Annotated in this window: 37 protein-coding genes, 1 pseudogene, 1 riboswitch and 1 other annotated feature; of the genes and pseudogenes, 34 read left to right on the top strand and 4 right to left on the bottom strand. The window is 30.8% G+C overall.

What is annotated here, in order from left to right:
* From RWN11_RS01905 to srtB, 6 genes are all read left to right on the top strand, one after another.
* Nucleotides 1–824: LPXTG cell wall anchor domain-containing protein (locus tag RWN11_RS01905; protein ID WP_314160113.1), on the top strand; the 824-nt coding region annotated here is incomplete at its 5' end.
* A gap of 378 nt (nucleotides 825–1,202) precedes the next feature.
* The gene (gene folB / locus RWN11_RS01900; RefSeq protein ID WP_314160110.1) at nucleotides 1,203–1,583 is read left to right on the top strand and encodes a dihydroneopterin aldolase; all 381 of its coding nucleotides are present in this window, start codon (nucleotides 1,203–1,205) and stop codon (nucleotides 1,581–1,583) included.
* Nucleotides 1,583–2,056: a 2-amino-4-hydroxy-6-hydroxymethyldihydropteridine diphosphokinase gene (gene folK / locus RWN11_RS01895; protein ID WP_314160109.1), complete on the top strand. Its 474-nt coding sequence runs from the start codon at nucleotides 1,583–1,585 to the stop codon at nucleotides 2,054–2,056. Before folB ends, folK begins: the two co-directional genes overlap by 1 nt.
* 16 nt (nucleotides 2,057–2,072) lie before the next feature.
* A complete protein-coding gene (dusB, locus tag RWN11_RS01890; RefSeq protein ID WP_314160108.1) occupies nucleotides 2,073–3,080 on the top strand; it encodes a tRNA dihydrouridine synthase DusB in 1,008 nt (335 codons plus the stop codon).
* A gap of 303 nt (nucleotides 3,081–3,383) precedes the next feature.
* Complete coding sequence (locus tag RWN11_RS01885; protein ID WP_314160107.1) at nucleotides 3,384–4,535, top strand: pyruvate kinase; 1,152 nt, start codon at nucleotides 3,384–3,386, stop codon at nucleotides 4,533–4,535.
* Between the two features lie 311 nt (nucleotides 4,536–4,846).
* The gene (gene srtB, locus RWN11_RS01880) at nucleotides 4,847–5,698 is read left to right on the top strand and encodes a class B sortase, LPKTxAVK-specific (protein ID WP_314160105.1); all 852 of its coding nucleotides are present in this window, start codon (nucleotides 4,847–4,849) and stop codon (nucleotides 5,696–5,698) included.
* A gap of 52 nt (nucleotides 5,699–5,750) precedes the next feature.
* On the opposite strand, the gene RWN11_RS01875 is transcribed toward srtB, so the two are convergent.
* Nucleotides 5,751–6,899 carry an MFS transporter gene (locus RWN11_RS01875; RefSeq protein ID WP_314160104.1) on the bottom strand — a complete coding sequence of 383 codons (1,149 nt, stop codon included), beginning with the start codon at nucleotides 6,897–6,899 and terminating at the stop codon, nucleotides 5,751–5,753.
* 372 nt (nucleotides 6,900–7,271) lie between these two features.
* Here RWN11_RS01875 and RWN11_RS01870 point away from each other — a divergent pair, with 372 nt between their 5' ends.
* The 6 genes from RWN11_RS01870 (at nucleotide 7,272) to RWN11_RS01845 (ending at nucleotide 12,412) form a co-directional block, all read left to right on the top strand.
* Nucleotides 7,272–7,901: an MBL fold metallo-hydrolase gene (locus tag RWN11_RS01870; RefSeq protein WP_314160103.1), complete on the top strand. Its 630-nt coding sequence runs from the start codon at nucleotides 7,272–7,274 to the stop codon at nucleotides 7,899–7,901.
* A gap of 19 nt (nucleotides 7,902–7,920) precedes the next feature.
* Nucleotides 7,921–8,424, top strand: coding sequence for a hypothetical protein (locus RWN11_RS01865; RefSeq protein WP_314160102.1), 504 nt, complete (start codon nucleotides 7,921–7,923; stop codon nucleotides 8,422–8,424).
* A complete protein-coding gene (locus tag RWN11_RS01860) occupies nucleotides 8,411–9,916 on the top strand; it encodes a PH domain-containing protein (protein ID WP_314160101.1) in 1,506 nt (501 codons plus the stop codon). Before RWN11_RS01865 ends, RWN11_RS01860 begins: the two co-directional genes overlap by 14 nt.
* The gene (locus tag RWN11_RS01855; RefSeq protein WP_314160100.1) at nucleotides 9,909–10,400 is read left to right on the top strand and encodes a PH domain-containing protein; all 492 of its coding nucleotides are present in this window, start codon (nucleotides 9,909–9,911) and stop codon (nucleotides 10,398–10,400) included. Before RWN11_RS01860 ends, RWN11_RS01855 begins: the two co-directional genes overlap by 8 nt.
* A gap of 84 nt (nucleotides 10,401–10,484) precedes the next feature.
* Nucleotides 10,485–10,587, top strand: a riboswitch (SAM riboswitch).
* A gap of 116 nt (nucleotides 10,588–10,703) precedes the next feature.
* The gene (metK, locus tag RWN11_RS01850; RefSeq protein ID WP_314160099.1) at nucleotides 10,704–11,885 is read left to right on the top strand and encodes a methionine adenosyltransferase; all 1,182 of its coding nucleotides are present in this window, start codon (nucleotides 10,704–10,706) and stop codon (nucleotides 11,883–11,885) included.
* 155 nt (nucleotides 11,886–12,040) lie between these two features.
* Nucleotides 12,041–12,412 (top strand): protozoan/cyanobacterial protein, globin family, encoded by a 372-nt coding sequence (locus RWN11_RS01845; protein WP_314160098.1) that lies wholly within the window; start codon nucleotides 12,041–12,043, stop codon nucleotides 12,410–12,412.
* Between the two features lie 52 nt (nucleotides 12,413–12,464).
* On the opposite strand, the gene RWN11_RS01840 is transcribed toward RWN11_RS01845, so the two are convergent.
* Nucleotides 12,465–12,914, bottom strand: coding sequence for a hypothetical protein (locus RWN11_RS01840; protein WP_314160097.1), 450 nt, complete (start codon nucleotides 12,912–12,914; stop codon nucleotides 12,465–12,467).
* A 12-nt stretch (nucleotides 12,915–12,926) separates the two neighbouring features.
* Nucleotides 12,927–13,013: pseudogene (locus RWN11_RS08260) on the bottom strand (TetR family transcriptional regulator); the annotation flags it as partial.
* Between the two features lie 406 nt (nucleotides 13,014–13,419).
* Between RWN11_RS08260 and RWN11_RS01835 the strand changes: the two are divergent.
* The 16 genes from RWN11_RS01835 (at nucleotide 13,420) to RWN11_RS01760 (ending at nucleotide 27,074) form a co-directional block, all read left to right on the top strand.
* Nucleotides 13,420–14,196 (top strand): phosphatidylserine decarboxylase, encoded by a 777-nt coding sequence (locus RWN11_RS01835; RefSeq protein WP_314160096.1) that lies wholly within the window; start codon nucleotides 13,420–13,422, stop codon nucleotides 14,194–14,196.
* A 17-nt stretch (nucleotides 14,197–14,213) separates the two neighbouring features.
* Nucleotides 14,214–14,786 carry a YqeG family HAD IIIA-type phosphatase gene (locus tag RWN11_RS01830; RefSeq protein WP_314160095.1) on the top strand — a complete coding sequence of 191 codons (573 nt, stop codon included), beginning with the start codon at nucleotides 14,214–14,216 and terminating at the stop codon, nucleotides 14,784–14,786.
* Nucleotides 14,779–15,897: a ribosome biogenesis GTPase YqeH gene (gene yqeH / locus RWN11_RS01825; RefSeq protein ID WP_314160094.1), complete on the top strand. Its 1,119-nt coding sequence runs from the start codon at nucleotides 14,779–14,781 to the stop codon at nucleotides 15,895–15,897. Before RWN11_RS01830 ends, yqeH begins: the two co-directional genes overlap by 8 nt.
* 19 nt (nucleotides 15,898–15,916) lie before the next feature.
* Nucleotides 15,917–16,216: a ribosome assembly RNA-binding protein YhbY gene (yhbY, locus tag RWN11_RS01820; RefSeq protein WP_003147122.1), complete on the top strand. Its 300-nt coding sequence runs from the start codon at nucleotides 15,917–15,919 to the stop codon at nucleotides 16,214–16,216.
* 1 nt (nucleotide 16,217) lies between these two features.
* Nucleotides 16,218–16,826, top strand: a complete 609-nt coding sequence (gene nadD, locus RWN11_RS01815) for a nicotinate (nicotinamide) nucleotide adenylyltransferase (protein ID WP_314160093.1) — start codon at nucleotides 16,218–16,220, stop codon at nucleotides 16,824–16,826.
* Entirely contained in the window at nucleotides 16,801–17,670 is an 870-nt protein-coding gene (gene yqeK / locus RWN11_RS01810) for a bis(5'-nucleosyl)-tetraphosphatase (symmetrical) YqeK (protein WP_314160092.1), read from the top strand. The genes nadD and yqeK overlap by 26 nt, the downstream gene beginning before the upstream one ends.
* Nucleotides 17,671–17,690: 20 nt before the next feature.
* Nucleotides 17,691–18,029 carry a ribosome silencing factor gene (gene rsfS, locus RWN11_RS01805; RefSeq protein WP_004264102.1) on the top strand — a complete coding sequence of 113 codons (339 nt, stop codon included), beginning with the start codon at nucleotides 17,691–17,693 and terminating at the stop codon, nucleotides 18,027–18,029.
* A 1-nt stretch (nucleotide 18,030) separates the two neighbouring features.
* The gene (locus RWN11_RS01800) at nucleotides 18,031–18,750 is read left to right on the top strand and encodes a methyltransferase domain-containing protein (RefSeq protein ID WP_314160091.1); all 720 of its coding nucleotides are present in this window, start codon (nucleotides 18,031–18,033) and stop codon (nucleotides 18,748–18,750) included.
* A 1-nt stretch (nucleotide 18,751) separates the two neighbouring features.
* Entirely contained in the window at nucleotides 18,752–18,973 is a 222-nt protein-coding gene (locus tag RWN11_RS01795) for a hypothetical protein (protein ID WP_314160090.1), read from the top strand.
* Between the two features lie 105 nt (nucleotides 18,974–19,078).
* A complete protein-coding gene (locus RWN11_RS01790) occupies nucleotides 19,079–19,513 on the top strand; it encodes a CopY/TcrY family copper transport repressor (protein ID WP_314160089.1) in 435 nt (144 codons plus the stop codon).
* Nucleotides 19,514–19,527: 14 nt separating this feature from the next.
* The gene (locus RWN11_RS01785) at nucleotides 19,528–20,301 is read left to right on the top strand and encodes an SDR family oxidoreductase (RefSeq protein WP_314160087.1); all 774 of its coding nucleotides are present in this window, start codon (nucleotides 19,528–19,530) and stop codon (nucleotides 20,299–20,301) included.
* 291 nt (nucleotides 20,302–20,592) lie between these two features.
* Nucleotides 20,593–20,835, top strand: a binding site (T-box leader).
* A 59-nt stretch (nucleotides 20,836–20,894) separates the two neighbouring features.
* The gene (locus RWN11_RS01780) at nucleotides 20,895–22,709 is read left to right on the top strand and encodes an ABC transporter substrate-binding protein (protein WP_314160086.1); all 1,815 of its coding nucleotides are present in this window, start codon (nucleotides 20,895–20,897) and stop codon (nucleotides 22,707–22,709) included.
* A gap of 402 nt (nucleotides 22,710–23,111) precedes the next feature.
* Entirely contained in the window at nucleotides 23,112–24,854 is a 1,743-nt protein-coding gene (locus RWN11_RS01775; protein ID WP_314160085.1) for a 2-oxoacid:acceptor oxidoreductase subunit alpha, read from the top strand.
* Between the two features lies 1 nt (nucleotide 24,855).
* Nucleotides 24,856–25,728, top strand: coding sequence for a 2-oxoacid:ferredoxin oxidoreductase subunit beta (locus tag RWN11_RS01770; RefSeq protein WP_314160083.1), 873 nt, complete (start codon nucleotides 24,856–24,858; stop codon nucleotides 25,726–25,728).
* 10 nt (nucleotides 25,729–25,738) lie between these two features.
* Nucleotides 25,739–26,008: a hypothetical protein gene (locus tag RWN11_RS01765; protein WP_314160082.1), complete on the top strand. Its 270-nt coding sequence runs from the start codon at nucleotides 25,739–25,741 to the stop codon at nucleotides 26,006–26,008.
* A gap of 4 nt (nucleotides 26,009–26,012) precedes the next feature.
* The gene (locus RWN11_RS01760; protein ID WP_314160081.1) at nucleotides 26,013–27,074 is read left to right on the top strand and encodes a M42 family metallopeptidase; all 1,062 of its coding nucleotides are present in this window, start codon (nucleotides 26,013–26,015) and stop codon (nucleotides 27,072–27,074) included.
* Nucleotides 27,075–27,115: 41 nt separating this feature from the next.
* On the opposite strand, the gene RWN11_RS01755 is transcribed toward RWN11_RS01760, so the two are convergent.
* Entirely contained in the window at nucleotides 27,116–28,390 is a 1,275-nt protein-coding gene (locus tag RWN11_RS01755) for an FtsW/RodA/SpoVE family cell cycle protein (protein WP_314160080.1), read from the bottom strand.
* Nucleotides 28,391–28,988: 598 nt separating this feature from the next.
* On the opposite strand from RWN11_RS01755, the gene mutS reads away from it, so the two are divergent.
* The 6 genes from mutS to RWN11_RS01725 all read left to right on the top strand — a co-directional run.
* Nucleotides 28,989–31,748 carry a DNA mismatch repair protein MutS gene (mutS, locus tag RWN11_RS01750; protein WP_314160079.1) on the top strand — a complete coding sequence of 920 codons (2,760 nt, stop codon included), beginning with the start codon at nucleotides 28,989–28,991 and terminating at the stop codon, nucleotides 31,746–31,748.
* A 5-nt stretch (nucleotides 31,749–31,753) separates the two neighbouring features.
* Complete coding sequence (gene mutL, locus RWN11_RS01745; protein ID WP_314160078.1) at nucleotides 31,754–34,030, top strand: DNA mismatch repair endonuclease MutL; 2,277 nt, start codon at nucleotides 31,754–31,756, stop codon at nucleotides 34,028–34,030.
* 8 nt (nucleotides 34,031–34,038) lie between these two features.
* Nucleotides 34,039–34,935 carry a tRNA (adenosine(37)-N6)-dimethylallyltransferase MiaA gene (miaA, locus tag RWN11_RS01740; RefSeq protein ID WP_314160077.1) on the top strand — a complete coding sequence of 299 codons (897 nt, stop codon included), beginning with the start codon at nucleotides 34,039–34,041 and terminating at the stop codon, nucleotides 34,933–34,935.
* Nucleotides 34,936–35,264: 329 nt separating this feature from the next.
* Nucleotides 35,265–36,932 carry a SulP family inorganic anion transporter gene (locus RWN11_RS01735; RefSeq protein WP_314160076.1) on the top strand — a complete coding sequence of 556 codons (1,668 nt, stop codon included), beginning with the start codon at nucleotides 35,265–35,267 and terminating at the stop codon, nucleotides 36,930–36,932.
* 385 nt (nucleotides 36,933–37,317) lie between these two features.
* Complete coding sequence (locus RWN11_RS01730) at nucleotides 37,318–37,704, top strand: hypothetical protein (RefSeq protein WP_314160075.1); 387 nt, start codon at nucleotides 37,318–37,320, stop codon at nucleotides 37,702–37,704.
* Between the two features lie 670 nt (nucleotides 37,705–38,374).
* Nucleotides 38,375–41,093: YSIRK-type signal peptide-containing protein (locus RWN11_RS01725; RefSeq protein ID WP_314160074.1), on the top strand; the 2,719-nt coding region annotated here is incomplete at its 3' end.

The following is a 41,093-nucleotide window of genomic DNA, read 5'->3' as shown; positions in this document are numbered from 1 at the left end:
CATACTTCTACCGTGGAAGTAACCAAAGTTTAGATAATATTTTAATTTCTAAAAATATCAAGGATAAGGTAGTGTTCTCTCCTGTGCATATTAATGCTTCATTTATGGAAGAGCACGGACGTGCGTCTGACCACGATCCTGTAGTTGTTCAAATCGACTTTAGTAAGAAATCAGAGTCAACTACTCCAACTCAACCAGGGACATCAGGTACTCTACCAGGCACTCCAGGCGCTGAAACACCAGCCGACAAACCTGCCGATAAACCAGGTACTCAATTAGCAACTCAATCTGTTACATTATCAGATGGTCTAACAGTTAAGGTTGACTACGTTGATACAAAATTTGAAGGTGCTAAATTTGTAGCTGAAGAAATTACAGGTGCTGAAGCTGACAGAGTTAAAGGATTAGTAAAAGACTTAAATCCTAACCTAGAAGTAGTGAAAACATTAGAACTTCACTTCGAAAAAGACGGTAAAGAACTAAAAGCAACAGGTGAAGAACGTATAGTTACTCTAGCTTTAGCAGCTGGCAAAGGTAGAACACTAGAAGTATATCATGTTGATGGCAATACATTAACAAAAGTTGATAGCGACTACTCAAATGAAGTACTTACATTCAGAACAAATCACTTCAGTACATTTACTATAGTCTCTGCGCCAAAATCTGCTGGAACAACTTCAGAACAAGCTCCAGCATCAAAAGCTGAGTCAAAAACTGAAAAAGTATTACCAAACACAGGTATGAACTCTTCTAGTACAGAAGTAGCAGGATTAGGATTGATTGCTTTAGTTGGACTTGCAGTTAGACGTAAACTTTCTAAATAATTAATTAACAAGTGAATAGGGAATATAGTTTATAAGTAAAAAATATACGTATTATGGGGCTGACCCAAAAGTCCTAAATTTTAACAAAGTGTATATGAGAACTCATAGACGCAGTGGTTTATTGATATCTAAATTCGCTTTATAAAAGCTTTTTAGATATCTAATAAACTGTGCGGGGGTAACTCTACAAAATCGATTTCTTCGAAATCACGATTTTTGAGTCACTCCCACGTGCGTTATAGAGACTTGAGAATAAGATTTTATAAAATCATTATTTTCAAGTCTTTTTTTTAGAAGTAAGTATAATCATTAGAGAAAAAAGTCGAAATGTGTTAAAATTTTATAGTTAAGCAAAATAATGATTGAGAGGTATTAATCATGAAAACAGTGTTATTTATTGATAATCTTGAAGTATTTGCTAATCACGGATTATTCGAAGAAGAGAATAAGTTAGGTCAGAAGTTTATCTTTGACATAGAATGTGAGCTAAATTATAAGAATGCTATGTTCAGTGATGAAATGATGGATAGTATTAGTTATGCTGATATAGCAGAAGTTGTTGTAAAAACTGCTACGACTAATACATTTAATTTGCTTGAAAGATTAGCTGGAGAAATTTTAAAAAATATTTTTACTGAATTTCCTCAAATAGACAATATAAAATTAAAAATTAATAAACCAGGAGCACCGATAAAATATCATTTCGAAAAATGTGGTGTAGAAGTAAAAACGTCACGTGAGGAGTTTTATAACTTATAATGATTATACTAGCGTTAGGAACTAATATAGAACCAAGGGAACAGTATTTAAAAGATGCTTTAGCAAAAATAGAAGAAAATAATCTTAAGATTATTTTAGAGAGCAGTATTTATGAAACACCTGCATGGGGTGGAGTAGCTGATCAAAACTTCTTAAATATGTGCATAGAAGTAGAAACTTCGCTAGGAGCATATGAACTGCTATATACAATTCAAAAAATAGAACTTGAATTAGGTCGAGTTCGTAAGGAACACTGGGGTAATAGGACAATTGATATTGATATAATCATATTTGATGATTTAGTTTTTAATGATGATAGATTAATTGTTCCGCATAAATATATTCATGATAGAAACTTTGTTTTAGCTCCTTTAGTAGAAATGTACGGTACTATAGAAATAGCCGGAAAAAATATAAAAGAATCATTAGAGAAAATAACAGAACCTATAAGTGTATATAAAGAAAAATTGTAAAATGAAAGGATAAAGAATGTTTAAAATTAGAGAAGTAGAAATTCCAAATAGAGTTGTTTTAGCACCTATGGCAGGTGTGTGTAATGCTGCGTTCCGTTTAACAGCAAAAGAATTCGGGGCAGGATTAGTTTGTGCTGAGATGGTAAGTGATAAAGCTATTTTATTTAACAATAAAAAAACGATGAATATGCTATATATCGATCCAAGAGAGCGTCCACTAAGTTTACAAATTTTTGGTGGGGAGATTGACACATTGGTAGAAGCGGCAAAGTATGTTGATAAAAACACTGAAGCTGATATTATTGACTTAAATATGGGATGTCCAGTACCAAAGATTACTAAAGTTGATGCGGGTAGTAAATTACTTCTTGATCCAGATAAGGTATATGAAGTAATTGCACGACTAGTAGACTCTGTTTCTAAGCCTGTAACTGTAAAAATGCGCATGGGATGGGATGATGAGCATATTTATATAATGGATAATGCTAGAAATGCAGAGCGTGCAGGAGCTAGTGCGATAGCTATCCACGGAAGAACAAAAGTTCAAATGTACAGTGGTAAAGCTAACTGGGATGTTATTCGTGATGTAAAGAAAGAATTAAAAATTCCAGTAATTGGTAATGGGGATGTAACTTCACCAGAACTAGCGAAAAAGATGTTAGACGATACTAATTGTGATGCGGTAATGATAGGACGCGCAGCTCTAGGAAATCCTTGGATGTTATATCGTACTGTTAAATATCTAGAAACTGGTGAATTAACAGATGAGCCAAGCCCAAGAGAAAAAATTGATGTTTGTCTACTTCACTTAAGAAGACTTATGGAAATTAAACCTGAAAGAGTAGCCGTACATGAAATGAGAAAACATGCTGCATACTACATGAAGGGGATTAAAGGTGGAGCAAAAGTTAAAAAAGAATTAAATACTTTAAACTCATATGCAGAAATGGAAAATCTATTCGGAGAATTCTTGGATTATCTTGAATCTGGAATTGCTACTCCTAAAAAAGAAATAATTATTTAATGTATTGAATTATTATTTGTAATATTAGAGAAGAAGATATTATTTAATGTTTTCTTCTCTTTTTAATTTTCATAATAATAATATTTTCTATTATTTTTTAGAATCAAGAAAATTAAGGTGTGTACTGTATTAGAAGAGAATTATTTTTAAATTAATTAATGCACCATAATAGAAAACAATTAGATAAAAATATAATAACTGATATTCTAAACTTTAATAACTTAAAAAATTATCTAGAAAATAGTAATTCAATGTGTTATAATTAAGAAAAAGAAAACGTTTTAAAAGGTGAGGTAGTTATATATGACTAGAAAGGCGAAAATTATAGCAACTTTAGGAAATAGCACAGAAGAGCTATTAGAAGAAATCGTCGCTAAAGGTGCAGATGCTGTATTGATTGATACATATTATGGAAGTACAGATGAATGTGTAGCTAGAATTAATAAAGTAAAAGAATTAAGAGAAAAATTAGGAATAAATACTGCCATAATTTATGATTTAGATCATATTTATGCAGAAAGTAAATATAAATTAATAAAAATAGAAGAAGAAACTGTCCACTTCGCTTGTCAAAATGATGTGGATTTTGTTGCCTGTCCATTTGTTAGTAATCTTGATGAGATAAGAAAGGTAAAAGAAATTTTACATGCAAATGATAAAAAAGATATTGGATTAATCGTAAAAATTGACTGTAAAGAGGCATATGAAAATATAGATGAAATTATAAAATTTGCCGATTCTATCATGATTAATAGGGATGAGCTTGGTATGGAATTACCATATCAAAACTTACCAAGTATTCAAAAAGAAATTATAAGAAAAGCAAATGATGCAATTGTAGAGGTAATCTTAACAACTCAAATGTTACATTCTATGATTTATAATCCTAGACCTACACGTGCTGAGGTCTCAGATGTAGCGAATGCGATTATTGATGGTGTTGATGCTATCATGTTAATAGAAGAAACAGCTATAGGGAATTATCCAAAAGAGGCACTACAAACAGTTGATAAAATCATAAGTTATATTGAAACTCAAGATATAATTCTTGAAGATGAAGACGATGAGTATAAAAATCATAAGATGGATATTGCCCATGCAGTATCATTATCTACTAAATATTTAATAGATTCTATCGATGTAAATAATATTGTAACTTATACAAAATCAGGAAGTACAGCGAAATTTATCGCGAGATATAGACCGAAAGTTCAGATTTTAGCGGTAGTTCCATCTAAGCAAAAAGCAAGGAAGTTAGCTTTAACACGTGGTGTAACAACATTTATTGAAGAAAAAACTTTAACAATGGAGGAAATGCTAAGTTTAGCACCGAAATTCGCTAAGGAGTCAGGTTTAGCAAAAGAAGGGGATTATATTCTAATTACTGCAGGACAACCAGATTTTGGAAAAGATAATGTTCCACCGACTGATTTTTTAAATGTAAAAAAAGTTTAATAATGACAATTTATTAAAAGTCAAGGGGCTGGCCCAAAAGGCCTAGAATTTAACAAAGTTCATATGAGAACTCATAGGCGCAGTAGTTTATTGATATCTAATAAACTGAGCGAGGGTGACTCAAAAATCTTGTTTCTTCGAAATCACGATTTTCGGTTACTCCTTTTTTATAAAGTTTTCTAAAACGCGAAACTTTACATATTTTTTTGTAACTATATGGATATTATTTTGAAGAAATTTTGTAAAAACTATGATATAATTTAATTTGGAGTTTTGATATGAAGGTATAAATTTTAGAAAGGAAAATTTTTATGAAGAACAATAAATCACTTTTAAGTAATATTGTCAAGTATGTCTTACTACTTGTAATTGCAGTCGGTGGTGCATTTGGATTATATGAATACACGAATACAAAATCTAATGAGTCACAAGTTCGAGTTGAGCAAAAGATAAACTCAGCGCAGGAATCTAAGAAAAAAGATGAGTATATAGTAGATCAAGCTGAAAAAGATTATTTATCTAATAAATTTAAAGAATTAAAGGCAATAAATAATGAGGTTATCGGTTATATGTATGTTCCTGGAGATGGTAAGGATTCTCTAAAAGAGCCAATACTACAAACTACTAATAATTCAAAATATTTGGAATATGATATAAATAATAGACCAGCTCACTTACTTGGTGCAGTTTTTATGGATTTTGAAAATAAACCTGGATTAGACCAAGGCGATGTAAAATGGGTATTCGGACATGCTCGTGCAGGAATTGAGGAGAAGAAGATAACATTAGATACAAGAGTATTCAACAATATGAACTGGTTTGCTAAAAAAGATTATTTTGACAGTCATAGAGTTGTAGTTATGGAAACACCTGAGAGAAAATACTATTATGAAGTAACAGGAGTTAAAGTGGTTCATGAAGATACTAATCTTTATCAGATACCAACAACTGCTGATAAGAAGGAAATTTTTATTAATATGTTTAAAGATGGTGCAAGAAACTGGCTAGAGAATACCAAGATATCAGGTGAAGATAATATGACAGTATTTGCTACTTGTCGTTTAGATGATGTATCACTAAGAACATTAGTATTAGCTAGACAGGTTCCAGATAAAGAATTAAAAGAATTCTTAGAAAAAAATAAAGAATTATTAAATAGTTAATAATAAAAGGCACAACGTAAAAAATTCTGCGTTGTGCTTTTTTTAGTTTATATTATTTTTTGTTTCTTAAAATTGCGTAACTAACTAATGTAGAAATTAACATTAGTGTAGTAGTTATGAAAAATGGTGTTGTATATTTTTCTAAGTGTAGAGCTTCAGGTATTTTTGTAAGTACTACTGGAGTTAGAATTACACCGATATTACCACCAACTAAAATTATACTTGTCGCAAAGTTGATGAATTTATTTTCTAACTTGTTAGAAATATAGAAGAAGTTAAATGACATCGTTCCAACAAAACTGATTCCTATAAAGATAGCTGCGATATAGAATATAACAATATTATTTGTTAAAGCAAATAACACACTTCCAATTGTCATGAAACTTAACATAATTGGTAAAGTTAGATTTTTAAATTTCTTAACAAGAATACCGAAGATAATTCCTGAAAGAATACCACTTAAAGCAAGAATCGTTAATAGATTTCTAGCTACATCTGGTTGGTAGTGATATTTTTCTGCTAGTAGAGTAGGGATTTTAATAGTTGCTCCCATGTACGAAATTCCCACTAAAAATGTTAAAAGAGTTAGAATGATAGTCTCTTTGTGGAATTTAATACTAGCTTTTTTATTATTTACATTTTCGGCATTAGGCACAAACAATAGGAAAATTATAAGTATAGGAAGAGCTAGCGCATAAACTAAAAATGTATATTGAATACCGTAGATTAATAAATATCCAGAAATAAATGTAGTCAATGCTTTACCAATATTTAAGAATGCAGTTCTCAGTCCAATCATAGTACCACGGTAATTTTCATCAAAGAAGTCACTTATCATACTAATAGAAAGTGAATTAAATAATCCAATACCAGCCCCAAGGAAAAGTCTACTAATTAAAACAACTTTGAAGTTAGTAGTGAAGGCAGGTACAATACCAAAGATAAATATTAGTAATAGACCAAGAAGTACTGTATTTTTTTTACCAATAAATTTAATAACTCCGTTACTAAGAAGAACAAAAATTGTTATCATCATAGCAGGTATTGTAGCTAAACTCTCTACAGAAGCCAGACCTATATTAGGGTTACTTGCATGATAAAAATTATATAAGTTTGGAATTACTGGAGAAATAGCAAGGTGTGACATTAATAAAATTGAAATACTAAGTAATGAAAACTTAGCGAATGAATTTAATTTCATGTTTTATCTCCTTTTTTCTTAGAAAATTAATAGGGATGTCTCAAAAGTCCTAAAATTCAACAAGGTTCATATGAGAACTCATAGACGTAGTGGTTTATTGATATCTAAATTCGCTTTATAAAAGCTTTTTAGAAATCTAATAAAATGTGCGGGGTGACTCTAAAAAATCGATTTTTCCAAAATCATGATTTTTGAGTCACTCCCAAGTTATTATGAAAATCATACTATACCAGTATAAAAAAAATATTAAGTAAGGTCAAGTGAAGAGGAAATAGTATAAGTAAAGTAAGAAAACTACTAATCAATACTTGTTAATAGGAGAATTATAAGATAAAATAGAGATAACAATAATTATGGAAAGGTTTTGAGAAAATGGCAAAAGCAGAAATTAGAAGAATAGTAATGGATATGGTAGATGAAAACTGCTATATAGTATATAAAGATGGGCGAGGAGTTATTGTTGATCCAGGTGAAGGTTTCGATAGAATACAAAAAGCCGTAGATGAATTAAATGTAAAAATTGAAGCGATATTATTAACACATGCTCACTTTGATCACATTATGTCATTAGATGAGTGCAGAAAACACTACGGAGTGCCTGTATATATTTCAGGGCATGAACGTGACTGGTTACAAAATCCGGATTTTAACGGTTCAACATTGTTCCGTCTAAGAAGACCGCCTATGACTGATCCTGCAGAATTTGAATTTGAAGAAAACAAAAAATACGAAATTGCTGGTTTAAGTTTTACAGTTCTACCAACGCCAGGGCATTCTCCAGGCGGAGTATCATTTGATTTTGGTAAATTTGTAGTAGTTGGAGATGCATTATTTAGAAGCGGTTTTGGTCGTTATGATTTATATGGATCAGATTATGATGCCTTGAAAAATTCATTAGGAAATGTATTATTTAAGCTTGATGGTGCGAAAATAGTATATCCAGGTCATGGAGATGAAACCACGATTGAACGTGAACGAGGTCTAAATCTTATCGGTTGTTAATAAAAAAGGGAGGGATTTTATGAGAAAGTATATAGGAAGAATATACGTTGATTATTTTTTCTTTAATATTTGGGCAATATGTTTAACATGTGTTGTAGTAGCTTCTGTGATTTTTAAACTTATCGGTTTTGAAGAAGTGTTCGGTGTAGATATCTATATTATCCTATGGATAATATTAGGGTTAGTATTTTTAAATCATGTAATAGTTGTAATGTTAAGAGATAAGTATGAGTACAATACATTTTTTGAAATTACAGATGAACATTTTAAACTAGCTTCAACATTAATATATACATTCTTTAAGTTTGAGGAAGTAGCACCACTTAGGAATATACTAGATTACACAATTAAACAAAATATATTCTCGAAAAAATTCAATATTTACAAGATTAGTATAAACACTGGTTCAGAAAAATTAAGCTTTTATGTTTCTAAAAAAGATGTAGAACAGTTAGAAAACCTATTGTTAATTATACTAGAAAACAATCTTAATTATAGGAGGTATAAAGATGAAGAATATTAAAAAAAGTCGAGTACATCCTATGGTTATTATGGATTCTGTAATTACTGGATTTAGATTGTTTGGTATTTTTATGGTGCTGGCATTAAGAGAGCAGAGTTTGAAATATTATTTACTAGTTTTGGCAGGGATTCTTCTACTAATAGTAATAGGTATATTTGATTATTTCTTAAAAAGTTATGAAGTACGCGATGGTGCTCTAATTTACACAAAAGGAATAATAAATAAAGAAGCAAAAAATATAAATCTTGAAAATATCCAGTCAATAGACATGAGTTCTAACGTATTGTATCAAGCATTTAATCTGCTTTCGGTGGATATTAATCTTGTTGGAGGTAAAATTAGGATAAAACCTCTGAAGAAGGAAGTCGCATTAAATTTAATTGATATACTAAGAGAATTAAAACAAGATGCATCTGAAGATATAGCTTCAGATCAAGAAGAAAAAGTACAGGAGTCTCAAAAAGAAATACTAAGATTATCTGTTAAAGATCTTGCATTTTATGGATTGCTTAGGGTTAGGTTCTTTGCAGCTTTAGGGTTGATATTAGCATTAAATGGTAAGATTCGAGATGTATTCAAATATCTCTTCGACAATGAAGCTTATTTTGACGAACTTCTTCAAAAAAATGCTAAGTCAGTCGCGGGAAATATAACAGCCATATTTATAATAATTGGGGTATTTATGATTTTAGTAGTAATTGCATCAATTGTTCATACGATTGTAAAATATTATAACTTTATCCTTACGACAAAAGATAATAATTTACTATGTAAATATGGATTGTTAAATAAAAAATCATTAGTTATTGATATTGACAGAATTCAAAGTGTAAAATTGATATATCCTTTGCGTTATCGTTTCTTCGGACTTGCGAAATTATCTGTTGAAACCTTGACTAATAACGTATCAGAAGATTTAAGTGAGCAAAAATCTACGATAGATGTCTTACCGCTAGTAAAAAATGATTTTGCGCAAAATTTTGTGAAAAATAATCTAGGTATTGATTTAGAGCACTATGAAAGTTTAGAAAGTGAGAAAATACAACGAAAAGCAAGGATGGTAATGTATCGTTGGAGCCTGTTTAATTGTAGTTTTTTACCGATAATAGTATTTGCAATATTGTACTTTGCTAATATTGATTTGAAGCTAGAGTATAAAGTTTTGAGTTCGCTTGCTCTATATCTTATCTTAGTTTCGTATAGTGTTTTAGTTAAAAACTATATGTTGAAATATAACGAGCTTTCTTATGATAGACATTACTTTAAGAATACGTTTATGAGACAATTGACAATAATAACAGAATTTATTAAAGTAAAAAAAGTAGGAACAATTAATAGTAGGACGAACTATTTTATGAATAAAAGAAATCTTGCTCATATATCAATAAATTCTATTGGGGTAAACTCAGATATTAAGTTGAAATATTATGATAGAGGATACAAAGAAAAATTAGAAAGAGATTTTATAGTTTCGGAGGTAGGTCATGAGTAGAATATTTGAAAAAAAATTGTGTAATTTACCACAGAGATCTGTACAATATATAAGAATACACTTTGGGATATATGCTCTAGTTCTCTTATCACCAGTTATTGGTAAAAGTGTATATGACTATTTTAAAACTGAAATAAATTATAAATTTCTTGGTTTAGGTATATTAGCGATATTAACAATATATGTTATAGTAGCTTTAGTTATTCCGCCTTTAGTAATTAGAAATTATTCTTATGAGATAGATGATATGGGAGTGTCGGAAGTTGAAGGAGTATTTTTCAAGAGTAAAAAAACTTTACCATATAACACTATTCAAGATGTTACTGTAAATACGGGACCTATCTTAAATAAGTTTAAACTGGCTAATATACAAGTAACTGGAATATATAGCAAATTATCGATTGATTGTCTGCCTATTGAAGAAGCGGAGAAGTTAAAAGAAAAAATTCTTAGTGAAAGAAGTAAATACAATATTGAATATTGATTTTACTATATCATTTTTACTTTATCGTTTGACAAATTAGAAAAAGTATATTAAAATCAATTATGCTGATAAAAGAAATATAAATACTTATCAAGAGTGAGTGAGGGATAAGGCCCGTTGAACTCCAGCAACCTAATCAATTGATTAAGGTGCTTTCCTTAGCAAAGTTTACTTTGAACGATGAGGTAATGAATTAAGACCTTGTCTATAAGATAAGGTCTTTTATTTTTATAATTAAAAAGATATTAAGGCTCTAGAGGAGATTTGTATTAATATCAGACAAAAATATTTTAGGAGAAAGAAATGAGCAAAACATATTTATTTACATCAGAATCAGTAACAGAAGGACATCCAGATAAAATCGCTGACCAAGTGTCAGATGCGATTTTAGATGCGATTTTAGAACAAGATCCATACGGGCGTGTAGCTTGTGAAACTTGTGTAAACACAGGATTAGCAGTACTTGTAGGAGAAGTTTCTACAACAGCAAATGTCGACTTCCAACAAATTGTACGTGACACAATCAATGAAATTGGCTACACTGATCCTAATAAAGGGTACTCAGGTGATCATATTTCAGTACTTGTTGGTTTAGATAAACAATCTCCAGATATTGCACTTGGAGTTGATAATTCATTAGAAACAAAACAACAAAAAGAAGAAAATGAAGTAGGTGCTGGAGACCAAGGGCTTATGTTCGGATTTGCAACTAACGAAACACCAACATTTATGCCACTACCAATTTACCTTAGTCAAAAACTTTCAAAACAATTAGCAGAAGTTAGAAAAAATGGAACTCTTACATACTTAGGCCCAGATGGAAAAGTGCAAGTGACAATCGAATACGATGTGAACCACAAAGTTAATAGAATTGATACTATCGTAGTTTCTACACAACATGATGCAGATGTAACTCAAGAACAAATCCATGCTGATATAAAAAAATACGTAATCGAGCCATGTTTAGATAAAAATTTATTAGATGAAAATACTAAATACTTTATCAATCCAACAGGAAGATTCGTAATTGGTGGACCAGTTGGTGATGCTGGGCTTACAGGACGTAAAATTATCGTTGATACATACGGTGGATTCTCTCGTCACGGTGGGGGAGCATTTAGTGGTAAAGATGCAACTAAAGTAGATAGATCAGGAGCTTATATGGCTAGATACATTGCCAAAAATATTGTAGCAAGTGGTATCTGCGATAAAGCAGAAGTACAATTAGCTTACGCAATTGGAGTAGCGCATCCAGTATCAATTTTTGTAGAAACATTTGGAACATCAAAAGTTGATGAAGGAGATATCGTTAAAACTATTAAAGAAGAATTCCGTTTAACACCAAATGGAATTATCGAAACTTTAGATTTAAGAAAACCAATCTTCAAGAAAACAGCAGCTTACGGACACTTTGGACGTGAAGATGTAGAATTCACTTGGGAAAGAACTGACAAAGTAGAAGCATTTAAAAAATTATTAAAATAGATTATTAAAGCGTAGATTGGGATAAACCTAATTTACGCTTTTTAATTATTGGAAGTTAGATTTTTATGCATTGTGAAAGTCTTTTAATTGCAAAAAAATCTTTTATGTAGTTTAATATAATTAAGGACAAAAAGTGAATAAAATATGTATAAATTGTGGAGGTAATTATGAACCTATATGAACAAATAGGAGAAGAGAAGATTGATGAGTTAGTTATGCATATGTATGACGATATTATACCTAATGACGATAGAATTAATCTTTTATTTAATGATGGATTTGATAAAATTAAAATAGAGCAAAAACGATTTTTCAGATTATTCTTAGGGCAACCAGGTCATTCAATCTTTGCTACACCAGATCTTAGAAAAAAACATATGAAACTGCCTATTTCGATAAAAGAAGCAAAATATTGGCTTGAGGACTTTGAACTGGCGCTGGACAGAATAGATATAGACCCTGCAATTAAAAAATTCTTTAGTCAAAAAATTAATTCTTTAACAATGCAAATGATAAATACAATTTAAAATATTAATACCTCTCTACTGAAATTAATAAAATCAGTAGAGAGGTTATTATTTATGCGACAACTTCATCTTCATCTGATCTAGAGAATATTTCTCTAAGTGTTTCAGGAGAAGTAGTAGAAACAAATTTTATTGAAGATTTTATATTGTAAAGGAATGCTTCATCCTTATGTATTCTGTTGGCAGTTAATGCTCCTTGAATACTAGTGAATAACCATTCACTAACGGGATTACAAACATCTTCTGGTAGATTTCTATCAAATAGTCCATCAGCAAGAAGTAAACGCCAATTTTCTAATATATCACTACATTTTTCAGCGATTATTGGAGAAAGTTCTGCAGTCTCCATCGCTAATAATGTAAGAGAAAAACCACTACGTTTACATGCTTTACCTTTTGATATAAAAAGATCAAAGACAGTTGTTAAATACTCCTCTAAAGTCCCTAACTTAGGAGAAATTGTTTTAAACTCTTTTTTTACATTGCTGTTGATTTTATCCAAAGCTTCTAGATAAATCTCATCTTTTCCTTTTGGAAAATAGTAATATACGCTTCCTTTAGGGGCTTTAGCTTTTTTTATGATATCCTGAACACTTGTCAGAGAATAGCCCTTAGTTCAAACGTTTTGGACAGTTGTTAAAATAATGTTTTCTTTTACTTTATTATTTAACGTCATGTCATTCACTCCCTTGCTTTATCTTTATAATTTTATTATACAATTTTATGATACTAAAATCAATATTGTATAACAAAAATTTTTTATTTTACTTGAATATACAAATGTTATATTATAAGCAATGATAACGTATAGAAATAAAATATTGATATAATTATAATTTGGGGAAAATGTAATAATATAAAAATTATAGTATAATAATTTATGGTAAATCAAAAGTTCTATGTAGTGCGCGATAATTATGATTATTTTAAAGGTTCTTCTTTGCAATATTTGTATTTAATGGACTTTTATAGTAAAATATAACATGATATTCAATAAGGAGACTGGTATGTTAAAAAAGAAAATGTTTCAACTTTGTGTTGAATTAACTAATGGAAATATGAGTTCAAAAGCTCTAAAAAAATTAACAAAATCTAATCTAAGTCGATTAATGATTCAACCTTTCGCTAAGGTATATGATATTAATACTGATGAAATTTTAGATGAAATTGATGATTTTAAAAATTTAAATGAATTTTTTATTAGAAAGTTACGCCCAGATGCTCGTCCAATTAATCAGGATGAAGACTCACTAGTAAGTCCTACTGATGGTGTTATTTCAGAAATAGGTGTTATAGGCGAAGACAGTACATTTGTTGTGAAAAATCAAGTTTATAATGTTCAAACTTTGGTAGGAGATAGTGAATTAGCAGACAAATATAAAGATGGTACATATATGATAATATATCTAAGTCCAAAGAATTATCACCGTATTCACTTTCCTATGAATAGTCAGGTAAAGGATGCATATAGTCTTGGTAAATATTCTTATCCAGTTAATAATCTTGGTTTAGAATTAGGAGATAATATATTAAGCTATAACTACAGACAAGTATATAGACTTAATGGGAAAATAAATTATACATTAATTCCTGTAGGAGCCCAAAATGTTAATTCTATAATTCCGACGTATGAGAGTATTTATGTGAAAAAAGGGGAAGAGTTAGGGTACTTTGAGTTTGGTTCAACAGTAGTATTACTGTTTGAAAAAGATAACGTAATCTTAGAGGAAAACTTAGAGAATAAAGAAATCAAGATGGGAGAGAAAATAGCTACTATTTTATAGGCTATTGGTAAAAGAAAATGGTACTAAAAAGATATTTTTCACCAGATGATTTTATAGAAAAGTATGAGTTTATTGATGTTGAGTATATGAATATGCACAACAAAAAAGTTATTATTTCAGATTTAGATAATACTTTAATATCATGGGATAGTAAGAAAGATACTAAAGAATTAAATAAATGGCTAAAGAAGATGAAAAAAGCTGGTTTTGATATTATTGTTGTCTCTAATAATACAGAAGAACGTGTTGAAGAATTCTGTAAAAAATTAAATCTTCAATATGTAGCTGGAGCTAAAAAACCTCTAACAATTGGTTTCAAAAGAGCATTGAAAAAGTTAAATAGGAAACCAGAAGAAGCTATTATATTAGGAGATCAAGTACTAACAGATGTACTAGGAGCTAAAAGTTTTGGAGCTATGAGTGTTTTAGTTAAACCAATTTCTAAGACGGATGCATTTAAAACTAGAATTAATAGATTTTTTGAAGCATTGATAATTCAAAATTTAACAAGAAGAAAGAAATTTCCTAAAATGAAAAAAGTAGGATATAGATTAAAACATAAGAAAGAAAATGGAGGCAATATTGAGTAATAAAGTTTATTGTATTGGTTGTGGAGTTGAGATTCAGAGCGAAGACCAGAACAAACAGGGTTATTTGCCGAAGAGTGTGGTAGAAAAAAGTATTGATGGCAATCTTGTTTGTAAAAGATGTTTCAGGTTAAAAAACTATAATGAAGTATCTGATGTGCAACTAGGAGCTGAAGATTTTTATCAACTTATCAAAACATTATCAAAAAAAGATGCATTAATAGTAAAAGTAGTAGATATTTTTGACTTTTCTGGAAGTTGGATTGAAGATGTGGTTGATATTGTAGGAAACAATAAAGATATCGTACTTGTAGCTAATAAGTTAGATTTATTACCTAAATCTGTTAAACCTAATAAAGTTAAACAGTGGTTATTTAAAATGCTAAAAGCTAAGGGGATAAAAGTTATAGATATTCTTCTAATTAGTGCGATAAAAAATCAAGGTGTTGAAGAAGCTGCAAGTCGTATAGATGAACTTCGCAGAGGCAAGGATGTTTATATAGTAGGAGCTACGAATGTTGGTAAATCTACATTTATTAATAAACTTATTGAGCTTACAACAGGGGATAAGAATGTTATTACAACTTCTCATTTCCCGGGCACAACATTAGGAATGATAGAGATACCTTTAGACCGTGCTACTAGTATTTACGATACACCAGGTATTATTCTGAATTATGATATAGCTCATTATCTTGATGCGCAAAGTTTAAAATTAGTAATGCCTAAAAAAGAGATTAAGGCTCGCGTATTCCAGTTAAATGCTAAGCAAAGTTTATTCTTTGGTGGTATGGCTCGAATGGATTTTGTAGAAGGTGAGCGTCAAAGTTTCACATTATATGCATCTAATTTAGTAGAAATCCATCGTACAAAATTAAGTAATGCAGATCAATTATTTAAAAAGCACTTGGGAACATTATTAAAACCACCGTTTGAAGATAATATTTCTATTTTCAACAATCAAGTTAAGAAAAGTTTCACTATTGACAGTAGAAAGATGGATATTGTGATTTCTGGATTAGGATGGATTACTGTTAACAGCGATAGTGGATGCAAGATTGATATTCATGTACCAGAAGAAATCGAAGTATTTGTACGTGAATCGATAATATAGTAAAAGAAAAGAGGATAAGATGTTAAAAGGAAAACAAAAAAGACAATTAAGAGCATTAGCTCATCATTTATCGCCAATTTTCCAGGTAGGGAAATCAGGTGTAAATAGTGATATGATTCAAGGAATTAGAGATGCATTGGAAAAACGTGAATTATTGAAAGTAAGTATTTTACAAAACTGTGAGGAAGATAAAGATGAAGTTGCAAAAATTTTATCAGAACGTACTTCATCTGAATTAGTTCAAGTAATTGGACATACTATTGTATTATATAAACAAAGTTCTAAAGAAAAGTATAGAAAAATTGAGTTGGTGAAATAAGATGTCAATTGCGCTTTATGGTGGTAGTTTTGATCCGATTCATATTGGTCATTTAATTACAGCCGAAACTGCACTGGATACTTATGATTTAGAAAAAGTTATTTTTATTCCTTCGTATATTACGCCATTAAAAGGTAGAAAACTAGAAGCTAGTGATAAAAATAGATTTGAAATGACAAAATTAAGTACTAAAGGTAACCTAAAGTTTGAAGTAAGTGACTATGAAATATCAAATGAGGCTGTAAGTTATAGTTATAATACCGTTAAGTATTTTAGTGAATTGTATAAAAATAAAAAAATCTATTTTATTATTGGAACAGATAGAGCCAAAGACTTAAAAAAATGGTATAATATAGGAGAACTATCAAAACTTGTAACATTTATTTTTGTTGCTCGTGATGAAGAGGATTTATATAAAGTAGTAGAAGGGGATGCTTTTTATGAATCTATTAATTACGAGATTATGAAATCACCGATAATTGAGATAAGTTCTAGTTTAATTAGGAAAAATTTAAAAAACAAGAAAAGTATTAAGTATATGATTACGGATGAGTGTAGGTCATATATAGAGGAGTTGAGTTTATATGGAATATCAAGAAATTCAAAATAAAGTGAAAGAAATATTACCAGAAAAAAGATACGAACACACATTAAGAGTTGTGGAAGTAGCGAAACATTTAGCAAAAGTTCATGGAGCAAACGAAGAAAGAGCAGCATTAGCAGCATTAGTGCATGATGTTTGTAAACCGATGGATGAAGTATTAATGAAAAAATATGTAATTTTACATAATTTAGATGGAAAACTATTAGACTATCCAGTAGAAGTTCTTCACGGACCTGTAGCAAGTGCATTTATCGAAGAAGAATTTGGTATAGCAGATGAAGAAGTTAAACTTGCTGTTGCTAACCACACATTCGGTAGAAAGCACATGACATTATTAGAGAAAATAATCTTCATAGCTGACTATACTGATCCACAAAGGAAACACCCACATTTAGCTGAGGTTACAGAAGTATCTCAGTATGACTTAGATGAAGCGGTAAGACTTGCTGCTAAGTATACGTTAGTTTATTTAATCGATAATGATGAAAGAATTTATCCATCATTACTAGAGTGTTATAACTATTATAATATTAAAAACTACCGTGTTGGGTTTAAAGAAAAAAATAAAGATAAAATTTTAACTGATGAAAAAACAATTACGATTAGAAATAAGAGTGAGGCTCACTTCAAAAAGGGTGATTTATTAGAAGCTACGACTTATGAAGATCCTGATACAGTGTTTGCCACATTAGAAGTTGATTTAGTTAAACCTGTAACAAGAGATACTTTAACAGAACGTTATGCTAAATATTATGGTGTTACTCTAGATGAATTAATCGATAAACTAGCTAAAAGATACCCAGAAGATGATGTACTTTATGTGGTAATGTTCCATATTATAAAAAAATAAAATAAAGAAAGAGGATGAAAATGGAAGTAGAAAACTTATTAAAAGTTGTTGTAGATGCATGTGATGATAAACATGGTTATGATATCGTTGCTTATGATTTAACTCAAGCAGGAGTGTTATATGACTATTCTGTAATTTGTCACGCACCTACAAACAGACAAGTAGAAGCAATTGCACAAGAAGTAAGAGAACAAGTATTAGAAAATGGTGGAGAAATTCATAGCACAGAAGGTCTAAGAGAAGCTAAATGGATTCTTATGGACTTAGGTGATGTTGTAGTAAACATTATGACTCGTGACGATAGAGAATACTATGAATTAGATGCACTATTTGAGAAATATCCTATAAAAGGTGTATAATATGTACGAAAATTTAAGTATTGTTTATGATAAACTGATGGATGTCGACTACGATGCTTATAAAAATATTATTGATCAAGAATTAGAAGATAGAGAAAATCTTCTAGTTCTTGATTTAGGTTGTGGTAGTGGTGCAATGCTACCAACTCTAAAAAAATATGGAGAAGTATTTGCAGTAGACAATAGTGAACAAATGTTAGCGATAGCTAGTGAAAAAATTCCTGGTTGTAATTATTTTGCGATGGATTTATTAGAAATTTCATCGTTAAATATGGAATTTGATTTTGTATTAAGCGCATTTGATGTATTTAATTATTTATCGGATTTTGAAGAGTTTAAACTAGGATTAAAAGAAGTGTACTCATCTTTAAGAGAAGGTGGAAAATTTATATTTGATATCCACACTCCCAAAAAAGTTACGGATATGTTAGAAAAACAAGTTTTCGGTTATGAAGATGAGGAAATTAGTTATCTGTGGTTTACATATGAAACAGAAAATCCTCTGGAAGTGGAGAGTGAACTGTCGTTCTTTATAAAAGAAAACAATGGTTTATATAAAAAACTAGAACAGTTTCACTCGCAAAGAACTTACGAAATTGAAAGTGTTCTTGCTGAAGTTAAAAATATTGGATTTAAAGTTAAAGATTATTTCTGTGATTTTGATAAAAACAATAAAAAATATGCTGAATCAGATAGAATAATTTTTGTTTTGGAGAAGTAGTATGGCAGTTGATTTTAAAAAAACTCTTAAGCATTTATATGCTCCTAAGACTAAACCAAGTATTGTTAATATAGAGAATGCTAATTATATTGCAGTTAGGGGAAGTGGGGACCCGAATGATGATAATAGATTTCACCATGAAATTTATATTTCTGATGTGAGAAAAACTGCACCTGAAAAGCTTAAAATAGTTATTAGACATCCAATTAGGAAAAAATCTTAAACTTGATTCTAGTCTTTCTAGAATCAAGTTTTTTATGAATTGACATTATATGATTAAAATAGTATTATAGTTACAGATGTAACTGAGAAAAAAGGATGATAATAAATGGAAATTAATATTTCGGAAGCGGAATGGGAAGTAATGCGAGTAGTTTGGAGTAATAAAGAAACTACAAGTAAGTTTGTAATTGATACTCTAGGTGAAAAAAAGTCTTGGACACCTTCTACTATTAAAACCCTACTATCAAGATTAGTAGAAAAAGGATTTTTAGAAACTAGAAAACAAGGGAATAAATTTTTATATTCAGCAAAATGTGTTGAAGATGAATGTTTAGATATATTAACACAAAATTTTTTAGAGAGAATTTGTGAAAGAAGAACTCATATTATAGTAAAAAATATAATAGAAACTGATAATTTAAGTAAAAGTAATATAGATGAAATTATAGAGTTGTTGAAAGAAAAAAGAAAGACAGCAGATGAGATTATTACGTGCAAGTGTCTAAAAGGACAATGTAGCTGTGCTGCAAAACACGGATAAGAGAGGGATATTAAATGGAAAATGGTAAACAAAAGATATTAATAACGGGTGCTTCAAGTGGACTAGGTCGTGAATTGGCTCATCAATATGCACAAAAGGGTAATGTGGAATTAATATTGGTGGCTCGTAGAAAAGAAGCACTGGAAAAAACTGCTAAAAAATGTGAAGGTTTTGAGAATGTAAAAACTAGAGTCTATAGTGTGGACATCGGTTCTCAAGATCAAGTTGAGCAACTTCTTTCAGCAGTTGATGATGTAGATATCCTTGTAAACGGTGCTGGTTATGGTATTATGAAAGATTTTAGTGAGTTTTGTGATGCTGATGTAGTAAACATGTTTGATACAAATGTTATAGGAACTATTCAACTAACTACTGAAGTTGCTAAAAGAATGAGAGAAAAAAAATCTGGAACTATTGTAACTATAGCTTCACTAGCCGGTAAAATAGCAACACCAAAGAGTTCTGTTTATTCAGCAACTAAATTTGCTCTAATTGGATATTTTAATTCTTTACGTTTAGAACTAAAAAAAGATAATGTCCATGTTATGACTGTAAATCCTGGTCCAGTTGCGACAAATTTCTTTAATATTGCAGATGAAGATAAGAGTTATCAGAAAGCGATGGGTGGTAAAACATTAACACCGAAACTTGTTGTTAGTAAAATAATAAAAGGAATAGAGAATAAAAAACGTGAAGTAAATTTACCGTTTAAACTAGTTTTAGCTGTTAAAATTAGTCAATTATTCCCAAGATTAAGTGACAGAATGCTTTTAAGAATGTTTAAATAAATAGATTGAAGGGGCTGACCCAAAAGTCCTAGATTTAAAAAAAGTTTGCAAGAAAACTCATAGACGTAGTGGTTTATCGATATCTAAAATTGCTTTATAAAAGGTTTTTAGATATCTAATAGACTGTGAGGGGTGAATCAACAAAATCTTGTTTCCCAGGAATCATGATTTTTGAGTCACTCCCTTTTCTTTTATTAAGGTTTTATTATATATACCTTCATTGTTAAGATTAAATTATAAAAAAACATTGACAAGGGTTTCTTATCTTGATATACTTAAATCACAATAAAAAATTACACTTTGAAAAGAAGAGTAGTAGTTGATGTTTGCTTAGAGAGTCTCGGTGGGTGAAATGAGATCAAAGATGATACTATGAAGATGGTCTTTTCGTGTTAGTAGTTGAATAGTTAAACTACTACGGGATAGCCCGATACAGCAAGGAGTATCAAAAAGATATTTTGGTACTTTTTGAGATAGTATTTGTGAAAATACTATAAATCAAGGTGGTAACACGTCTATAGATACGTCCTTGTGGAAGTTAATAGCTTCTACAAGGGCTTTTTTCTTTGTGTAGGAAAAGTGAGGTAAATTTTATGAAAAATAATAATAAAAAAATAACAAAAGTTGTTAGTTCTAGTTTAGCTTTAACATTATTACTAGCAGGTTGTGCTACTAATCAAAATAAGAAAACAGGGGATATTACAAAACCATCGGTTGAATTTAAAACTTTGGTTCAAAATGATGGAAATGCGGTATCAGATAGTCATTTAAAAGTAGGAATCTTATCAGCAGATCCACTTACAGGAATGTTTAATCCAATATTCTTCTTACAAGCAACGGATTATTATGTTATGAGGGATACAATGCTATATACTTTTGCATTGGATAAAGACTACAGATTAAAACAAGATGATAATGAAGCTCCTGCGAAATTCCATTTAGATAAAGAGAAAAAAGAAGCAACAATTACTTTAAGAAAAGATCTGAAATGGAACAATGGGGAAGATGTTACTTCTGATGATATTATTGCCACATATAATTTAATGGGGAATCCTAAATATGTAGAAAATATCAGATATTCTTCTGACTATGAAGTAATCGAAGGAATGAAAGAATATCACGAAGGTAAAGCTCCATCAATTAAAGGTATAGAGAAAAAAGATGATAAGACAGTCGTAATTAAATATACAGATGTTAGACCATCATTGCTATGGGGTAATGGTTTTATCACTACATTCTTGAATAAAGCACAGGTTGAAGAAGCATCTAAAGATTTTGCTAAATTTTCTGGTGCTAATCTAAATACAAAACCACTATCATATGGACCTTATTACTTAGACAAACAGGTTAATGGAGAAAGTGTTCTAGCTAAACAAAATCCTCATTTCTTTAATAAAGATAAAGTAAAAGTAAAAGAAATAGAATTTAAAGCTGTGTCACCATCACAAGCGGCATCAGTTATTAAAAATGGAGATGTAGACTATATTCGTTCTCTAAGTCCAAATATCTGGGAAGGGATAAAAGATTCTAAAAATGGTGATGTTTTAGGTCAGACTGATCTTTATGTGTCATACGTAGGATTTAAATTAGGTAAATTTGATAAAAAAGAAGGAAAAGTTCTAACTGATACAAGTGGAAAATTAGGCGATGCTAAATTAAGACAAGCTTTTGGATACGCAGTAGATTGGGATCAAATTAATGATAAACTATTTAAAGGATTAAGATATACACCAACTGGTTCAGGCTTCTTCCCACCTAGAATAGAATTAGCAGTTAACCCTAATGGTAAGAAATTCAAAAAAGATGTAGAAAAAGCTAAAAAATTATTAGATGAGGCAGGATATAAAGATACTGATGGAGATGGATTACGTGAAAACAAAAATGGTGAAAAATTAGTGTTTAATTATGCTGCAAGAAATACTGGTAGTGATTTAGATCAAGCGTTAGCGGATAATTTCATTAAATCATGGAAAGAAGTAGGTCTTGATGTTAAATTGGTAGATGGTAAATTATTATCACCAAAAGATTGGTCAACAAGAGTACAAGCAGACGATCCTTCTATTGATATTTTCCAAGGAGCATGGGGATTCTTTAATAATCCAAACCCTAACTATATAGCAGGTGGAACTTCTAAATTAAATTTACCTAGATATATAGATGAAACTCTAGCGAAAGATTTAGAAGCGATTGATTCAAAAGATTCATTTGATGATAATAAAATAAAAGAAGCGTTTAATAAATTTGATAATGACTTTGCTGAGGTTGCGCCATGGTTACCTTTGAGCTGGAGCACAGATATAGTATGGGTCAATAAACGAGTGAAAAATATAGATCTTAAAAAATATAATACTTTTGAACAACAATTCTACGAACTTGAATTAACTTCAGATAAAGGTATTAAAAGCTAAATATAAATAAGTACATGCGTTATTTAAGAAGATAAGACTTATGAATAAAGTTTAAATGTTGAAAGCTAGGTATAGTAATTCACGGCTGGCTGGAATCATGATATAATAACTTTATAATCTAATAAAAAATATGTTGAGCGACTTAATAAAATTAATTCCTAAGGAATTGCAATTTTTGAGTCGCTCTCTTTAAAGGATTATTCTCCCTAAATATTATACAAATTTTTAAAAAAATAAAATAAAGGTCTTTATCAAAATAAATTATGAAATAATAATATTTTATAAGAATTATTGTACTGATAATAAATATTATTGAATGGAAAAATTTTCTTAAATATGGTAAAATAAAGTATTGAGAAATCAACGATTAAATTTCTAATGAAAGAGATTAAAGGAGATTATATGATTAATAAATTAGGATGGAAAATTGGTGGAGAACAAGGTGAAGGGCTAGAAAGTACAGCCGAAATCTTCTCTACAGTAATAAATACACTAGGTTACCACATGTATTCTACAAGAGACTTCGCAAGTAGAATTAAAGGTGGACACAGTAATAGTAAAATTTGTATTTCAGAAGAAAGAATTAATGTTATTGACTATAAGACAGATATTCTTATAGCCTTTGACCAAGCAACATTAGATAGTTATATCCCAGAATTGGATGAAAACAGTATTATTATTGCGGACGCTAAAATTAAACCAGAAATTTCAGAAGAAATTAAAGGATTAGTTGCGGTATTCCCAATTACTGATTTAGCAAAAGAAATTGCAAATCCAATTATTAAAAACATTATCACACTTGGAATTTGTTCAGCATTATTAGATATTGATTCAAAAATATTCTACGATATGATTGAAGCAAAATTCTCTAGTAAAGGTGAAGAAATCGTAAATACTAATATTCAAGCCTTCGATAAAGGTCGTGAGATTATGAATGATTTCATGGCTGAAAATAATATTAATGACAAGTATTATCTAAAAAAATTAAATCCAACTCACAAAAATATGTGGTTAGTTGGTAACCATGCAGCGGGTCTTGGTGCACTAGCGGCAGGATGTAGAATGTATGCAGGATATCCAATTACACCAGCTACGGAAATTATGGAATATTTATTTGATAAACTTCCACTAGTAAATGGTGCATATATCCAAACAGAAGACGAGATTGCAGCGTTAGGTGTAGCTATTGGAGCTAACTTCGCAGGTGTTCGTGCTATGACAGCTACTTCAGGACCTGGTATCTCATTAATGACTGAGTTCTTAGGTATGGCAGCGATGGCAGAGCAACCAGTTGTTATAGTCGATGTTCAAAGGGGTGGACCGTCTTCAGGACTTCCGACAAAAACTGAGCAATCAGATATTTTCCACGCAGTTTATGGTGGGACAGGAGATGCATCTCGTATTGTATTAGCTCCAACATCTGTAGAAGATTGTTTCTACACTATGATTGATGCATTCAATATGGCAGAAAAATACCAAACGCCTGTTATTGTCTTAATGGATTTACAATTAGGTATGAACAAAGCTACAGTACCTAACTTTGATTTTAGTAAGGTTCAAATAGATCGTGGAAATCTATTGAAACAAGAAGAAATCACTGAGGAAGATATTATTTACTTCAAACGTTATGCGACAGATGTATTAGTTTCGAATAGAACTATTCCAGGTCAAAAAGGAGGGATTCATAATGCGAACAGTTATGAGCACTCGGTTGTAGGATTACCTTCTGAAGTTAAACGTAATACAGTACGTCAAAAAGAAAAACGTTCTAATAAGATAGAATCTGCATTAGTAGAGAAACCATTTGAACTAAATGAATATAATGAGGAAAAAGATATTTTATTAGTAGGTGTAAACTCAACATATGGAGTTCTAAACAAAGCGGCTAAGCAATTGCAAGAACAAGGTATGAAGATTGATACTATGCATATTCGTCAAATTTATCCAGTGGCTCAGCCTATTCGTGATGCATTTGATAAATACAGAAAAATATATATCGTCGAGCATAACCACAACAAACAGTTGCGTACGGTAATTGCAAGTAAATATCACAATTCAGAAAAAATTGGTAGTTTACTAAAATATGATGGAGACATCTATTATACTCACGAACTTGTTGAACAATTACTAGAGGAGGAGAAATAATTTGAAAGTAACATTAAAAGATTATAAAAACGATGTTAAGCCCGATTGGTGTGCCGGTTGTGGAGACTTCTCGGTACTTGCGGGTATAAATAGAGCTGTTGTAAATCTAGGGATTAAACCTGAGAATGTCGTAATCTCTGCAGGGATTGGATGTTCTGGGAAAATTAGTGGATATACAAAAGCATACGGAGTTCAAGGGTTGCACGGACGTTCACTACCGGTTGCTCAAGGGATAAAACTGGCTAACCAAGACTTAACAGTTTTCGCTATGGGTGGAGATGGTGATGGATATGCTATCGGAATTGGGCATGCTGTTCACGCTATGAAACGTAACGTAAACATGACATATGTAGTAATGGATAACCAACTTTATGCCTTAACAAAAGGTCAAATGTCGCCTAAATCTGATGAAGGCTTAATAACTACGACAACCTTAGAAGGTGTAATGGAAAAACCATTATCAGCTATGAAAATTGCCTTATCTTGTGAAGTTACATTCTTAGCACAAGCATTCACTGGTGATATGAAAGAAATGATGCAAATCTTCGAAGAAGCTGTTAATCATGATGGATTCTCACTAGTTAACGTGTTCAGCCCATGTAAAACATATAACTACAAAAATACACCAGCGTGGTATAAAGAACACTTAACAAAACTTTCTGATATCGAAGGTTATGATAATACTAATAAATTAGAAGCGTATAGAGTCTTAGAAGAATATAATGACCTTGTAACAGGGGTAATCTATAAAAATGAGAAAAAACCTCATTACGAAGACACTTTACGTAATTATAAACGAGATGAACCTATTGCTCATCAAAACCTAGAACTTAGTGAGGAATTATTTAACTCGTTATGTGATGAATTCAGATAAGAGGTAAAATATGAAAATTAGAAAAATATTATTACCATTAGCTGCAGCTTATGCTGGGTATAAAGTTTATCAAAAAACAGAAGAGCAAGAATTAAATAATGATTACATAGATAGGTGTAGAAACAAATTAATCGCATTAGGTTATGATGTTATAGATAGCTATACGCTAAACTTAAAAGAAAATTCATATTTAATGTTCTATTTTGAAAATGACAATATCGAGTATGAAGTACGTTATGATAAAGAAAGTGAAACAATAGAGTACATAAAAGAGGTATAAGAAAATGAGTAAATCAATAGAAAGATTCAGAGAATTAACAATGTTAGATGGGACATCAGGATTTGAAAGTGAAATTTCAAAATATTTAGAAGAAAATTTATCTAAATATGCTGATGAGATTAAGTTCGATAATCTTGGTGGAATCTATGCTATTAAAAAGTCGAAAAAAGAAAATGCTAAAACAGTTATGATAGCAGCTCACATGGATGAAGTTGGATTTATCGTAACTAAAGTATTACCAAATGGTATGCTTAAATTTGAAACACTTGGTGGTTTTAGGGAAGATGTTCTTTTAGCTCAAACTTACACAGTAACTTCATATGAAGGGAAAAAATTCACTGGAGTAATAGGGTCAATTCCTAAACACTTCACTGCAGGAGTAGCGCAAAATGTAAAAATTAGCGATATGACTATAGATGTAGGTGCAGCTTCAAGAGAAGAAGCATTAGAAATGGGAATTCGCGAAGGAGCATTTGTTACACCAAAAACAACATTCGAACAACTTACTGAAAACAGATTTATGAGTAAAGCTGTTGATAACCGTTACGGATGTGTAATTATTACAGAAATCTTAGAACAATTTGCTGAGAAAGAATTAGATTTTAACTTAGTAGTATGTGCAACTGTTCAAGAAGAAGTAGGTCTTCGTGGTGCAACAGTGGCAGCAAATATGATTAAACCTGATGTATGTTTCGTTGTAGACTGTAGTCCAGCAAACGACATGGATGGAAAAGAAACAAGTAATGGGCGCCTAGGAGAAGGATTCTTAGTTAGATTAATCGACAGAACTATGGTACTTCGTGCTAATATGAGAGAAAAAATCGTAGCACTTGCTGAAGAAAATGGAATTAAATACCAATACTTTACTTCACCAGGAGGAACAGATGCTGGTAATATTCACCAAGCATTAAATGGTATTCCAACAACTGTAATTGGTATTTGTGCACGTTATATTCACACTCACAACGCAGTATTCGATATCCGTGACTACTACGCAGCTAAAGCAATTTTAGGAAAATTATTAGAAACTATCGATGATAAATTCATTGAAGATGTAAGAAAATAAAAAGAAAAATGAGGATAGAAAAAAATTCTATCCTCATTTTTTTATCTTTTTCTTTTACTTCTTCGATATTGTTGAGGTTCTTCCTCATAATAGTCATTCTCGTATACAGGATCCAAAGGGTGAGAATCATCGATATATTGAGCTTCATCATATTCTTCTTCGTAGTTTTCGTAATATTCATCTTCCAAATATTCTTCATGAATCGTAGCGTTTATTTTAACAATTATTCCAAAGAGAATACTATTGGCTATTAATGAACTTCCACCATAACTTATAAATGGCATGCTTATACCAATTACAGGAATAATACTAAGTGTTGAAAAAATATTGATGAAGAATGAGAAACAAAAACTATACACAGCTAATAGAATGAAGTAATAGCTGTAGTTACCTTGTTCGCATTTTTTCATTATACTGAATAATCTTAGTATAAATATAAAGAAAATGAATAAGAATATTGAAGCTCCGATAAATCCAAAGTTTTTAGCAACTATAGAAAAGATAAAATCATTAAACTGTTCATCTATATAGTTTTTATTTTTAGCGAATGTCCCTGTAAGTCCACCTAATTTAATCTCACTAAGAACCTGAGTAATTTGATAAGAATAATCGAGCTTATAGGCTTCAGGATTTAACCATGAAAGAATACGGTTAAGCTGATAAGATTTTAATCCAACTAGACTTAGAAGTCTTGGGAAGTATAGGGCAGCAAGAATAATAATTGCTAGTCCAGCTATAACTACAGAGTAAATTCTAAATAATGTCTTCCCTTTATTGCAGACTAAAAAAACTAATCCTAAGAATAAAAAGATGAAAAATAAACCATTACCTAAGTCATTCTCTTTTAAAACTAGTACGAAAGGTATAGAGATTATTAAAGCTAGTTTTAAGAGTTTTACAGTGTCGGTATTATCTTTAAAACTTTTCTCTTTAATAAGCATACTAACCATCGCTACAGTCGCTATTTTACCAAATTCAGATGGTTGTAAAGTGAAAAATCCGAAGTTGTACCAACTGCGAGCACCATTTACAATAGGCGCAAGACTAGGCGGAACTAAGAATATACCGACCAAAAGAACTAGTGCAAGTAAATAGAAGAATATAGAAAATCGTTCTATATAATCTATTGGTATTTTTTGAAGTAAATATATTATTTCAAGACCAATCGCATAGAAAACAAATTGCTTAAGGAACAATGTAGGTGTTTTGTTGTTGTTATATTCAGCTAGTAATATAAATAATAAACTAGAAAAACTAAATATAAAATAAAAAATCAATATCGATAAATTTGTTTTATTTTTTATGAAATTTAACATAAGTCAACTCCTTTGATGTAATTATACAATATAGAAAGGATATACGCAACTTATGAGAAATCTACAATAGAAATTTATTATAGAGAGTTGAAATGCTATTGTTATAAGTGCTGTATATATAGTAATAAAACTCTAAATTTAATGTATAATTTATATGTGTAAATTGTTGTAGTCAATATGAGAGAAGATAAGATAAGATGAGTAAAATCTTGAAAATTCAAGAAGATTTTTAGTAGTATTATTTATGTGATAAAAAGTAAGATTTCTAAAATCAGGGGAAAATTCAAATATAAGATTATTACATAAAAAATTGATACATTGGTAATATCTCCTAAAATTTGGAAAATTTTTTTTGGAGGGATACCGTTTAAGATGGTTATTTTTTATTGTCTTTTTTAACGTTATAATATAAGGCTAACTACTGAAACAATGGAAAGATTTATTCGAAAGATAGTATATAGACTATAATTTTTTTCCGTAATATATTTTAACTTTTATATGTTTTACCACATGTCCCACTACTAAAAAATAATGTTTTATGCTAAAATTATATATGTTATAAATACATGGAAGAAATAAAGAGAAAGGAACTTTTGAGATGAAATATACTCCAATGATAGAACAATATCTGAAGATAAAAAAGGATTATCAAGATGCATTTGTATTTTACCGTCTTGGTGATTTTTATGAGATGTTCTTTGAAGATGCGACTAGAGCGTCAAAAATATTAGAAATAACTTTAACTGCTCGTGATGGAGGAGCTGAAAAAATTCCTATGTGTGGAGTTCCATTTCATTCATCAGCAGCTTACATTGATACTTTAGTTAATAATGGATATAAAGTAGCCATATGTGAACAAGTTTCTGAACCTGGTCAAGGGAAAATCGTAGAGCGTAAGGTGGTTCAGGTAATTACACCAGGGACGTATATGAACTACAAAAACTACGATGAAAATAACTATTTAGGTAGTGTATATGTAAAGGATAATAATATTTACTTCGCGTTTTGTGATATTATGACAGGTGATAGTCGTTGTACTGTACTAAAAACTATGGCTGACCTACAAGACGAAGTATTAAAAAACAACATTAAAGAAGTAATTAGCATAAAAGATCAAGAGTTGGATATTAGTGCTTATATTACTGAAGTTGATTTAAATAATGATATTACTAAGGAAAAAACAAGTAATATTACTGATAGTAATCTTCGTATTGCATGTGATGTTCTTTTAGATTATATTGAAAAAACTCAAAATAAAGACATTTCAAGCCTTAAAGATTTTGAAGTGTACTTTAAAGATAAGTTTGTATATATGACGAACTACTCATTAAAAAACTTAGAAGTTACTCAAAACATGGCTAACGGAGGAAAAAAAGGTTCTCTTCTTAGCATTGTGGATAAAACATCAACGGCTGCGGGTTCAAGAAAACTAAAAAAATGGTTAGAAAATCCGTTGCTAGATCTTAAAGAAATAAAAAAACGTCAGGAAATCATAGAAGATTTTACTAAGCATTATTTTGAAAAAGCGGATGTTAAAACTAGCTTGAAAGAAGTATATGATCTTGAGAGAATTTCTACAAAAGTTTCTTATAATATCGTAAGCCCTAAGGAATTATTAAATCTAAAGAAAACATTGGCTCAAATACCAGAAATCAAGAAATTGTTATTAGGATTCGAATCTAATAAGTTAAAAGATATCACAGAGAATATTGATGAATTAACAGATTTATACGATTATCTAGAAGCAACAATTCATGAAGAAGCTGGTCAGACAGTTAAAGATGGAAATGTAATTAAATCAGGCTTCAATGAAGAGTTAGATAGTTATAAGAATGCTAGTAAAAACGGAAATAGAATATTATTAGAAATCGAAGAACGTGAAAAAGAGAGAACTGGGATTAAAAATCTAAAAGTTGGATACAATAAGATTTTCGGTTACTTTATCGAAGTATCTAAAGTAGGGCTTAAGACTATAAATCCAACAGAACTAGGTTATCATAGGAAACAAACACTATCTAATTGTGAGAGATTCGTATCTGAAGAGCTGAAAAAAGTTGAAGAACATATCGTGAATTCTAAGACGAAAATTGAAGAATTAGAATTACAATTGTTCCAAGAAGTTAAGACGAAGATTCATAATTATATAGTAAGATTACAGAGAGTAGCAAATACTTTAAGTGATATTGATGTGTTCGTTTCATTATCTGATGTAGCGGAAGAATATGGTTATGTGAAACCTGAATTCAATGACGATAATATTATTGATATTGTTGATGGTCGTCATCCGATTGTTGAGAGAAATGTGAGTGCTGATAGCTATATTAGTAATGATTGCAAAGTAGATAAAGATAATAATATCTTGCTTATTACAGGGCCTAATATGTCTGGTAAATCTACTTATATGAGACAACTTGCTCTTATAGTGATTCTTGCCCAAATAGGATCATTTGTTCCAGCGACTTCTGCGAATTTACCAATTTTTGATAAAATATTTACGAGAATTGGTGCGAGTGATGACCTAGCTGGTGGTAAATCAACGTTTATGGTTGAGATGATTGAGGCGAAGAATGCTTTAGTCGAATCTACAGCAAATTCATTATTAATTTTTGATGAAATTGGTCGTGGAACATCGACTTATGACGGTATTGCCTTAGCTCAATCAATATTAGAATATATTAATAATACTATTAAATGTAAAACATTATTCTCAACTCACTATCATGAGCTTACAAAGTTAGAAAATATTACCCAGGGAATAAAAAATATCCATGTTTCTGCTAAAGAAGATCATGGAAAACTAATTTTCTTATATAAAATTAATGAAGGACCTATCGAGAAGAGTTATGGTATTCATGTAGCTCAGCTTGCCCATCTACCAGAAGATGTTATTGTAGGTGCTAATAAAATACTAAGAGAATTAGAAAGTGGTAATAAAGGTAGCGAGGACCTTGTTGATAATGCTAGATACAATAAAGTATTAAGTGATGCTTCATCACAAGAATCTGAAGAAAAACTAAGAGAAAAAATACGTCAAGAACTAGAAAAAGAATATAGTAGTAAAGTAGTTAGAGAAGAAGTTGTAAAAATAGATGAGGAATCTTTAAAAGCACAACTTCGTTCTGAACTAGAAAAAGAACTTAAAGAAGAGTTAGAGCAAACTATTAGAAAACAATTAAAAGCTGAAGAAAAATCAGGAAAAAATTATGCAAAATTACAATTGAATTTTGATGGTGATAATGAGAAATTTGATGAAATCAAAAAGCAATTAGAGAGTGTAAACTTCTTAGAAACAACACCACTGCAAGCATTTAATCTTCTTTATGAACTACAGAGAAAAATAAGTGAGGATGTGAAATAAATTAAATGGGAAAAATAAATATATTATCTGCAGAATTATCAAATAAAATAGCGGCAGGAGAAGTAGTCGAAAGACCTTCTTCTGTTGTTAAAGAGCTTGTGGAGAACTCTATCGATGCTGGGAGTACTAATATTAAAGTTATAATTAAAGAATTTGGGATTCAACAAATTAGAATTATTGATAATGGTAGTGGTATTACTAATGATGATTTGGTACGTGCATTTTTACGCCATGCGACTAGTAAAATAAGTGCTGACTATGATTTATTTCACATAGAGACTTTAGGTTTTAGAGGTGAGGCATTAGCGAGTATTTCATCTGTGAGTAAAGTAACGATAAAAAGTTGTGCGGGAGAAGCGCAAGGGAAGATGCTAGTTCTTGAAGGTGGAAAAGTAGTTTCTGAGGAATATTACGCACCTATCAAAGGGACTGATTTAAGTGTAGAAAATTTATTTTATAATACACCGGCGAGGTTAAAATATCTGCGTAATCCACATACAGAACAAGCTAATATTACCAATATTATTCATAAGTTTGCCCTGTCTTATCCTAATGTAGCTTTCGAACTTCATGTCGATGGTAAGATTACCTTTAAAACATATGGTGATGGTGATGTTCATAAGATTTTATCTAAAATCTATAATATGGGTGTCGCTAGAAATATGATAGAATTTAGTGGTAGCAACGATGATTACAAAGTATTTGGTTATATCTCTGTACCAGAAGAGACAAGAGCTAGTAAGAACTATATAAATATTTTTATCAATGGTCGTTATATTAAAAACTATGGAATTCAAAATGCTATAATCGATGCTTACGGAACGCTATTAATGATTAATAGGTATCCATTATGTGTAATTAATATCGAAATGGACCCAATTTTATTAGATGTTAATGTGCACCCAACTAAGCAAGAAGTTAGATTATCGAAAGAAGCGGAGTTAATACGTCTAATAAAAGAAGTTATCGCAGAAAGACTAAGTAATTATACATATATTCCACAAGGAATGAATAATGTTCTTACGAAAAAAGAAAAAGCGAAAATCGAAAAAATTAATTTCTTAGATGAACTAGATAGTAAATTTGGAGATGTAGAAGATAAGATTAATTTTTCAGAAGAGCAGAGAGAAGTTGTGGACAATGTTCAAGGTGAGAATAGTTTCTCTGAAGAGTCGAAGGAACTAGGTATAAAAACAGAAGATGAAAATAGTTTCTCAGGTAAACCTAAAAAACTTCTTGGCAGTGATGAAAGAGAAAGTAGGTTTACAAATATCTCCAAAGAATATCTAGGAACTACTAAAGATGACAGTAGTTTTTCTGGTAATCAAGAAGAAGTTGCAAGTCATATTATTCATGAAGATGAATTTCTTTTTGGAGGGGATTTGTTAACAAATACTGTTGAAGAAAAAACACCAGTACAAACTAAAGAAAATACGTTTAATCAAAGAAGTAAAACTCAGAAAATTAAGAGTGATTTACCAGATTTAAGCTATAGTTCACATCCTCGTGATAATAGAAATAAATATGGTGATAAACCAACTAAAAAAGAGATAGAGAACTTCATGAATTTCTCTAAAAAAGAAGACAACGCGCGTTATGATGAGCATATTGAAGAAGTAGTCTCTAATGTAGTAAAAGATGATAGTCATTTTAATGAAATTAAAGATGCGAAAATTATTCAAAATGATGATACAAAAGTTCGTACGCTACCTGATTTAAAAGTATTGGCACAAATCTTTAAAACATATATCTTATCAGAGGCTGACAATAAATTATTCCTTATAGATCAGCATGCCGCAGCGGAAAGATATAATTATGAGAAACTGCAACGTGAATTTATAGAAAGAAAGAATTATAAAAAACAGATGTTAATACCGCTTATGTTTGATTTTTCTGTAGAAGAAGCGGCTGAAGTTCGTAATAATTTAGAAAAATTCGAGGAACTTGGTATTGTTTTTGAGGAGTTTGGAGACAATTCTTATGTTGTTCGTGAATTTCCTGGTTGGATAGAAGAAGACGAAGAGCAAATGATAAAAATTATTGTCAAGAAGGTTCTAAGAAATAACAATATAACTTTTAACGAATTAAGAAATGATGCAATTGCCATGGCAAGTTGTAAAATGTCTATAAAAGCAAATCAAGTACTTACAGATGTAGAGATGAATAAGGTTATTAGTGACCTTTATGAATGTAAGAATCCATTTACGTGCCCACATGGACGTCCGATAATTACAAAAATGGAGAAAAAAGATTTAGAAAAAATGTTTAAGCGTATAGTGTAGGAGGTAAGATGAAAAAAATACCTTTAATAGCGATAGTAGGCCCAACTGCAGTTGGTAAAACAGCACTTAGTATAGAACTTGCAAAAGAGTTCAACTGTGAAATAATCTCTATAGATAGTGTTCAAATTTATAAAAAGTTTGATATAGGTTCTGCGAAGGTGAAAAAAGAAGAGATGGATGGGATAGTTCATCATTTAATAGATGAATTAGAACCTACTGATACTTGTTCTGTCTATGATTTTCAAAAACTAGCGCGTAAGAAAATTGAAGAAATACATGCTCGAGGAAAGATGCCATTATTAATTGGTGGAACAGGTTTTTATATGAATGCTGTCCTAAATAAATATGAGTTTACTGATTTAGAGGAGAAAACTTATGATATAGATGTAGATATGGCAAGAGAATATCTAAAAGAAAACTATCCAGATACATACAATACAATTGACCTAGAAAATCACCGTCGTGTAATTAATGCATATAATTATGTAATGAATGAAAAGAAAAGTGTAACAACAAACAACAATGGTGATACTGTTCTAGATTGTTATAATCCATTTTTAATAGTTCTTAATACAGACAGGGAAGTTCTATACAATCGTATTAATAAGCGCGTTGAGCTAATGTTTGAAGAAGGTTTAGAACAAGAGGTTAGAGAAATTATAGAAGAATATGGTTTAGAACTGCAAGCTCTAGGAGCGATAGGATATAAGGAGATGATTCCGTATCTTAAGGGTAATGTTTCTAAAGAAGATACTATTGCAGCTATTTCTCAGAATTCACGCCGTTATGCAAAACGTCAGTTAACATGGTTCAGAAATAAAATGAATGGAACTTGGTATGATACTGCTAATGAGGAACTTTTGGCGAATATCATTAGTGATATCAAAGGAAAATTTAGGGAGTGATTAAAAAATCGTGATTTCTTAAGAAACAAGATTTTGTCGAGTCACCCATGCACAGTTTATTAGCTTTTATAAAGCGAATTTAGATATCAATAAACCACTGCGTCTATGAGTTTTTTGTAAACTTTTTTAAAATCTAGGATTTTTAAGTCACTCCCTTTTTATGATTTATAACAAATAAATTTATTATATAATAGATTAAACTCTAGTTGTAAGAAGATATATTATGAAATTTTAAAATATTTCAAGAGTACTTCTGATTTAACTAGAGTTTTTCTTCATTATATGCTAAACTATTAATACTAAAGATTCTCAGGAGGTAGGAGGAGAAGATGAATTCATTTAAATATCTTAAGCCGAAGTTATTTAGTGTAATGAAAAGTTATACAAAGGAACAATGCTTAAAAGATGTAATTGCTGGTTTGATAGTAGCTGTTATAGCATTGCCTTTGTCGATTGCTTTGGGGATTGCATCTGGGGTGAATCCAGAACAAGGTCTTTATACTGCGATTATAGCAGGTTTTTTTATTTCATTTTTAGGTGGGAGTAGGGTTCAGATAGGTGGACCTACAGCCGCTTTTGTCGTTATTATTTATGGAATTATAGCAGAACACGGAATTGCAGGATTAACTGTTGCAACACTGATGGCAGGAGTTATGTTAATCCTGATGGGATTATTTCACTTTGGTGACTTGATTAAATTCATTCCTAAAACAATTACTATTGGTTTTACTCTAGGGATTGCTATGGGAATAGTAGTTGGTCAGGTGAAAGATTTCCTAGGATTAAGTATGGGAGCAGTTCCTGCTGAGTTTGTTGGAAAGATAGTTGCGTATAGTCATAATATAAAAAGTATAAGTTTTATAACTTTAGCAATAGGTATTCTTGCGATATTAATCCAAGTATTTTGGCCAAAAGTCTCTAAGAAAATACCGGGTTCTTTAATCGCAATACTAGTTACAACATTTTTAGTAGCTATTTTCAAATTACCGGTAAAAACTATTGGTGATCTATATACGATTAAAGCAGGGCTTCCTAGTTTTACAATGCCTACAATTTCGTTCTCTCTAGTTAGGGAGATGATGTTACCCGCATTTACGATAGCAATATTAGCTGCAATAGAATCCTTGCTATCAGCTGTAGTGTCTGATGGTATGACAGGTAGTAAGCACAAATCTAATGCAGAATTAGTAGCCCAAGGTGTTGGGAACTTTATGTCAGCACTTTTCGGAGGAATACCTGCAACAGGTGCCATTGCGAGAACGGCAGCTAATGTGAAAAATGGAGGTAGAACACCAGTAGCTGGAATGGTACATGCATTTACTCTATTATTAATACTGTTATTTTTAATGCCATATGCATCGTATATACCTATGAGTTGCTTGGCTGCGATATTAATAATTGTAGGTTATAATATGAGTGGCTGGCGTATTTGTGTGCGTATTTTAAAGACTGCACCGAAAAGTGATATTGCGGTATTAATTATTACATTCTTATTAACGTTATTCTTCGATTTAGTTATTGCGATAGAGTTCGGTATGGTATTAGCCGCGTTCCTATTCTTAAAACGTATGTCAGATATTGCAGAAGTAAGACAATGGACATACAAAGGTTCATCTGATGAAGATAAACTGTCAGAGGAAGTTGATTTAAAATATGTTCCTAAAAATACAATTGTCTATGAAATATTTGGAGCATTATTCTTCGGAGCTGCAAATGTATTTACTAACTTTGAACATGGTGAAGGAAAAAATGTTTTGATTATACGAATGCGTAATGTTCCTGTTATGGATATTTCAGGATTAGAGGTATTAGAAGAAATATTGGAAACTTGTAAAAAACGTGGGCTAACACTAATATTATCTCACGTAAATGAACAACCGTATCATGTTATGGAAAAAGCAGGATTTATAGAGAAAATTGGTGTTGAAAACATATGTGAAAATATTGATTCATCGTTAGAAAGAGCGGAGAAGTTAGGGAAAATACAAAAAGCATAGAGTTCAAAGAATTGTATTTTGTGGAATTAGTGTATGTATATTTATTTCTGAGTGTATATTAATGAAAATAAGTTGGAAACAATTGGAGGATTCAAAAGTCCTAAATTTAAAAAAAGTGTATATTATAACTCATAGAAGTAGTGGTTTGTTGACATCTAAATTCGCTTTATAAAAGCTTTTTTAGATATCTAATAAACCTTGTGGGGGTGACTTAATGTTAGAATCAGGATTTTTGAGTCACTCTCTTTCTTCATTTCTGGAAGCTTCTTGATTAGTATATGAAATGGGTTAATCTATAAATCACTTTCTTAATTCCAAATTATATATGTGAGTAGTTTTTTGTACATTTAATGTGACATAATAATTTTAAATGGAGGTGAATATTATGGGCATATCAGAAATTTTATTTGAAGTATTGTGGGTAATTTTTTGTAGTTTATGTTTAATATTATTTGTGATATCGAGAAAAATGATAAAAAGAGAGAAATTACTTTTAAAAAAGTTATCAGATGAGGAAATAGATAGTATTAGAATGAGGAATAGTAATTCAAAAATAGTATTGATAATAAGTTTAGGAGTAGCAATAGTATGCTGTATATATCTTGTTATCTCTTTAGTGAACAAAGGGTTGTTGATAAGTTTTTTTGGAGAGACACTAAATGAAGTGATATATTCAGTTATTATTGTGCTTGTATTGTTACCAAATATTTTGGATTCAATTTACACTATTCGTCGTTATAATAAGGTGAAGAAGACTGTAGAGAAAAAATAATGATAAAAAGTTTTTTGAAATACGCACTACATAAAAATCGTAAAATGTAAAGTTAGTTATATTTTCTCTATAATTTAATAATATTTTAAAAGAAAACTATCGTTATATAGTAAATTATATTTATTAAATTGTGAAAATCTAAAAAATTATAAATAATGAGGCTGACCCAAAAGTCCTAAACTTTTTAAAAAAATTATACGAGAACTCATAGGTGCAGTGGTTTGTTGACATCTAAATTAGCTTTATAAAAGCTTTTTAGCTATCTAATAAATTTTGTGGAAGTGACTTGATGAAATCGATTTCTATGGAATTGCGATTTTTGAGTCACTCCCTATTTTTATAAATTTAGAATTATGATTTAATACTTTGATTTATTATTTAAAGAGTAGAGTTTGCAGTTAAAATTAAAAAACTTATTATTTTATCAGTTTTTAAAGAGTGATAAATACGTTTACATTTTAATATATATCTCGAGTAAAAGATATTGTTTTTTTATAAAAAGTATTAATTTTTTATTATTTTTTCGTTTTAAATATACATAATTTAAAGTATATTTTAAGTTCAGAAAGTATAATAAAGAATTGGAATATAATAGTTTGCATAAGTTATTATAAATACCTATAATCTCGGATTGGTTTTATTTAAGAAATGTAAGGAAGGAGAAACAAAAGTGATAGGAAAAAATAATAAATATTTAAGGGACACAAGAAGTGGAGTAAAAGTTGAAAGTTACTCTATTAAAAAGTTTAAAGTAGGGGCGGCTTCGGTTGTAATTGGTGCTAGTATCTTCTTTGGAGCTGCTGGGGTAGCTAATGCAGGAGAAGTTGTAGAGAAAAATACTGAAGTAGCAGTTTCGCCTGGTAAAGAGGAAGCGAAACCTGCTAAAAAAGAGGAGTTAGCCACTGGAAATACTCCCGCTGTAAACAATAATGCTAATATTGGAAAAACAGTAGAAAAACAAGTAGTATTAGACAAAACAAAATTACAAACTAATATTGAAAGAGTAGAAGAACTTTTAGAAAAAATTAATAAAGATAAAGCGCCTGCGTCTACTTTAGCGGCTATTAAAATAGATTTAGAAAATGCTAAAAATGCATTAAATAATGAGTTGACACAAGCTGAAGTTGATGCGGTAGCTAAGAAACTTAGCGATAAGCTGTTTGTATTATCTTCAATGCCGAAGGCTAATACTCCTGAAAAAGTAGTAAAAGAAGGAAAAAATACGATTGCTAATACTGGATCTCGTGATTCGCGTAATGGCGATAATATAGAAGTGGGTTCTAATCTAAGATCTGCACCAATTGATACAGCAACTAGCCGTGGAAATCTTGGAATTGTTGTAGCGAACTCTGGATTTATTACAGGATATGCAACACCATCTTCAACAATTGAGATTAAGAGAAATGGTACAACTGTGCTTACTTCTAAACTTGACGATACAGGAACCTTCAAATTAAATGCTAAAGGTATCGAAGTTGGAGATAATGTTGAGTTAGTAGTTAATGGAAAGAGTGTTTATACCACTAAAGTAAGTCCGGCAGATACAGTAGCTTTTAATGATAGTTTAGCAGGAATTGCTCAAGTTGACGGATATACAGCGGCAGAAGCTGATGTTGAGGTAACTGTTGGTGGAAAAACTTTTAAAACTAAATCACAAACAAATGGATACTTCACGATTAATGTTGATACGAACTTGATGGTAAAAGATGCAGTTGTTACGACTGTTATCAAAAAGAATGGTCAAGTAGTTGGTCGTGGAACAAGTACGGTTCGTGCAACAAAAGTAACAGATTTCGGTGTTGGTTGGATTAAAAATCCTATGATTAACTATTCAGAACGTGATGTATTCTCACCAGATACGAAGCAATATGCTTTCGTAAGTAAGGGAACGGCTGATAAAGCCTATGATAATATCCGTGTTTACCGTGAAGAACGTATCGAAAACGATGGGAATAAATATTACTACTGGATCTTAGATTCAGGTCCAAGACCAAATGGACTGGCTGGTGTTTCTAAAAAAATTTCACTTGCGATTCCTCGTACAGTTGGAGATCCTTATGAATTTACTTATACAAAATACCAAGATGGAAAACAGACTTTCCACAAGAAGTATGATAGCGCATCAGCATGGGAGTATGAAAACTCAGCTTACCGCGCTTATGTTAAAGATGGTGAACGTCGTTCAGGAGCAACATACGGAGAAAATGTTGATGCTTGGATGGATTATATAAATCCGTCTAATACTTGGAGATGGAATATTTATCGTAACTCTAGTGATGGTACTGATCGTAATCCAGATGCCGCTCCACGTGTTAATGATATGTTAGGGATTTATAAAAATCGACTTGAGTATAATCTTGTTCGAGGTGTCATAGAAGACAAAATGAACGTAGTTGCTGGGCAACGTTCAATTATCACTTTTAAAACTAAAATTCTTGAAGGTGATGATTTAAACAATAGTATTATGTCGGATTGGGGAGATAAAAATACCAATAATCCGATGCTTGCTGAAATGAAAAAACGCCTAGCCAATGACCCATTCCTTGCTTATGGAGGGTATACAGATGGTGGATATAGACGTTATAGAACTGGCGAAAATGCCATTATTGGTGTATTACCATTAAAACCAGAAGAAGCAGACAAATACGACTTAAAACCAAGATCTAAGCCACAAACGACTAAAGTAGGCGTTATTCCAGATGCTTTTAATAGTATTGCAAATCCGGATGAGTTGCCAAAGGGTACAACTTATCGTTGGTTTAAAGACCCGGATGTATCAAAAGCGACAGCGCCAGGTGCACCTGTGTATGGTAAAGTGGAAGTGATTATTCCAGAACGTGGAACATTTATTGTAGATGCACCTATTCATGTTATAGAGGATAAAGAAAAAACACCAGAAGCACCATTGGCAACAGCAAAAGAAGATGGATCTGTAACAGCCAAACCACAAGATTCAACGAAAGTAGATAAAATCAAAGTTAGCTATACAGGAGAAGATGGTTCGAAAAAGACGGCTGAAGGAATTAAAGGCGGAAATGGAACGTGGACTGTTACGGGTAATCCAGAAGTTCAAATCGATGCAAATACAGGAGAAATCACAATCCCAGCTGATAAAGTAAAAGATAATACAGAAGTAACAGCAGTAACAACAAATGGAAACAGTGATGAATCAACTCCTGCAAAAGCAACTGCAAAAGCACCGAAACCTGAAACACCAATTGTAACGGCACCAAATACTGGTGATGTAACAGCAAAACCAAAAGATCCAGCCAAAGTAGATAAAATTACGGTTACTTATAAAGACGAAGATGGATCAAAAGTAACAGTAGTAGGTAATAAAGGAAATGATGGAACATGGACTCTTGAGAACAATCCAGGTGTAACTATTG

It is taken from the genome of uncultured Gemella sp. (genome assembly GCF_963519265.1).
Taxonomy (GTDB): Bacteria; Bacillota; Bacilli; order Staphylococcales; family Gemellaceae; genus Gemella.
The sequence above is the reverse complement of the archived record's forward strand: the minus strand, read 5'-3'. Positions and strand labels throughout refer to the sequence as shown.

Excerpts from the sequence above, each read along its gene's own strand:
- folB (WP_314160110.1), top strand. The coding sequence starts at position 1,203 with ATGAAAACAGTGTTATTTATTGATAATCTTGAAGTATTTGCTAATCAC.
- folK (WP_314160109.1), top strand. The coding sequence starts at position 1,583 with ATGATTATACTAGCGTTAGGAACTAATATAGAACCAAGGGAACAGTAT.
- dusB (WP_314160108.1), top strand. The coding sequence starts at position 2,073 with ATGTTTAAAATTAGAGAAGTAGAAATTCCAAATAGAGTTGTTTTAGCA.
- RWN11_RS01885 (WP_314160107.1), top strand. The coding sequence starts at position 3,384 with ATGACTAGAAAGGCGAAAATTATAGCAACTTTAGGAAATAGCACAGAA.
- srtB (WP_314160105.1), top strand. The coding sequence starts at position 4,847 with ATGAAGAACAATAAATCACTTTTAAGTAATATTGTCAAGTATGTCTTA.
- RWN11_RS01875 (WP_314160104.1), bottom strand. The coding sequence starts at position 6,899 with ATGAAATTAAATTCATTCGCTAAGTTTTCATTACTTAGTATTTCAATT.
- RWN11_RS01870 (WP_314160103.1), top strand. The coding sequence starts at position 7,272 with ATGGCAAAAGCAGAAATTAGAAGAATAGTAATGGATATGGTAGATGAA.
- RWN11_RS01865 (WP_314160102.1), top strand. The coding sequence starts at position 7,921 with ATGAGAAAGTATATAGGAAGAATATACGTTGATTATTTTTTCTTTAAT.
- RWN11_RS01860 (WP_314160101.1), top strand. The coding sequence starts at position 8,411 with ATGAAGAATATTAAAAAAAGTCGAGTACATCCTATGGTTATTATGGAT.
- RWN11_RS01855 (WP_314160100.1), top strand. The coding sequence starts at position 9,909 with ATGAGTAGAATATTTGAAAAAAAATTGTGTAATTTACCACAGAGATCT.
- metK (WP_314160099.1), top strand. The coding sequence starts at position 10,704 with ATGAGCAAAACATATTTATTTACATCAGAATCAGTAACAGAAGGACAT.
- RWN11_RS01835 (WP_314160096.1), top strand. The coding sequence starts at position 13,420 with ATGTTAAAAAAGAAAATGTTTCAACTTTGTGTTGAATTAACTAATGGA.
- RWN11_RS01830 (WP_314160095.1), top strand. The coding sequence starts at position 14,214 with ATGGTACTAAAAAGATATTTTTCACCAGATGATTTTATAGAAAAGTAT.
- yhbY (WP_003147122.1), top strand. The coding sequence starts at position 15,917 with ATGTTAAAAGGAAAACAAAAAAGACAATTAAGAGCATTAGCTCATCAT.
- nadD (WP_314160093.1), top strand. The coding sequence starts at position 16,218 with ATGTCAATTGCGCTTTATGGTGGTAGTTTTGATCCGATTCATATTGGT.
- yqeK (WP_314160092.1), top strand. The coding sequence starts at position 16,801 with ATGGAATATCAAGAAATTCAAAATAAAGTGAAAGAAATATTACCAGAA.
- rsfS (WP_004264102.1), top strand. The coding sequence starts at position 17,691 with ATGGAAGTAGAAAACTTATTAAAAGTTGTTGTAGATGCATGTGATGAT.
- RWN11_RS01800 (WP_314160091.1), top strand. The coding sequence starts at position 18,031 with ATGTACGAAAATTTAAGTATTGTTTATGATAAACTGATGGATGTCGAC.
- RWN11_RS01795 (WP_314160090.1), top strand. The coding sequence starts at position 18,752 with ATGGCAGTTGATTTTAAAAAAACTCTTAAGCATTTATATGCTCCTAAG.
- RWN11_RS01790 (WP_314160089.1), top strand. The coding sequence starts at position 19,079 with ATGGAAATTAATATTTCGGAAGCGGAATGGGAAGTAATGCGAGTAGTT.
- RWN11_RS01785 (WP_314160087.1), top strand. The coding sequence starts at position 19,528 with ATGGAAAATGGTAAACAAAAGATATTAATAACGGGTGCTTCAAGTGGA.
- RWN11_RS01780 (WP_314160086.1), top strand. The coding sequence starts at position 20,895 with ATGAAAAATAATAATAAAAAAATAACAAAAGTTGTTAGTTCTAGTTTA.
- RWN11_RS01775 (WP_314160085.1), top strand. The coding sequence starts at position 23,112 with ATGATTAATAAATTAGGATGGAAAATTGGTGGAGAACAAGGTGAAGGG.
- RWN11_RS01765 (WP_314160082.1), top strand. The coding sequence starts at position 25,739 with ATGAAAATTAGAAAAATATTATTACCATTAGCTGCAGCTTATGCTGGG.
- RWN11_RS01760 (WP_314160081.1), top strand. The coding sequence starts at position 26,013 with ATGAGTAAATCAATAGAAAGATTCAGAGAATTAACAATGTTAGATGGG.
- RWN11_RS01755 (WP_314160080.1), bottom strand. The coding sequence starts at position 28,390 with ATGTTAAATTTCATAAAAAATAAAACAAATTTATCGATATTGATTTTT.
- mutS (WP_314160079.1), top strand. The coding sequence starts at position 28,989 with ATGAAATATACTCCAATGATAGAACAATATCTGAAGATAAAAAAGGAT.
- mutL (WP_314160078.1), top strand. The coding sequence starts at position 31,754 with ATGGGAAAAATAAATATATTATCTGCAGAATTATCAAATAAAATAGCG.
- miaA (WP_314160077.1), top strand. The coding sequence starts at position 34,039 with ATGAAAAAAATACCTTTAATAGCGATAGTAGGCCCAACTGCAGTTGGT.
- RWN11_RS01735 (WP_314160076.1), top strand. The coding sequence starts at position 35,265 with ATGAATTCATTTAAATATCTTAAGCCGAAGTTATTTAGTGTAATGAAA.
- RWN11_RS01730 (WP_314160075.1), top strand. The coding sequence starts at position 37,318 with ATGGGCATATCAGAAATTTTATTTGAAGTATTGTGGGTAATTTTTTGT.